The following is a 44,665-nucleotide window of genomic DNA, read 5'->3' as shown; positions in this document are numbered from 1 at the left end:
TTCCCGAACTCAGAAGTGAAACCTCTTCGCGCTGATGGTAGTGTGGGGTTACCCATGTGAGAGTAAGTCATCGCCAGCTCATTATTCTAAACACCCTCAACTAGCGTTGGGGGTGTTTTTTTATGCAGGAAAGAAAACTTTAAGAAGGGCGGATTCAAGCGGCAAGTGCAACAGTATAAAAACCAGCCATAACTTCACTCGGTGTATAATAACCTAGTGTTTTTCTAGGACGATGGTTGAGTGCAAATTCTATCTGCTCTATTTGTTCGTTTGACACGTCATCAAACGATGATGATTTTGGCAGATATTGACGGATTAAACCATTCGTATTTTCATTTCTAGCTCTCTGAATAGACTTGTAAGGATCAGCAAAATACGTCTCTATGCCAGCATCAGTAATTCTTTTGTGTTCGGAAAATTCTTTGCCATTATCAAATGTCACACTATAAGCATGGCTCATTTGTAAACGATATAATGCACGAGTAATCGTTTGAGAGGATGCTCTCGTTGGCCCTAAATGAACAATATGTACATACAGGCTCTTTCGATCAACGAGAGTCAATAAAGCACCTTTATGATGTTTACCAATCACCGTGTCACCTTCGAAATCTCCTAAACGTTGTCGTTGATCAATGACCTGGTCTCGGCAGTGAATACTTGTTTTATCAATGATTTGACCCCTACGATCCGTGTTTTTGTAACCGCGTTTTCGATATTTCTTCTGAAGCCTTAAGTGTAGATAAAGTTTACCGCCTTTTGATTTATCTTGATAAATGTACTGGTAAATCCACTCATGTGAAGGTACATCCAGCCAACCGCATTGTGTTAAAGCACCTGAAATTTGTTCTGGTGACCAGTCCAAACCAATCTAATAATCAATATAAGCGAAGGCAAATGCTGTCATTGATGATGAAGGACGGTACCGTCTTTGACTTGCAAATTTAGCTGCCTGTTGAGCTCTATATCCACGTTGCCCAGTATTTCTTTTTAATTCACGGTAGATGGTTGATCGTGAACGTCCTAACTCCCGAGCAAGGGTAGCGATTGAACTTTTACTTTTCAAAGTAGCATAAATTTCGTATCTTTCATCTTGAGAAAGTTGGGTGTATTTCTTCATTGTGTGCTTTCCAATTGCGAGTTGAAAAAGTCTAATGATTCTATGAATACACCTAACTTTTTCAACTAACTACAAATGTGTTGCACTTGGGATTTGAATCTGCGAAGAATAAAAAACCCTTAAACATAATTTAAGGGTTTTAAATTTATTTAAATATCAAATATTTAGAAATGTGCTTCTAAGCCTAAATATGGGCCTTTAAACTCTAATTGAGTTTCCTGATTGGAATCTTGATTGAGCTTAATATCTAAAATGCGATAACCTGCTTTTAAACCAACATCGACTAAAATGGCATCTATAAAGTTATATTTAATTTCTGCCTGAGCATCACGAACTTCATTGTCGCTATTTTTGGCATAGTTAGCTTCAGCTTTGGCACTTAAACCTGTAAATGGTAATTTGACCGCTGCTTCTGCATACAGCATAGGTAAAGTTTCACTGACGTCTTGTGTCGAAAACAAATTCGATCTTAATTCGCCTTCAAGTACTTTGGCACCAAATCCAACATCTGCGGCAACAATGTTATCTAAAATTTCATAATATAAAATGAAGTCTGAGTAATCTAAATCTAGTTGATTGATTTTTACACCAGCAGCGCTTTGCTCGCTTTCGGCCTGCAAATTGGCATGTTTAATTTTAGCATTGGGTAAAAATGGTACTGGATGCTCTACTGCTAGACTGAAGGGTAAGGCAAAATCATCATCCAAGTTTGGTGATAACTGAGCCTGATTCCAGTCTGCGCTATATTTCCAATAATCTACACTGGCTTTTACCCCAATAATATCGGCATGAACCGCTGAACAACCAATTAAACTGTATGCTAAAGCAAAACGTTGTAATGTAAGCATATAAACCCTAGTATTTTTCATCATCATTTGGGATGAATGGTTTAGTGTTGTGATATTCTCGTGACAAAAAATCATGTGAAATATTGTCCAACTTAGCGCATCATACATTTTCTTGAATCAAAATTCTTGTAAAAATATAGCCTAATTCGCGCCAAAAATAGAGGATTTCAGTATGCAAAATGTCCATCCACCTGTCGATTATCCGCTCTATCTTGCCAATAAAGCCGTAGAAACAGGGCAATGGTTAGCCGTTCAGCATAAATATTCTCAAAATTTATATGCGCGTGTCGCACTTGCCGATGCGAAAAGTATTGAAAAAGCCATTCGTGCAGCCGTAAAAGCAGAAGCCGAAATGGCAAAGTTACAGCCCTTTCAAAAACAAAAAATTCTGTTGCATTGTGTGCAGCGTTTTCAAAACATGCGTGAAGAATTGGTCGAAATTTTAATTGCCGAAGGTGGAAAACCACGTTTGGCTGCGATGGCAGAAGTCGAGCGTTTAATTAATACCTTCCAAATTGCGGCAGATGCGGTGTCACAACTAGATGAAGGGCGTATTTTGCCGTTGGCAGTGACGGCTGCTGCTGCGAATTATCAAGGGATGGTTAAGCATGTACCCATTGGTACCGTGTCTTTGATTAGTCCTTTTAATTTTCCGTTGAATTTAACTGCACATAAAATTGCGCCCGCGATTGCTGCAGGTTGCCCTTTTGTATTAAAACCTGCCAGCGCCACGCCTATTTCAGCATTGAAAATTGCAGAAGTGTTGGCTGAAACAGATTTACCTAAAGGTGCGTTTTCAGTATTACCTTGTGAGCGTGAGCAAGCAGATGTTTTAGTGACAGATGACCGCTTTAAACTGCTCAGTTTTACTGGTTCAGATGTGGTGGGTTGGGATATGAAAGCCCGCGCAGGACGCAAAAAAGTAACGCTAGAGTTGGGCGGCAATGCAGCAGTGATGATTGAACCCGATACTGAATTGAATGATGCATTGATTCATCGCTTAATTGGTGGTGCGTATAATCATGCTGGGCAGGTGTGTATTAGTGTGCAACGTATTTTGGTGCATGCTGACGTATATGCCGAACTGAAAAAGAAACTTGTGAGCCAGCTCAAGAAAATTAAAGCGGCAGATCCTGATTTAGACAGCACTTTGGTCGGGCCAATGATTAAGGAAGCTGAAGCGCAGCGCTTGAAAAAGTGGATTGATAAAGCGGTGAAAAAAGGCGCAAAAATATTGGCAGGTGGCGAGCTGAAAGGTGTGATGTTTGAACCGACTTTATTGGAACAGGTCGATCCAAACTTGGAAGTTTATAAAGATGAAGTTTTCGGCCCTGTTGCCATTTTGGAAAAATATTCATCTTTTGAACAAGGAATTACACGTATTAACCAAAGTCGTTTTGGTTTACAGGCGGGTATTTATACACAAAGCTTGGAAAAAATGCTGTATGCATGGGATCAGTTACAAGTTGGTGGGGTGATTATTAATGATATTCCATCGTTCCGTGTGGACAATATGCCTTATGGTGGCGTGAAAGATTCGGGTTTAGGGCGAGAAGGGATTCAATCTGCTATTCGGGATATGCAGGAAGAGCGTTTATTGGTAATTAAGCGTTAAGTATCTGATCTAATGATGCATCGTTATAAATAAAGAGAAAGGATGAGTTAACTCTGAATTTTGAGATGATTGATTACAGCGCTGTGGTTTGGTGAATAATAAGCTACAGCGCTGCTATAATAGATGAAAAGTAAAACAACTCAAATAGCACCAACATTACATTCCAAATAGTTATATGACTTATAACCAAAAAATCAAGTCAAAATGGAGTGGAATTTGAACGTTTGATTAAAAAAATGCATACAAAAAGCATCTTTCTAAGCAGAATTTACAGAAAAATTGTTCAAAAATGAGTATTGTTAAGCCATACAAAAGCGCAATATTGGGCAAAGACTTTAAGCAAGATTTTCCGAATATTTCGCTGTTTGACCTTTAGAATTTGATGCTCAAAAGGTGTGACTCTAAAGCAAACACCCAGATTTTCATTTTTTGCAGGATATTTTTTGCGTGCGCTAAAGTACCGTTATATAAAGTAAATTTAAGCTAATGAAAAAGCAAGTTATTTATATAAAAGGTCAGAATTAAAAAACAAGCAGCAAAAAATAACCTGAAGTTTAGGTGTTCTATGACAGATTCTCGTGAGAGTTGGTCCGCGCGATCAGGCTTTATTATTGCAGCCATTGGTTCTGCGGTCGGGTTGGGCAATATTTGGCGTTTCCCTTATGTTGCCTATGAAAATGGCGGCGGCGCATTTTTAATCCCTTATTTAATTGCGATCTTTGCCGCAGGTTTGCCATTGCTGTTTTTGGACTATGCAGTTGGGCATAAATACCGTAAAGCACCACCAACCGCTTATAAAAAGCTCATGAACAGTGAAGCATTGGGCTGGTGGCAGGTGATGGTGACTTTGCTGATTGGTATTTACTATGCCAGCGTATTGTCTTGGGCAGGCAGTTATATGTTCTATTCCATTGGTCAGCAATGGGGAACAGACACTGAAAAATTCTTTTTCACAAGCTACTTACAAAATGGTGAAGGCTTAGCCTTTGGTTTTGTACCAACCTTATTTATTGGTCTAGTCATCGTATGGACGGTGGTGATGTTCATTTTATACGGCGGGGTGAAAAAAGGGGTTGAGCTGTCAAATAAAATCTTTATACCACTTTTGCTGATTTTGTTCTCTATTCTCGTGGTTCAAGCTTTACGTTTACCGGGTGCAGTCGATGGCTTAAATGCTTTCTTTACGCCTAACTGGGAAGCGATGGCGAACTATAAAGTATGGTTAGCTGCCTTTGGTCATATCTTCTTCTCACTTTCAGTGGGTTTCGGGATTATGTTGACCTACTCATCTTACCTAAAACGTAAAACCAACTTGACTGGTTCAGGCTTGGTGGTTGCACTTGCAAACTCATCTTTTGAAATTTTAGCGGGTATTGGTATTTTTGCTGCGCTTGGTTTCATGGCGTACAGCGCAGGTTCATCGGTAGATGAAGTGGTTTCTGGTGGTATTGGTTTAGCCTTTATTGCATTCCCGAAAATCATTTCAAGCTTGGGTGCAGGTGGCGATTTATTTGGTTTCTTATTCTTCGCTTCATTGACGGTTGCAGGGGTGACCTCAATGGTGAGTATTCTGCAAGTGCCCATTGCTGCGTTCCAAGACAAACTGGGTTGGTCGCGTAAGCGTGCAGTAACCATCATTGCGGGTGGTTCAGCTATTGTTTCAACCATTTTATTCTCTACCCACAGCGCGATCACTTTTGTCGACATCATTGACTACTTTGCCAACAACATTGGTATTGTTGGTGGTGGTTTATTGTCGATCATTTTGGTGACTTGGTTCCGTCGTCCATTGCTCAAAGAATTGCAGCAACACGTTAACCAATACTCAAGCATTAAATTGGGTTGGGGCTGGAATTTCCTATTAACCATCGTGACTCCGCTTTCATTGCTCGTGGCTTTAGGCTTAACCCTGAAATCTATTTTTGCAGAAGGCTATGGTGGTTATCCATTACATATTTTACTCACCGTGGGTGGTGGTACCGTAGTGCTCTTTATTATTGGCGCGGTATTGCTTAGCCGCTTAAAAGATCACGACGCAGCGGAGAAATAAGATGAATACATCTGCATTGGTGATGTTGATTATTTCAACAGTGGTACTTTGGGGTGGTTTAGTTTTGGCGATGATTCACCTGATCAAAAACCCAGATGAACTCGAAGACTAAGCATTTTGCTGAAACGGGTGCGATGCTGTAAAGCATTGCACAGCCTGAGCAAAAACAAGCACTGCTTTGTTTGCAGCGCAAGGCGCAGCGAAGGACAAGCATATTTTTTGCTGCTATTGCGTTATGTGCCAGTCATTTAGAATGACTAAATTTCCTGTCCCATGCCTTATATCAGCTAAAAAATATGCGTCGTCGCAAACATAGACGAAGTGTCAACAGACCCTAAATTAACCCTTGATTGATTCAAGGGTTATTTTTTTGGAAAGGCTATTAAATGAGAAGAATCGTTAAAACAGAAACAGCTTAGGTGGTTTTTTCAATACGACAATAATAAAAACCATCCCCGCGTCCTTGTTGCGGCAATAATTGGCGTCCATACAGTTGTGGAATGCCCCAATCTGCATCAATTTTGACTTCTTTGGCATTTTGATGTTCGGCAAAGAATTGCTGCATTTGCTGTTCATTTTCGGCTTTTAAAACCGAGCAGGTAATGTAAAGCAAGGTGCCACCAACTTTGAGTTGCTGCCACATCTGCTGCAAAATCTGTTGCTGTAATGCCACCGTTTGCTGAATATCGCTAGATTGACGCAGCAAACGAATATCTGGATGGCGACGCAAGACTCCAATTGCAGAACACGGTGCATCCAATACAATACAGTCCACTGCTTCACTGGCATTCCATGTGGTTGCATCGGCAGCCAAAATTTCAACTTGCGCTTCTTGATTCAGTTGCAGACGTTCTAGATTTTCGCTGACACGTAACAGACGTTTGGTATCCTGATCTATGGCAATCAATTTTTTAGGCTGAAATTTTTCAAGCAGATGCGCTGTTTTACCACCGGGTGCTGCGCAGGCATCGACTACCACTTTGCCATCTAAATTTGGCAAGAGCGTTGCACACAGTTGGGCATGTTCGTCCTGTACGGAAAATACGCCTTCATCAAAACCAGGCAAGTCTGGAATGTGCACATTTTGCAGCATCACAATACCGACTTCAGACACGGTGCAAGCTTCTGCAGCAATCTCTTGTTCCTGCAAAATTTCTAAATAGTCATCGCGGCTGATTTGGCGTGTATTGACTCTTAAAGTCAGAGGCGCGGTTTGCTTTAAAGTTTGCGTCAGTTGTTCTTGTTGTTCAGGCCAATCTTTTTTCAGACGTTTATACAACCAACTTGGCAAACCATGTGCCTGCGCCAAAGCCTTTTGAAATTCCGATGTTTCACGTGAAACACGACGCAGAATTGCATTCACCACACCGCTGAGTGCTTGATAGCCCAATTGTTTGGCTGCAGTTACGGTTTCAGAAATTGCGGCATGACTGGCTACACGAGTACAAAGCACTTGATATAAGCCGACATATAAACAGGTTTCAACAGTTTCATTGTTGAGTGGTTTCACCAACAGCGGCAAAGTAATGCTTTTTAGGGCATACCATTGACGCAAAGTGCCCAAAACCAGTTCATGAAACAAGGCGCGGTCACGTTCTGCGACTTTACTTAAATGTGCAGGTAAAACGCTCGCCAATGATTGCCCTTGTTGTACAGCCAATAGCGTACGGATGACTTGGGCACGCAAGTTCAAATGTGAGTTGCCTGATTCAGAATGGCTCATGCGAGAACTTGTCCTGTTTGAAGTTTTTGAGTTTGAATGATTTGCACAGGATTCAGCGGTTTAGCGCCTGACCATTGCAACGAGCTTAAGCATACCGCTTGTTGATCGCCACAAGCGACGTGTACGCCTTGTTTGTCCAGTTTTAAAATTGTGCCTGCAGCTTTGCCTTGTGCAGATTCATCCGATAATGCTGAACCCCAAACGCGCAAGTTTTGTGTTTCATCTAAAGGGATAAACGCCACCGGCCACGGGTTAAAGGCACGGATATTACGGTCAATTTCGGCTGCAGTTTGTGACCAGTCAATTTGTGCTTCGGCTTTGGTCAATTTGTGTGCATAGACCGTCAAGGCTTCATCTTGCACTTCACGCGCGGCTAAATAGTCTTGCAATTTTTGTTCTGAAGCCAGTACTTCAACAATTGCTTTGGCACCTTGCTGCGCCAGTTTGTCATGTAAAGTGGCAGAGGTGTCTGTGGCAGTAATTGGGCATAGGGTTTTATACATCATATCGCCCGTATCTAAGCCTGCAGCCATTTTCATAATGGTGATGCCTGTTTCGGTATCACCTGTGGCAATCGCGCGCTGAATCGGCGCTGCACCACGCCAACGTGGCAATAACGAACCGTGAATATTCAAGCAGCCATATTTAGGAGTATCTAAAACCACTTGCGGCAAGATTAAACCATAGGCCGCAACCACCATCACATCGGCATTCAATGCAGCCAATTCTTGTTGGGCCGCCAGACCTTCTTCAGTAGATGATTTAAAATGCAAAGGTTGATAGACAGGAAGATCGTGTTGTAGTGCCAATTGCTTCACCGCAGATGCTGTGAGTTTTTGTCCGCGTCCTGCTTTACGGTCAGGCTGGGTGTAAACCGCGACAATCTCATGTTCGGTGTTCAGGAGTGCTGCCAAAGCGCTTGCAGCAAATTCAGGCGTACCTGCAAAAACGATTTTCAATGGAAATCAACCCATAGTTTTAGATGATGCGGCAATTATAACAAATTGCGGCTCAAAGGTCGGAACGGGTTGTAACAAATCCACCTTGTCGCTGTGCTATAAATTATTATGATAAAAATTAGTAATGCAAAATTTAAAAATTATTCATGAAAGTTTTGTATTGCATTCAGTATGATCAACAAGGTGCTGTGGGTTCTCGTCACTTTTTATCCATCATAAAGTTGGTAAAGCAGCAGCCTTACTACCTCAAGCTGTAGTAAAATAGAAAGACTCTTAAACTATTTTGCAGTGATACAGATCTTGCAAACAGTATTATTTCGCCAGAATGAATTTCAGATTCATTTCAGCACAACCAAGTTGGAACTTTATAATGCCTGACTATCGTTCAAAAACATCGACACACGGAAGAAATATGGCGGGTGCACGCGGCTTATGGCGTGCAACGGGTATGAAAGACGAAGATTTCGGTAAGCCGATTATTGCGGTGGTCAACTCATTTACCCAATTTGTACCTGGCCATGTGCATTTAAAAGACCTCGGTCAAATGGTGGCAGAGCAAATTCAGGCGGCAGGTGGTGTTGCCAAAGAATTTAACACCATTGCTGTAGATGACGGGATTGCCATGGGTCATGACGGCATGTTGTATTCATTGCCATCGCGTGACTTGATTGCCGACTCGGTAGAATACATGGTCAGCGCACACTGCGCCGATGCAATGGTGTGTATATCCAACTGTGACAAAATCACACCAGGGATGCTGATGGCTGCCATGCGCCTAAACATTCCAGTGGTGTTTGTGTCTGGCGGCCCAATGGAAGCAGGTAAAGTCAAAATTCGTGGCAATGAACACGCGATTGACTTGATTGACGCGATGATTGTGGCGGCAGATGACAACTATACGGATGAAGAAGTTGCTGAATATGAGCGTTCTGCATGTCCAACTTGTGGTTCATGCTCAGGGATGTTCACTGCAAACTCAATGAACTGCTTAACAGAAGCTCTAGGTTTATCTTTACCGGGCAACGGTTCAATTGTAGCAACTCACGCCAACCGTAAAAAACTGTTTGATAAAGCAGGTCAGTTGATTGTGGAATTGGCCAAACGCCATTATGAACAAGACGATTACAGCGTATTGCCACGTTCAATTGCAACCAAAGCATCTTATGAAAATGCTATGACGTTGGACATTGCCATGGGCGGTTCAACCAACACCGTACTGCACTTGTTGGCGGCTGCCAATGAGGCAGGTGTGGATTTCACCATGGATGATATTGACCGTTTATCACGTAAAGTGCCTGTACTATGTAAAGTAGCGCCTGCAAAACAAGATGTTCACATGGAAGATGTACACCGTGCGGGTGGCATTATGTCTATTTTAGGCGAGCTGGATCGCGCAGGTTTATTGGACACTTCAGTAGGCACAGTTCACGAAGCGACTTTAAAAGATGCTTTGGATAAATGGGACATCATCCGTACCGAAAATGAAGACGTTTACCAGTTCTTCCGTTCTGCACCGGGCGGCGTACTCACCCAAACAGCATTCTCACAAGACCGTTACTATTCACGTTTAGATGGTGACCGTGACAATGGTGTGATTCGTAATGCAGAACACGCTTTCTCTAAAGATGGTGGTTTGGCGGTACTTTACGGCAATATTGCTTTAGATGGCTGTATTGTAAAAACTGCAGGGGTGGATGATTCTATTTTGAAATTCAACGGCACAGCACGTGTTTTTGAAAGTCAGGATGCTGCTGTAGACGCGATTTTGGGCGGTAAAATTACAGCGGGTGATGTGGTGGTGATTCGCTACGAAGGCCCACGTGGTGGCCCAGGTATGCAAGAAATGCTCTATCCAACCAGCTATTTGAAATCGAAAGGTTTAGGCAAAGAATGTGCCTTACTGACCGATGGTCGTTTCTCGGGCGGTTCTTCAGGTCTTTCAATTGGTCACGTTTCTCCAGAAGCGGCTGAAGGTGGTGCGATTGGTCTGGTTGAAGATGGTGACCGTATCGAAATTGATATTCCAAACCGCAGCATTCACTTGGCGATAGATGACGCAACTATGGCGGCACGTCGTGAAGCGCAAGAAGCTAAAGGCTGGCATCCTGCAGAAGAACGTCCACGTAAAATTTCTAAAGCGTTGAAAGCTTATGCCATGCATACCACCAGTGCGGCAAAAGGTGCGGTACGTGAAATCTAAGCAGTACTTGGCAATTTAAGCTGCTACAAAAAAGCACTCCAAAATTGGGGTGCTTTTTTATGTGTCTGCAATGAGCGATGTCAGTATCGCAGCAAATTTGAGCGATGAAATTAGACAGGCATTTTCGTTTACATCCTGCCTGCTTTCGATACAATGAAAAATAAAATAAATTGTCATGATGAATACGTCATTTCACCCATCTTGCTAAGGAATCAGCCATGAGTAAACAGAATATCCGCGAACATTCAGCCGAAGTCTATGAAGGCATTGAAAATGCACCTGCACGTTCCATGATGCGTGCGGTGGGTTTTAAGGATGAAGATTTTACTCGTCCATTTATTGGAATTGCATCGACTTGGGCCAATGTCACACCATGTAATATGCATATTGATGGCTTAGCGCGCGAAGCAGAAACAGGCGTGAATCAGGCGGGTGGTAAAGGCATTATTTTCAATACCATCACCATTTCAGATGGTATTTCAAACGGCACCGAAGGCATGAAATATTCATTGGTTTCACGTGAAATTATTGCCGACTCAATTGAAGCTGTGGTGGGCTGTCAGGCCTATGATGGTGTGATTGCAATTGGTGGCTGCGATAAAAACATGCCGGGCTGCATTATGGGACTGGCACGTTTAAACCGTCCGGGCTTGTTTGTTTATGGCGGCACTATTAAACCGGGTGCAGGACATACCGATATTATTTCGGTGTTTGAAGCCGTGGGTCAGCATGCCAAAGGTGAAATTAACGAAATTCAGGTCAAACAAATTGAAGAAGTGGCTTTGCCAGGTGCAGGCTCTTGTGGTGGCATGTACACCGCCAACTCTATGGCATCGGCCATTGAAGCATTGGGCATGAGTTTGCCGGGGTCTTCAGCACAAGAAGCTGTTTCTCAAGATAAAATGGATGACTGCCAACGCGCAGGCGAAGCGGTCATGAATCTGTTACGTCTGGATATTAAACCACGTGACATTATGACCAAATCTGCCTTTGAAAATGCCATTAAAGTATTGATTGCTTTGGGTGGATCGACCAATGGTGTGTTGCATTTGATTGCCATGGCACATTCTGCAGGGGTTGAACTCACACTGGATGATTTCGTGCGTATTGGTCAGGAAACCCCAGTGGTGGCCGATGTACGTCCATCGGGCAAGTATTTAATGTCGGAGCTGATTGCCATTGGCGGCATTCAACCGTTGATGAAACGCATGCTAGATGCAGGCATGCTTGATGGTTCTTGCTTAACGGTTACAGGTAAAACTTTGGCAGAAAACTTGGCCGATGTTGCCGGTTATCCTGAAGGTCAGCAAATTATTTTACCGTTTGATGCACCAATCAAAAAAGATTCGCACTTGGTGGTTTTAAAAGGCAACTTATCACCTACGGGCGCAGTGGCAAAAATTACAGGCAAAGAAGGCTTGTATTTTGAAGGCCCTGCACGCGTTTTTGAAGGTGAAATTGGCGCGATGCGCGGCATTTTAGATGGTGAAGTGCAAGAAGGTGAAGTGGTGGTGATTCGTGGTGAAGGCCCTAAAGGTGGCCCGGGTATGCCAGAAATGCTGAAACCAACTTCTGCAATTATTGGCAAAGGTTTGGGTAATTCAGTCGCGTTAATTACCGATGGACGTTTTTCGGGTGGCAGTCACGGTTTTGTGATTGGGCATGTGACCCCAGAAGCGTATGAAGGCGGGCCAATTGGTCTGGTGAAAAATGGCGATAAAATTTCGATTAATGCCGAAACCCGTGAAATGACTTGGCATGTGTCGGAAGAGGAAATGGCAGCACGTAAAGCGGCATGGGTCAAACCAAAGCCAAACTATACCCATGGTGCATTGGCGAAATTTGCTAAATTGGCATCGGGCGCAGAAAAAGGTGCAGTGACTGATCTGAATTTAGAGGTCTAATTGATCATTTTTATATGAATTGATATAAATCCTTGTGTACTATTGAAGGACGAGCGCACATGATTTGCATGTGGCTTGTCCCCAAACCACAAGGATTTTCTTTTTAGAGGCTGATCTCATGTCACTGTTACGCCGTTGGTTCGATCCGATCAGATCGAGTTGGTTTTATCAAAAACCATCTCGGCAAGCGGTGTTGCCCACGGAACACGGACTGAGTGTGTATTTACGTCTAGATGATGTATATAGCTATTTGGCGGTACAGCAGTTGCCGCAATTAGAAGATATTCTGGCCGATGAATTAAAACCTTTAACCGTGGTGATTTCGCGGCAAAGTGGCGATGCACCGAATCAAATGTCGGCTGCAGAATGGCAAAATTATTGTATTCAAGATGCACAAATTCTTGCCAAACAACACCGTTTTAGTTTTCACGATAGCCCTGAACCACCGACTGCAGAGGCCTTAATGCAGGCAGAAGCTATTTTGCGGCATACGCCGTTACGTGGTCAGGATTTCTTGTATTTACTCGAAGATGTGTTTCACATGCTGTGGCAAAAGCAGTCGGGTAAATTACGCACTTTATATGCCATGTCCAGCCGTCATCATCAAATTCAGGATTTTCCTGAACGGGTTTTTGATGATGCACCTGTATTGGCCAGTTATTTTGAGTTTGGTGGACGTAAATATCATGCGGTCGATGATTTATTGCGTTTGACACGCCGTTTAAAACAACAAAAATTACTCACCGATAATCCTATTTTCTTGATCAATCACATTGAATGGCGAGAACATTTAATTAGTGATGCCGAAGAACTCAATGAAATTCAGGCACTCGACCCTGAACTGGATTTGTATATTGCACTGGAAGACCCGATTTCTTGGTTGTTATTGGCGTATATCAAAGAAGAATTAGCTGCCTATTACAATATCCATTTGAATGTGTATCCTTTGTCCTATCATGGGCGTGACTGCTTTGACTGGAGTTTGGCGACGCGATTATCTAAACGTACCGATGTTGCGTTTACGCCGTTTTGCCGACCCACCGAGCAGGCGACTTATCAAATGGCACAACTGTATTACAGTGTGCCTGAAGAACAGCGTGTCGATGCCATATATCGCATTTTGCAGGCGGTATGGACGAGGGGGCAGGATTTATCCTTTAAAGCGCATTTTGATCGGATGCAGCGTGAATTAGAGCTAGAACAACTGAGTACAGCCGATGTTGCCGAATTACTCAAAGAAAATGACATGTTGTGCGAGATGAAATCTCAGCCCGATTTTCCTGTGCTGGAATTGCGCATTGATGGGCAAAGTTATGTATTTAACAGCTTATATCGGGTGTGGATGATTGAAAGTATTTTCAGTAATGTGTTAGAAGAAAAGTATAAGAGTGAAATTGAAAACGAAACTGAAAGTGTAGCCCCAGCCCATGAACAATGAAAAAGTAAACTCATTACAACAAGCACGTGACAAGATTGATCAGATAGATGTGGCTTTAATTGAACTGATTGCATCACGTCAGTTTTATGTCGATCAAGCCATGCGCCATAAACAGACGGTGGAAGATGTGCAATCACCACAGCGAGTGAAAGAAGTCATTGAAAAAGTGCGTACTCTTGCGCTGCAACATGATGTTGATCCTGATATGATTGAGCGTTTGTACCACGATATGATTCAGCACTTTATTCAACGTGAACTGAAAGAATTCCGCCCTTAAAAAGTTTTTAATGAGTTTGGCATGATACTTCAAACTCAGCCAATCCTTTCCTTTACGCTGCAAAATTGCGGTGTCTGTATTTATTTTTAGCCTCGAAACAGTATTTTTAAAAATAATATGTTTATTTTTTCTATAGACAGCTTTTAGCGCAAAGCCTTGCCTGTCTTGGCTTTGCTGTTGCTTTTGAAAGCTATGGTAAAAAAAAGATTATGATTTTATTACATTTTTTAACATTGTAAGTTTGCATTATTTTGAAAAGTATATATATTGTATATACATCTTTTGCAAAGCAGTCTTTATTTTGGAGAGATCAGCAATGAACGAGCAAATCAAAAAAATAAAGACAGGCAAGAAAGATGGACAACTTTTAATTCGTATTAATAGTACTGAACGTGATGAATTTATTCGTTTATGTGAAGAACTTGATACTAGTGCTGCTCGTGAATTAAGAAAATTTATTCGTAGTTTTGTGAAACAACACAATGGCAACGAATAGCCTTACTAAGGAGTAATACCATGGCTAAGCAAGTTAAATCTTTGAAGCAACAAATCAAAGCACGTTTGAAAAAGATTTCAAAACATAAAGGCAAATTGAAGCAACTTAAGCAAGAGCTTAAAAAACAGAAATAAGCCAAGTAAAAGCATTATCTCTTAAAAACGGTTCATTCTAGACAGACCGTTTGAGGTAAAAAAAGACCGAACAATCACTGTTGTTCGGTCTTTTTGCATTGTTTCGGCATTTGCTTAGGTTCAAGCAAATGACCGCAAGTTCTGATTAAGAGGGATCACGCAAACTAAAGAACCAGTTCAGGAACAAGGCTGCAAAAGTTGCTGTCCCAATCCCGCCCAAGTTAAAGCTGCCCAATTGCAACGCAAAGTCACCCGTTCCTAAAATAATGGTCACGGCAGCCACCATCAAGTTTTTGTTTTTAGAAAAATCGACTTTGTTTTCAATCCAGATTTTCGCGCCAGCAATGGTAATCAAACCAAATACCACAATCGAAGCGCCCGTTAAAATGGCGGTAGGAATGGTATGGATGATTGCCCCAAATTTTGGTGATAAGCCAAGGAAAATAGCAAAGACCCCCGCCACCACAAAAATAATCGTGCAATACACGCGGGTAACAGCCATCACCCCAATGTTTTCACCATAGGTAGTCATACCCGGTGCACCGACACCACCTGCAAGGGTTGTGGCAACACCATCGGCTACAAAGGCTTTACCAATGTGTGGATCGAGGTTTTCACCAGTCATGGCACCTACTGCTTTAATGTGTCCCAAGTTCTCTGCCACCAAAATGAAGGCAATTGGGGCAATAATCAGCATGGCATTCACATCAAATACAGGCGCATGAAAGTCTGGTACGCCAAACCAAGCGGCTTGCTGAATCGGTGCGAAGTTAATTGGCGTCCCCCAACCCATGACATTGGTGACTACAAAATAGATCAGATACGATATGAGCAAGCCAATCAGGAGCAAGAGGCGTTGCAGTAAACCTTTGGTAAATACGGCAATCATGCCCATACATAGCACAGTCACCAAGGCCATCCACATATTAAATGGATTGCCTGCAACCGCTTTGACCGTGACAGGAGCAAGGTTTAAACCAATGATCATCACCACCGCACCTGTCACCACAGGTGGCATTAATTTTTCAATCCAGCGGGTGCCAGTAGCCATCACCAAAAAGCCAATCAGGGCATATAAAATACCGCAGGCAATAATCCCGCCTGCCGCGACCCCAATATTGGCATTTAAACCGCCTGCTGCGCCTGCATAGCCTGTTGCAGCAATCACCACCCCAATAAAGGCAAAGCTTGAGCCTAAATAACTTGGAACGCGCCCACCTGTCATGAAAAAGAACAGGATGGTACAAATCCCTGACATTAAAATGGCAAGGTTCGGATCAAAGCCCATTAAGAAAGGTGCAAGTACAGTAGCACCAAACATGGCAAACGCGTGTTGTATCCCCAATACAACGGTTTGTGCAGGCGGTAGATACTCATTGGTACCTACAGGACGTGCATCAATGCTGCCTTCATAAGGGCGCCATTTGGGAAACCAATTGGACATAAAGTAAGCACTCAAAAGCTAAATTGAGCACATCATACTCTTGTATTGCCTAAATTTTTTAAAAATTTTGCCAGAAAACAGATCAGCTGTTTATTTTTAGGATTAAATTTTACTATTTGATAAAATTTACATTTAATATAAATAAGTAATTTTATTTATAAATTTAAAGAATGTATTGCAGTCACTTAGTGATAGTCGCAGTTTAAAAAAAATTGTATGACCTGCGATTTTTGTTTGTATTTTATACAAAATTAATATTCATGATTCAATATCTTGCTGCACATTATTACGTCCACTTTGCTTGGCTTTATACAGCGCAGCATCAGTACGCTGAATTAATTCATGTTGATCTGCATGATAAATATATAAGGCACTTAAACCAAAACTTGCGGTAATTTGAATCTCATGTTCTGCATAGGCAATACGATGTTGTTCAATGGCAATTCTGCAGCGTTCCAGTACATTTTGGGCAATTTGCGGTGAGGTATTGGAGAAAATAATCATAAATTCTTCGCCACCAAAACGTCCGATAATATCTTCACTGCGTAGATTTTTTTGCAAAATTTTTGGAATTTGCTTGAGTACCTGATCCCCTCCATCGTGTCCATAGCGATCATTTACTTGCTTAAACCAGTCTAAATCGAGCAGGGCAAGGCAGATGTGTTCTTTGTTTTGCCCCGCCAATTGTTTTTGATTCACCAGTTGGTTGAATTTTATGCTTAAACCGCGTCGGTTGAGAGTTTGGGTGAGTGGATCAAGCAGAATTAGTTGTTGCTGATGTTCTTCACGAATCATCCAGCGTCCCAAAAAAGTATTAAATAAAATGGCCAACAGAACACCAATGATGGTGCTGCCAATCAAGTTATTGATGAGCATGAAATTTTGGAATTCCGCACTGGTAAACGTATAGGGCTGAAAAACGGGCGCATAGGGGATAATATTGCGCAAGGTCAGCAAAGAACCACCGTAAAATACCACCAAGCAGGGAATGGTGCCCCAAAAGATAATGCTGCGTTTAAACAACAATAAGCCTGTAAAAATGGAGCCAATGGTAAATACGCCTGTGAGTACCGTCATTTGACCCAGAAAATAGCCAATACTCATGAGTGAGCTGCTATAAAAGCCTAAACACAGAATTGGAAAATAATAGAGTGTGGTCTGATTTTCAGGAATACGATAGCTGATGACATATAAAGACCAAGGCAATCAGCAAATACAATATTAAACAACCCAATACCCATGGCAGCATGTATGGGGTAAACAGGGGTTGGCTTTGACTGAGCCAAAGTACCACTAAAAAGAGTAAATGAAAGAAAAAAACCAAGCCACTGACGACACGTGATTTTTGGATGTTATTTAAACTGAGGAGATTTTTATACCCTTGAAAAAATAAAAAATTTTTAGCTTTAATAAAGTCGTCATTGTAGAGCTTTCTGGCATAGGCAAGTCCAAACTCTTATTTATTGTCTAATCTAAGCATAATTCAAATAAGTTGAGACAGAAATCATAAAAAATGCCAGTTATCATGTTTTTTTATGATTTTTTCTACTTAGCCTAATATGTAGTCATCCGTCCCAAATCATGTTTAAGTGAGTGAATGAGCCACAAGCAGAGCATGACTCTGCTTGTTGTGCTATTCGTTAGGTCTTAACCTGTATTGCGTAAGCCTGCTGCAATCCCTGCAATACTCACCATGAGGGCATGATCGACAGGGGTATGTTCGGCATGCTGTTCTGCCAAATACAAACGACGACGTTTCATCAATTCTGCCTGTAGCAAATGCAGTGGCAATAAATAAGGTTTACGCACCCGCATCGATTGATCTAGCACATCATTGCTGCTGAGCAATTGCGATTCACCTTTAAGGGTCAGTAAAGTCGTCACAGCATCACGCAGACGTTGACGGAGTTGCTCACCCAGTTGTTTTAAGTCTTCGTCATCGGTCAGGTGTGACTCATAATACAATGCAATATTGCTGTCGGCTTTAGACAACACCATTTCCAACATATCAATTAAAGTCTGGAAATAAGGCCAATCGCTAAGCATTTCATCTAAAGTGGCTTTTTGTCCCTGATCGATTGTTTGGTTAATTGCCGCGCCTGTCCCTAACCAAGCAGGTAGCATCAGACGGATTTGCGTCCATGCAAACACCCACGGAATGGCACGCAAGGATTCAATTCCGCCGCTGACTTTACGTTTTGCAGGACGTGAACCGAGCGGCAACATTTGCAATTCCAGCTCTGGCGTAACGGTGCGTAAATATTTCACAAAATGAGGGTTTTCACGCACAGTTTGACGGTAGACCTGTACCGAAAGTTCGGTCATGTTATGCATGAGCTCGCGCCATTCAGCCTTCGGCACAGGTGGTGGCATTATCGTCGCTTCTAAGGTGGCAGCGGTATAGACTTCCAGATTTTGCAATGCAACCCCTTCAAGTCCAAATTTAAAACGAATCATTTCACCTTGTTCGGTGACGCGGATTGCACCTGAAATAGAACCCGGTGGTTGTGAGAACAATGCTTGTTGTGTTGGTGCACCGCCACGGCTGATGGAACCACCGCGACCATGGAATAAAGTCAGCTGCACAGCATGTTGCTGCGCTACCGCAGTCAGTTCTTCCTGCGCGCGGTACTGCGCCCAGTTGGCAGACATGAACCCTGCATCTTTGGCGGAGTCTGAGTAGCCAATCATCACCTCATGTTTGCCCTGAATATGCTGTTTGTACCAATGCATATTAAATAGGGTATTCATGGTTTGGGCAGCCCCATCCAAGTCTTTCAGGGTTTCAAACAGCGGCACCACACGCAAAGGATGCTGAATGCCCGCTTCTTTTTGCAGCAATAACACTGCCAATACATCACTTGGATATTCCGCCATGGAAATAATATAAGCGCCCAAACTTTCCTGCGGCTGTGCAGCCAAAGTGCGCATGGTGGCAAACACTTCTTGCACATCGGGATGTTGAATCAGGCTTTGTGCAGGTTCTTGCATGAATTTTGGCAATAACGGACGTTTACTTTGTAGCTCTTGAAGCAAGAAGTTCTGACGCGCTTGTTCAGTCCAAGTTTCAAAATTGCCCAAACCTAAATATTCGGTAATGGCAGAAATGGCTTGGCGATGACGTCCTGACTCTTGGCGAATATCCAGTTTTAGCAATTCAATACCAAAACAATTCACACGATGAATTAAATCCAACAATTTGCCGTTCGCAATGTCTGATAATTGGCAAGCCGTCAGCGAGCGATAACACAGCAATAAAGGCTGTAACAACTCATCTTTGCTTTTGATGACCAAACTGTCATCTGCATCTTTGCCTTGCAGTTTCGCTGCTAACCAGTCGCGGGTGGCTTTTAGGCGTTCTCGGGTGTCGCGTAAATATTCACGGTACGGCTCGGCATGGAAATGTCCCAAAGCATCTGCCAATTCTGGGCTGCATTGCTGAATGGAGAGTTCCCAACGCAGGTTTTCGATATCACGTAAATACAGTTCTGCTGCTTTCCAACGCGATAGCCACAATACCTCTTGAGTGACTTTATGGGTGACATTCGGGTTGCCATCGCGGTCACCGCCCATCCAAGAGGCGAAACGCACAGGCGCAACACTCAGCGGCAGGCTTTGCCCACAATGTTCCTGCACAATGCTGTCTAACTCACGCATGAATTTAGGCACCGCATTCCACAAGGTTTGTTCGATGGTGGTAAAGCCCCATTTGGCTTCATCGACAGGGGTTGGGCGATGTTGGCGAATTTCATCGGTTTGCCAAGCCGAGCTGATCAGCTGTTTTAAATCTGCCAAAACTGCCTGACGTTCACGTGGTGTCAGTTTTTGCTGATCCATTTTAAACAAGCAGTCATTAATATCGTCATATTTTTGAATGAGGGTACGACGGCTGACTTCAGTCGGATGCGCAGTTAAAACCAACTCAATTTTCAGTTCACAGACTTGTTGAAAGAGTGTTTCTGCAGAAATTTGGTTGTCTTTAAACTTGATAAATAAATGATCTAGTGGGTTTGGAGAAACGCCATTTTCATCAAATTCGCTTTGGCGACGGCTCCGCACCACATGATATTGCTCGGCAATGTTGGCAAAGTTCAAAAAGTGGGTAAAGGCACGGGTGAGCGGTAAGATTTCGTCATCTTCCAGACTTAAAAACAGTTGTTCGAGTTGTTTTTCAGCTTCGGCTTGTCCATCGCGCGCGCCTTTAGATAAGGCACGAATTTGTTCGACCTGATTAAACAAATCTTGTCCTGCGTGTAACTTGAGGGTCTCACCCAATAAGTTGCCAAGTAAGCGTACGTCATCGCGTAGAGGAGCATCAATTTGTTGAATCATTCGTTGTTCTCCATGTTCTGTGTTTTTCTACTCTGTTAAGACTATACCCCGATTTAGATACAATCCAAGCGGGCTATCTACAAAAGTTGCATGGATTTTGCGCATCTGAAGTTATAGTGCCAAGTGGCAGTATTTAGGAGAGAAATACAGGGTGGAGAGGAATGCTATTTGGTAAAAGAAACCCCAATTTAGATAAACCTTTTTTGTAATGGGTTCTGGGATAATCAATGTGCTAGAGTCCCAAGTGCATTCTCATGCGTATTGAGAGTATTTTTACGCATAGTTGCTGCCAATTATGTAGTGATGAGGGGAGCGGCATTTTGCTAAGTTACAAAAATAGCTGGGTTAACCTTCGGTTCGACCTACTTTTCTTTCGGGAAAAGTAGGCAAAACCATTGTCATCCACAAAACCTGCTTACAGTTTATCTCTTATTCATTGTTTCGCAGAAACAGTAATAAAACGAATACCATGCAGGTTGTAGATGACATTCCTGCGTATCGAATGGTGATTAGTGTTGAGTTTGTTTATTTTCTTAAAACTGCGTGATTTGAATTTGTAAATCAAGCAAGAGGAGGTTGCGAAATTAGCTTGCTCAGCCATAACGCAGCATAAAAATTTCAATAGCGTGATTAATAATGTGCTGACATTCTGTTGGGGTGGGCACGGCACGTACACCGAGTAAAACTTCATGGTGACGTAAACCATGCAGTAAGGAAACGATCAATTCAGTTTGCGTTTTTGGTTCATCGGCCTGAATAAACTGCAATTCTACTGCTTGGCGAAAGAAGCTTTCCCACATCGCGCGAAGTTTGGCATGTGAGGCATTGTAAAACTGCAATGCCAACGGATTTTGCTCCGAGGCCAGTTCCATCAGCAAATGTTCTAATTTAATCGCTTCAGGCATATTGACCAAGTTCAAGGACAGTTTACAGGCTTGGTATAAGGCCTGCTTAAAATTGCTATGTGCAGTCAAGTCCAAAGGTTGTGCTTTGAGCAGACTTTCACAGGTTTCTTCAATGGCACAGGAAAATAGCGTGGCTTTGTCTTGAAAGTGGTTATACACCGTTAATTTGGTCACGCCTGCTTCACGTGCAATCTGATTCATACTAGAACCATGAAAGCCCAACTTTAAAAACAAATGTTTTGCCGACATTAAAATGCGTTGGCGTTTTTCTAAATCTTTTGGTCGTCCGACATGAATCTGCACATGCTCATCCTAATTTGCATCAGTACAACTGGAAAATGACGCTTCAGTTTTAATTAATGTACCCAGTGGTATATTAATTAAAAAATAATCAATTTAATATAGGGGTTTGCACGCACTTCATAAATGGCTTGCGCTGTAGGCTAAAACTGAGCAGATCAGGCATGAAACGCAGGGAATAGCGAGACTATTACCAAGTTTCATAACGCAATCTGAGAAAGTTTTAGCCACAGTCCTTTGGAACAAGCATATTTTTTACTGCTATTACGTTATGAGTCAGTTACTTAGAATGACTAAGTTTCCTGCCTCATGCCTTATATCAGCTAAAAATATGCGCTGTCGCAAACATAGACGAAGTGTCAGCAAACCCTACCGTATTCTGCCCTAAAAAAAACGTTTAAATAAGAGCAAACCTGATGAACACGACTCAGAATCTCATTGCCAGCCTGATGCTGCTGTGCTGTATCACCCTAATGGGATGCAGCAAGCAAAAAACCGAGGTTGAACAGGAAGTCCCTTTGGTGATGGTGACCCAGCCTAGCAGTTTACATCTTGAGCAAAAAAGCTATGCAGGCGAGGTGCAAGCTCGTCAGCAAACGGCTTTGGCATTTCGGGTTGCAGGGCAAGTTACACAGCGTTTTGCCGATGTGGGAGATCAGGTCAAAGTTGGGCAAGTCTTAGCAAAACTGGATGTGCAAGATGCAGCATTGCAGCTCAATGCCGCGCGTGCGCAACTGGAAAGTGCGCAATCTGCTGCAAAAATTGCTAGCGATGAGTTACAGCGTTTTCAGCAATTATTACCCATGAATGCCGTCAGTCGCTCGCAATATGATGCAGTCAAAAACCAATATCAACATGCTATGGCACAGTTGAAACAGGCACAGTCCAATTATGCAGTCAGCAGTAATCAAACCGACTATAACCAGTTACGTGCCACAAAAAATGGTGTGATTACTGAACGCAATATTGAAGTTGGGCAGGTTTTAGCGGCAGGGCAGGTCGCTTATCAATTGGCGATTGATGGGGAGCGTGAAGTCGTGATTGGCGTGCCTGAACAAGCGGTGGGTGAAATTCGAGTCGGGCAAGAGGCAACGGTAAGTTTATGGTCACAACCCGATACCCGTTTTGCAGGTACGGTTCGAGAAATTTCCCCTGCGGCAGATCAGTCGCGTACTTTTAAAGTCAAAGTGGCTTTACGTGAAGGCAATGCACAGATTCAATTGGGGCAAAGTGCGCGGGTATTTCTGACTCGCCAAGCCAATCAGGGTTTATATGTGCCTTTATCTAGCGTGTCGGCAACAGGGCAACAAGCTTTTGTTTTGGTCTTACAGCCAGACTCAACCGTGCGCCAAATTCCCGTTACCTTAGGCGCTTATGGACGTGACAGCGTGCCTGTACTGAGTGGCTTACAGCCGCAAGATTATGTGGTGATGGGTGGGGTGCATTTACTGCGTGATCGACAAAAAATCCGCCCAATTAACCGTGACAATCAAGCTGTACAGGCGGTCAATCCAACCGCTCAGGCAGCTCCTGCTGCTACACAGACGGAGCGTTAAAATATGAATTTTAACTTATCCGAATGGGCGTTAAAAAATAAGGGTTTAGTGGTCTATTTGATGCTGTTGTTGGGCATTGTTGGTATTTTTTCCTACTCTAAACTGGCACAAAGTGAAGATCCGCCGTTTACCTTTAAAGTGATGGTGATTCAAACCTATTGGCCAGGAGCGAGTGCCAAAGAGGTTTCCTTACAAGTCACTGACCGTATTGAAAAAGAATTGATGAGCACGGGCGATTATGAACGCATCATGGCCTATTCGCGTCCGGGCGAGTCCATGGTGACTTTTATTGCCAAAGATTCCATGCGTTCTAGCCAAATTCCAGATGTTTGGTACAAGGTGCGTAAAAAGGTCAATGATATTCGTCATGAACTGCCGCAAGGGGTGCAAGGCCCATTTTTTAATGATGAATTTGGCGACACTTTTGGCAATATTTATGTGCTGACAGGCGCAGACTATGACTACGCCACCCTCAAAGAATATGCCGACCGTTTGCAGCTACAATTACAGCGGGTCAAAGATGTTGCCAAAGTTAATTTGGTCGGTTTGCAAGATCAAAAAATTTGGATTGAGTTATCTAACACCAAAGCCGCGCAACTCGGTATTCCTGTTACCGCGATTCAGCAAGCCTTACAACAACAAAACAGCATGGCAAGCGCAGGTTTTTTTGAAACCCATTCAGACCGTATTCAGGTGCGTGTCAGCGGTGCGTTGCACAGTGTCGATGAGTTGAAACAAATGCCGCTGTTGGTGAATGGCACCACCATTCAACTGGGCGATGTTGCCGAAGTTTATCGTGGGTTTAGCGAACCTGCTCAACCGCGTATGCGCTTTATGGGTGAAAACGGCATTGGCATTGCGGTGTCGATGCGTAAAGGCGGTGATATTCTGGCTTTGGGTGAAAATCTGGAAACTGAATTTGCCCGTTTGCAAAAGACCTTGCCTTTGGGCATGCAACTGCAAAAAGTGTCTGATCAGCCTGTTGCGGTAAAACACAGCGTCAATGAATTTATGAAAGTGTTGGCTGAGGCGGTGATTATCGTGCTCTTGGTCAGCTTCTTTTCACTGGGTTTTCGCACAGGTTTGGTGGTGGCATTTTCCATTCCACTGGTCTTGGCGATGACTTTTGCAGGTATGCATTTGTTTGATGTCGGGCTGCATAAGATTTCACTCGGTGCGCTTATTCTAGCCCTCGGATTGTTGGTGGATGATGCCATTATCGCCATTGAAATGATGGCAATTAAGATGGAGCAGGGCTATAGCCGCTTGCAAGCCGCAGGTCATGCGTGGCGAACGACTGCTTTCCCTATGCTGACTGGGACATTGATTACCGCAGCAGGTTTTTTACCCATTGCCACAGCAGCCTCAAGTACAGGGGAATATACCCGTTCAATTTTCCAAGTGGTGACCATTGCTTTGGTGGTGTCATGGTTTGCTGCCGTGCTGTTTGTACCCTATCTGGGCGATAAATTATTGCCAGATTTTCAGCGTCATGCACAGCGAGCGCCGTGGTATCAACGTCTTTGGGCGCGTGTACGCAAACAAGCTGAACCGCAGCCTGTGCTACAGCACGCAGGTGAATTACACGACCCATATCAAACCCGCTTTTATCAAGTGTTTCGTGGATGGGTTAATACTTGTGTGCGCTATCGAAAAACCGTCATTGCAATCACAGTTGGCATATTTGTACTGTCAATTGCGATGTTTAAATTGGTACCACAGCAATTTTTCCCACCTTCCAATCGGGCAGAAATTTTAGTCGATTTAAAACTTGAAGAAGGTGCGTCTTTAACAGCCACAGAAGCAGCCGTTAAAAAAGTTGAAAATTTCTTGGCGCAACAACAAGGCATCGACAATTATGTAGCCTATGTTGGCACAGGTTCGCCGCGTTTCTATTTGCCTTTAGATCAGCAATTACCGCAGGCCAGTTTTGCCCAATTTGTGGTATTGGCATCGTCTTTAGAAGACCGCAATGAAATTCGCCGTAATTTATCTGAACAAATTCGCTTGTTATTGCCAGAGGTGCGTACTCGCGTGTCATTATTGGAAAATGGCCCACCAGTGGGTTATCCATTGCAATTCCGCGTGTCAGGAGAAGACTTGGCACAAGTGCGACAATGGGCACAGCAAGTCGCAGCCACCATCAGTGCCAATCCAAACAGTACCAATGTGCATTTAGATTGGGGTGAGCCGACCAAAGTCATTCAATTGCAGATTGATCAAGACCGTGCCCGTCAAATGGGAGTGTCGAGTCTGGATTTAGCTAACTTCCTTAATAGTTCTATCAGTGGCGCGGCTATTAACCAGTATCGTGAAAAACGTGAACTGATTGAAATCCGTTTACGTGGTGATCAAACCGAGCGCCTAGATGTCGCATCTTTAAGCAGTTTGGCTATACCGACTTCACGTGGAACATCGGTGCCGTTGGCGCAAATTGCACAAATTGAATACCGTTTTGAAGAAGGCTTAATTTGGCATCGTAACCGCTTGCCGACCATTACCGTACGTGGTGATATTCGTAGCAATTTGCAACCTGCAACGGTGGTGGCAGAACTGTCTGAACCGATGGCGGCCCTGCGTGAAAAGTTGCCAAGTGGCTATTTAATTGAAGTGGGTGGCACGGTTGAAGAATCGGCACGTGGGCAAAAGTCAGTCAATGCAGGCATGCCATTTTTCCTTGCCGTGGTGATGACTTTGTTGATGATTCAGCTGCGTAGCATGTCCCGTGCATTCATCGTGTTTTTAACTGCACCGCTCGGCATTATTGGCGTGGTATTGTTCCTGTTGCTGTTTAACAAACCCTTTGGTTTTGTGGCGATGCTTGGCACCATTGCCTTATCGGGCATGATCATGCGCAATTCTTTGATTTTAATTGATCAGATTGAGCAGGATATTCGGGCAGGAGAGTCGCAGTGGGATGCAATTATTAACGCCACGGTGCGCCGTTGTCGTCCAATTGTACTGACCGCTTTGGCGGCAGTATTGGCCATGATTCCACTTTCTCGCAGTATTTTCTTTGGCCCGATGGCTGTGGCAATTATGGGCGGATTAATTGTCGCGACCTTATTAACCCTGTTCTTTTTACCTGCATTATATGCCCAGTGGTTTAAAGTGAAAAAAAATCCACATAATCTGTAAAAGTGACATAATAACGGGTGCGAAACTTGGAAAATTTCAATATAGTAGCACCTTATATTTTTCAGCCTTTGCATACGTTACAGCATGCGCCAGATTAAAAAATAAAACACGGCACAGATGGGGTTTAATCACATTATGAAGCAAGATAACTTGTTAAAGTTTCGCCGTTCCGTCGCGATCTCTTACGTGTTTATGTTTTTTGCTTTATTTACTGTGGTGAGCGGCGCGTTAGCTTATTGGTATGCGCGTAAAGTGATTCTGGTCGATAGCACTGAAGTCTGGTTACAGGCGCAGGCTTTATGGGTCATGCGTAATGTGGTGATTTACAGTGTATTGGCATTGTTTGCTGCATTGTGGTTTATTCCATTGGCCTTCTTTCCTTGGGATGCCTTTTTATGGGTCAAAGCCTGCACCGTAGCAGGTGTGGTCTTTGCCGTGATTGCCTTCTTATTTTTAATCAATGCTTGGATTAAAGGGCTATCCAAATTTTTGAAAAATAAAGCTGTGTTCTAATGGCTTGAACTTCATCTAAAGCACTTCAGCTAAAATTTTTAGCAGTCTCCCCTTGTAAAACTCAGTTTGACCCCAATTTCAAACTTCAGTTAAGTTTTAAATAGAATTCCGTGAGGAGCATCGCCAGACATGGCTAAACGTGATTATTATGAGGTTTTGGGCGTCTCTAAAACCGCTAGTGATGATGAAATTAAAAAAGCCTACCGTAAGTTGGCGATGAAATATCATCCAGACCGTAACCCGGACAATCCTGAAGCTGAAGAGAAGTTTAAAGAAGCTTCAGAAGCGTATGAAGTTCTGTCAGACAGCGAAAAACGCAGCATGTACGACCGTATGGGCCATCAAGCCTTTGAAGGTGGTATGGGCGGTGGTGCTGGCGGCTTCGGTGGTTTCAGTGCGGAAGATATTTTCAGCCAGTTTGGGGATATTTTCGGTGGAGCCTTTGGTGGGGGGGGGCGTGGCCAGCAACGTCAACGCCGTGGTTCAGACTTACGCTATGTGATGGAATTGACGCTTGAAGAAGCAGTCAAAGGCGTTAAGAAAACCATCACCTTTACAGCACCTGCGCCATGTGAAGCTTGTGATGGTAAAGGCTCAGAAAATCCAAATGATGTTGAAACTTGTCCAACCTGTCATGGTGCGGGTCAAGTACGCATGCAGCAAGGTTTCTTCTCGGTACAGCAAACCTGTAGCACTTGTCGTGGTCAGGGCAAAATTATCAAGAACCCATGTAAAAAATGTCATGGTTCGGGTGTGTCAGATCGTCAGCAAACTCTTGAAGTGACCATTCCTGCAGGGGTGGACAACGGCGACCGCGTACGCTTAACAGGTAAAGGTGAAGCGATTCGTGATGGTCAATCGGGCGACCTATATGTAGAAGTGGTGGTGCGCGAGCATGAAATCTTCCAGCGTGATGGTGCCGACCTATATATGGATGTACCTGTCAGCATTGCCGATGCTGCTTTAGGTAAGGAAATTGAAATTCCGACTCTAGATGGTCGCGTGAGCCTGAAAGTACCTGAGGGAACACAAACGGGTAAATTGTTCCGTTTGCGTGGTAAAGGGGTAAAACCTGTGCGTACCAGTATGCAGGGCGATTTACTCTGCCGTATTGTGGTGGAAACACCTGTGAATTTAACGGCACGTCAGCGTGAATTGTTAAAAGAGTTGCAGACGACGATGGAAGGTGAGGGCAGTCAGTCATCACCAAAGAAAAAGTCTTTCTTTGATCGTTTGTTTGATTAAGGAAACCTAGGTTAGGTATGTCAAAGCACGACCTCATCTAAACTCAAAAATAAAGGCGATCTTAAGATCGCCTTTGTTATATCTGCTGTACGCTTATTCGACTTCAGGTACATCAATCTCTAAAACATCCACCATTTCAGTCGTTGCTGTTTTAACGACAGTTTGTGGTTGAACGGTTGCAACAACCACATTTTCCGTTGGTGCTGTTTCTTCTAGTTCAGGTGCATCGACTTCAACAGCATGAGGTTCTTGTAGCGTCACGCTAATACGGACTTTAGACAGGCTTTCAAGCGTATCACCTTCTTGAAGTGCAGGCTCTGCAAATACGGATGCTGTGCTCATGCCCAACAATAATGCCAATACAATTTTCTTCGAATGCATGTAAATCCCCTTTAATTTTTGCAGTTGTTATCATTCGTGCAGGCTAGTCTGCGCATACAAGTTTGCAAATTTGTGAAATTCACATAAAAAACAGCTTTTTGCTGCTAAATTTTTAATGGAAATCTCCTAAAAATTAGCCAGTATGATCTAAAGTCTGACTTACTCCCCCAAAGACAGTAATTTTCCGATAAAAATAAACCCAGAAACTTGCGCAGCAAACTTAGTCTGAGCAGCGAGTTTTGATATAGTAAGCACAATTTAGAATCTATTTTAGGAATATGCTATGTCAGCAACTCCACGCATTGGTGTATTAGGCGCAGGCGGTCGTATGGGACGCATCTTAATTCAGGCCGTTCAGGAAGCAGGCTATCAATTGGCTGCAGCAGTTGAACGCCCAGAAAGCAGCCTGTTGGGTGCAGATGCAGGGGAGTTGGCAGGCGTTGGCACATTGGGTGTAAAAGTAGTGGGTAGCCTAGAGCAAGTATTGGGTGACTGTGATGTCGTAATCGACTTTACGGCACCAGTTGCTACTGCACAGCACTTAAAGCTTTGTCGTGAAGCAGGCGTGGCGATTGTGATTGGCACCACAGGCATGAATGATGAACAAAAAGCACTCTTAGAAGAATCGGCTCAACAGACGCCTGTGGTATATGCCGCCAACTATTCAGTAGGGGTAAACGTATCTATTAAACTGCTGGAATTGGCAGCCAAAGTCTTTGGTGATAGTGTGGATATTGAAGTGATTGAAGCGCATCATCGTCATAAAGTCGATGCACCATCAGGCACGGCATTGATGATGGGCGAGGCCATTGCAGCAACCTTAGGTCGTGATTTAAAACAAGACGCTGTTTACTGCCGCGAAGGACACACAGGGCCACGTGAGCGTAAAAGTATTGGTTTCCAAACCATTCGTGGTGGCGACATTGTGGGTGAACATACTGCGATGTTTATTGCCGATGGCGAGCGTGTGGAAATTACCCACAAAGCCACCAACCGCATGAACTTTGCTGCAGGTGCCGTGCGTGCTGCAGCGTGGGTGGTGGGACGTGAAGCCCGTAAATACGACATGAAAGATGTACTAGGCTTTAACGATATTCAAGTTTAAATCGCCTCTGATGATAAAATAATAAAAACTGCTTGAACAAATCGTGATCTGCAGTTAAAACTAGGGTCTGATGTCATGGATGATGACGCATCAGACCCGATCTAAAACTAAAATAAGATGCACAAGATAATGAAAAAATCTCTGCTGATGCTTGGGTTAAGCACCTGTATTTGTACGGCCTCTGCACAAAATATTGAACATGCCAAACTGAGCATACATAAAAACAATATTAAAGTCTGGACCTTTCAACAGCAGTCTAGCCCTGTGTTTTTGTATAAGGCCGAAACCACCTTCAATGTACCTCTAGAAAAAGCTGCTGCCTTAATTTTAGATGTTGATCATGCCGTGAAATGGGTGCCTTATGTGGGCAGTGTCAAAGTTTTGTCGCGCGATGACCAAAAAGGTGAGTTCTTGCTGTATATGGTGCTGGATTTTCCTTTTCCACTAAAAGATCGTGATTTAGTGGTCAAAGGTAAAATGAGTAAAGATGCACAAGGTATTATCAGTATTCAAAATAAAGCCATTGAGGGGGGCTATCCCTTGAACCCAGATTATGTGCGTATTCAGAACTACGAAGGCGACTGGACCTTTCAGAAACTGGGTAATCACAAAGTCAAAGTCAGTACCTATGGCTACGCCAACCCTGAAGGCTCGATTCCTTTAAGTTTTGTGAATATGTTTGCGCAGCAGCAACCGTATCAAATGCTGCAAAAAATGAAAATTGAATTAAGCAAAAGCGGTAGTTATAAGGCGTTGCCTGAAATTTTGCGTTAAATGGTTGAGTTAATTAAAGGGCAGATTCAAGCGGCAAGTGCAACAGTATAAAAACCAGCCATAACTTCACTCGGTGTATACCAACCTAGTGTTTTTCTAGGATAATGGTTGAGTGCAAATTCTATCTGCTCTATTTGTTCGTTTGACACGTCATCAAACGATGATGATTTTGGCAGATATTGACGGATTAAATCATTCGTATTTTCATTTCTAGCTCGCTGAATAGACTTGTAAGGATCAGCAAAATATTTCTCTATGCCAGCATCAGTAATTCTTTTGTGTTCGGAAAAATCTTTGCCTTGATTGGCTGGCATAGCCGCAAGGTACTTGCGCATAGGGTATCGATTAGTATGGAAACAGACTTTTGCATAGATGTGTTGCAAGAAGCAATTGTGAAATATGGTTGTCCTGAAGTCTTTAATACAGACCAAGGCAGTCAGTTCACCAGTGATGCATTTATTGATGTATTGAAATCAAATGGCATTCAAATCAGTATGGATGGTAAATTTGCGCAGTATACTGCTCATAGATTGATAATGTGATGGTTGAACGATTATGGCGGAGCGTTAAATATGAAGAGATGTATCTCAAAGCTCATAGCAGTGTCACAGATGCGAAAAGCAATTGAGTGCATATTTTGAGTTTTATAATTTGAAACGACCTCATTCGAGTATAGCCAAAATGACACTAAATGAGTTTTACTATGATCAGCTACCCCAACAAAACAAGGTGGCTTAACTAGAGCGGAATATCACTTATAAATACGCTTTTAGTTGTTCAAACAAGTGGGACTGCCTCTCTACAATTAAACATCCTTCAAAAAAGGTAGAAATAGAAGATGTAAATTATTACGCTGACTGGGCTCAACGTATTTTAGAAAAGGGAAAATCAATCATACAAACTAAATACATCGTTACATATTGAATAGACAAAAACGAGTTACTTTTACTCAATTTTCTTTATAATTTTTTAGCATAACTAATGTTTTGGTCATTCGCTTATTATACATTTTCATTTAACATTCGTACTATTTTTACAACGTAACAAAACTAGAAACTTACTTTCCGAGGCAAATTATGTTAAAGCATTCACTTAAACTTACAGCGCTTGCGGCTGCAACTTCATTACTCCTGAGTGCGTGTGGGGGAAGCAGTAGTGGTGGCGGTTCTAATTCACCGGCACCGACGATCAAAGGTCTTGCAGTTGATGGACCATTAGCAGGCGCTACAGTTACTTTTGTAAACTGTAACAATGCTCAAGTAGAAACTGATAACGAGGGTAACTTCACTTTCCCACAAGGCTGTACATCAAGTGAATTAACCGTCACTGGCGGTATTGACACAGCGACTGATTTGCCTTTTACCGGCGAAATTAAAGCGCCACAACGTGCTCAAAATGAACAAAATCTGATCGTAGTTTCGCCAATTACTACACTCATTCAGGCAAGTATTGATGCAGGTGCTACCCCTGCTCAAGCAACTCAGCAAATTGCTGCCGCTTTGAATTTATCAGACGTAGATTTACTGTCTGCTGACCCGATGAAGAATCAGGAAGTCTATGCCAAAACAGTTGCAGTACAACAAATGGTCGAACAGATTCAAGCAGTTGTTGCTTCTCTAGGCGGTAGCACTACTCAAGCAGAGTTAAATAGAGCAGCATTTACTGCATTACAAGAAGCACTTTCCGATTCAGACGAAGACTTGACTAGCACAGCTACAATCACAGCTGCAATTTCAGCAACTGTAGAAGCCGTAAAAGATGATTTGTCATTAGATATTCAAAACAATTTAGCAAATGTACAGACTAACTTGGCAGCTTTAAGTGCGGAAGTTATTTCAAGCAATGTTCAATCTGTAGAAACAGCGATTCTAGATGTACCTGCTGCGACCTTCAATGCAGGTACTGATAGTATTAAAGATGAAACTAAAGCTGCAGTTACTGAAGCGAAAGAGTCTGTTGCTGCAGAAAAAATCGTCACTATCTTGGCACCTGTCCTGACTCAAGCACCTGCTCAAGTTGAAGATTCACTTAAAGCAATCAGTACAGCAGTTGCTAACCCTACTGCTCCAACATCTAATGATGCCATTGAGAGTGCAATTACGCAGATTGAAGATATTGTACCTGCCGGAACTATTGATTCTACAACAGTTACCGAAGCTGTTCAAAACGCCAATGAGTTCTATGCAGACTATTTAGAATTAAATGGCTTTAATGTACAAGGTACTGACCAAACGATTACATCACTTAATGCTTCACTCACTAACCCGATTCAAGTACAAAGTTTAAATAACCTTTTGGTGGGTATTACTTCTAACGGTACATATGCAACACCGGCTAGCCCAATTGTTGCTGCTGCGGCATTACACATTAGCACTGGCACTAAAACATTAACGATCTCTGCAGATCAGTTAAACCTTAAATTCAGTGCAGGTACATTAACTGAAGCAGTCATTCCAGCAGGTGCTAAAATTGATATCAATTCAACCCTGAACAGTGTAGCTACCACTAACTTCACAATTAACACCACTAAAGATGTACTCAGTAACGGTAAAATCGCACTAAATACAGCGACTTTAGGTTCATTGTCAGCATCTTTAGCAACCCAATTAAGCAGCTTAAAGTTAACTGGTGAAACAGTAACTGTTACTGCTGTTCTTAAAGCACCCCCTGTTTTTGCTATTACTAAAGCTGATGGCACTCCAGCCCTCGCATCCAAATATACTTTAGGTACAACTGATGGATCAGGTGTATCTGCTAAATTTAAAGTAACCCAATAAGCAAGAAAAAAGAGCTGCTGAGAAGCAGCTCTTTTTTATCATCTGGAAAAAAACATGAAAAAAATATCCACTATTCTGGGATTATTTTTAGGCAGTGTCTCTGTAAGCTATGCTGCCCCAAATGACCTGTATCTAAGTGCGAAAAACTTCAATTCACCTCATCATTCTGCTCTTGATCTCGATCTTGCCATCGATGCTGTGAATGACACAATTGATATCTTTGATATGCGTGAAAGTGAAGGCATTAGCGATAAATCCGCGGGTGATTACCAGGGTTTTCATCTATCTGGCCAATATGAGTTCAATCCTCAATGGTCCATTGAAGGAACTTACTGGCACCGTGAAATTGAATACAGTCAGGATACGAATGAAATTGAGAGTGCGTTATTGGCTGTGCGCTATAGCCCAGCACTCCCATTGAAAAAGAATGATGCTCTCAGTTTCCGTGCTAGCATCTGGGGTAACACGGCTGATACGCTATCGAAATCTACCCCGACACAGGTCAATCAGCAAGTATTTAATCAGGTTCAGGTGCATAATCCGGAAGACTTACAGCTACAACTTGATGCCATCTTCTCGCGTAAACTGGATCCGATGAATCAGCTGAATGCTTTTGCCAGTGTCGGTTATAGTAAAGTTAGAGTCAGTAATATTGATATCCAGGCCACACTCGCAGGCTGTTTAATGGATATTTCAGTTAATGGTAATAATCAATATTCAGGCCAGTTAGCTGCTCCTTGTTCCAATGAAAATATTACGGTCAATGATTTGTATAAACAGGGCAATGCCAATGAATTTGGTTTTGATATCGAGAAAGACCTAAGTTACGATGCCTATTATGCCAATCTCGGGGGGTCATGGAACTGGCGCTATCGTCAGTTCGAAAGCCAGCTGGCTTATCAATACCAGCGCTTGTGGCGTAACGATATCGATGATCGTGTGAGTAATTTTGGCAACTCCCCGATCAAGGACAATCATACTTTGGGTGCCAAATTCAGCTATGACTTTAGCCCGCACGTCACTGGGTTTATCGAAGGTCAGGTGTTCCAGCGCAATTTTGTTGGTGATATTCCCTTCCTCTATAATGGTGTTACCGCTTCACGTTTAGACAAACGTTATGGTTTAGCCTCAGTGGGGATCACCCTACACGGTTTCTAAACTGCCTTTATTGATAGGGGGTTATAGCCAGTCTGATTTTAAACAGAGGTGGTCCCACTTGTTTGAACAACTAAAAGCGTATTTATAAGTGATATTCCGCTCTAGTTAAGCTACCTTGTTTTGTTGGGGTAGCTGATCATAGTAAAACTCATTTGGTGTCCATTTGTATAAGAATATGCAACCGTGTAACCAAGATAGGTTTTTGAGTGGATTTTTGCAATGTGAGTTTTTGAGTATTGTTGTAAATTTCAAAAGAAAATTATTTACAATAGGTGAGTATTGCGGTGGTGGGCTGATTTCAGCCCACCGATCACTTCAGATTAATCATCATCCTTATTGGCTTTATAGGCATAAGCATAGTTATAGCCATAGCCATAACCGCCCGCTTCACGTTGAATATCATTTAAAATAAAGCCGTTGACTTTCACGCCAGTTTGTTCAAAGCGGTTGACAGTCAGTTCAAGCTCTTTTATTTGCGTCTTGGCATAACGTGCCACCACTAAATTCACACCTGCATATTGTGAAATAATAATCCCATCGGTGACGGAAAGAACTGGCGGTGTATCAATCAGAATATGGTCAAACTGGCTCGACAAGTGCGTGAGCATGTCTGCAAATTTTTGCGTACTCAACAACTCTGAAGGATTAGCAGGGCTTTTGCCGCGGCTTATGATGCTTAAATTTTCAACTTCAGTACTGCGTACAATGCTGCTTAACTCTTGCTGACCATTCAGGTATTCGGTTAAGCCAGGCTTTGGGTCGTAATTAAAGTATTTGTGCATATAACCACGACGTAAATCGGCATCAATCAATAATACGCGCTTATCACTTTGCGCCAAAATAGTCGCTAAGTTAGTTGAAATAAACGATTTACCCAATTCTGGTGCAGGGCCAGAAATCATAATGATATTGTTTTTGGCACTGCTTAAGGCAAAGTGAATGGCAGTACGCATGCTGCGCAGGCTTTCAATGGCAACATCATTACTATTTTTAACCGCAAGAATAGGAATATTCTTTTTCTTTTTCAGAATTTTAATAAGGCTTTCTTGCACAGGTGAATGTGGCACAGTGGCATAAACAGGTAAATCCAGTTCATTTTCAATTTGATTCGAGTCTTTAATACCTGAGCGCAACATGTTACGCAGTAAGGCCAATAATGTGCCCAGAAAACCACCCAAGAAAACGGACAAAATTAAAATTTGTAATTTCTTTGGTTTAATTGGCTCAATCGGCTCTACCGCAGTATCGACAATACGCACATTGCCAATTTCACCTGCTTTAGCAATCCGCAGTTGTTGGTAAGAGTTAAGCAAGCCTGTATACAGCTGTTGTTTGACTTCTACTTCACGGAACAGTTGTAAATATTGGCGTTGTAATTCTGGCAAGCGTTTAAGCGTGCCGTCTAACTCTGCAATGCGTTTGTTAATTGCCCCCAGTTGCGCATTCATTTGCTGCATGACAGGGTGTTCGTTGGTGTACTTGGCCGCAGCTTCAGCCACTTGTTGCTCTAACTGCGCTTTTTGGGTTTCCAAAGTAATACTTTGGGTTAAATATAACTCAGACTCTTTGGTCACATCGACTGTATTAAATTGTTGGCGGAAACGGTTAAATTCACGTTCTGCCACATCTAATTGTTGTTTCAGTTCTGGGAGTTGGTCTTCCAAAAACTTTAAGGTCTGTGCTGTTTCTGCACTACGACGCTCAATATTTTGTTGGCTATACGCTGCTAAAATGGCATTCAGTACTTGGGTAATGTGTTGTTTGTCTGACCCTTGGTAATTCAGCCCCAACACGCCTGTTAACTTGCCTTTTTCTGCTACTGAATAGTTGGCAGTTAAGCTTTTCATGGCAGCAGGAAGGCTTTGCTTTTGGATGTTATAGGCAGCGTTAAAGCTGTCTTGACTAAAAATTGCGACTTTCCACAGCCCAAATTCAGACTGTAATTGACTGACTTGGTTTAAAGGTGCAGAAAAAACCACCTGTTCGGTTGCTGCATCGGTTAGGCTGTATTTGCCTTGTGCAAATTTTAAAATTAAGTTTTTATCTTGAAAATATTGCGGGATATCGAACTGGCGAATATCAAAACTTTTTTGATTGTCTTTAAATAGCACTGACTGAGATGAATATTCACTGTCATATTCATGCTTGGCAATTAAACGATTCCAGAAACTGTCTTCTGTACCCGAAACGCGAATATTTAAATTTAGATGATCAATCACGTTACCCAACACCAAACGTGATTTTAAAATTTCAATTTCAGCTTGTGCAGGTGATTTCTGCTCAATCATATTGGACAGATCACCCAATAACGCTGCAGAGGCGCCTTTGCTGTCTTCGACCTGTACCAAAGCATCTACTGCATAGGTGTCTGGTGTGGTTCTTAAATACAATAAAGCGCAGACAATACTGAGTAGAACGCAAAGGGTAATCATTTTCCATTGTGCGATTAAGGAAAAAAACAATTCCTTTAAATCAATGGTATCTTCGGTGTTGGCGGTTTGGCTCATAGTTTAAATATCAAAAAAGTAGAATATTAAAAAAGTTGGAATATTAAAAATTAGATATATTTTTTCCAGTCCGCAATATAGGTTTGAATCAACGCACAGGTCTCATCAAATACGGCCTGATCGTGCTGATAGGGGTCGGCCACATTTTTACTTTGCCAGTGCCCCAGTCTAAAGGTTTTGCCTTTGGCAAATGGCCAAGTTTGTTCCACATGCTTTTGTTGATTTTGGCTCATCACCAAAATCAGGTCGGCTTTTTTAATTAAGTCTACATTGAGTTTTTTGGCTACGTGTGGACTCATGTCAATGCCGTGACGTTGCATACATAAACGGGCTTTGTCATCGGCTGCATGACCCACCAAGCCTGAAATACCCGCAGATTCAATCTGTAAGTGTGGGTACTGCTGTTTTAAAAAGTATTCTGCCATGGGGCTACGACAAATATTGCCAATACAAACCACCAAAATGTGATTAATTTTCATTAGTTCCCCAAACGATCTAGGTTATATAAAGCATTTGAGAATGGAATAATTTGGTTAACCACACGTTGCCAGCGAGCCAAGCCTGAAGCATCGACATAGACAATATCATTGCTGCGCATTTTAAACTGATTGGCCAAACCAAAGTCGGCTATGCTGGATAAATCCATGTGATAGACTTCGGTATGTGCTGCATTCGGCTGGCTACGGACCACATAAATTTTACTGCGACTGGCAGAGAGTGGGTTTAAGCCGAGGCTTTCACCCAATACATCGCTTAAGCTCATGCCTTGATCACGCATAGGTAAGGACTGGTTTTTACCCGATTCACCCATTACGTAAACTTTTTGATTTTCTCTGGCATTGACATAAATGGTATCGTCAGCCTGAATAAGTAGATTATGTAAAGAGTATCCTGCTCGCTCTAATTCAATGCTATTCAGTGTATAGCTACGTCCTTGACGAATCAATGTGATTGACGAATTGTCACCTTGTTGAGCATTAATTCCGCCTGCGATACCTATGGCTTTATATATACTAATGGGTTGATCTGTAAGGTGATACACACCACCATTTTCAATATTTCCTTGTACCGAGTAGCGTTGCCCTTGGTAAGATGAAACTCTCACAATCACGTCTGGTGTTTTTAAATAGCGTGCCAATTGACCGCGCAACTCACGATTCACTTGTGCTAAAGATTTCCCTGCCGCTTTATAACGCCCGATAATCGGAAATTGAATATAACCCTGTGAGTCAATCTGATAACCATTATTCGGATCAGAGTTGCTCCCAGAAATTTCAGGATATGCCCATAAATAGATAGAGAGAATATCGCCTGAACTTAAGGTGTATTGACGCTGTGGTGTATGGAATAAATGCGCATAGTCTTGTTGAATATTGTGAACTGCAGGCTGCACCGCTAGCATTGAGTCTTGGGTGAGTTTAATCACATTGACCGCTGTACCCAAGTCGGTGGTGTAAACCCCTTCGCGAGGTAAGTCGTAGGTTTGTAAACCAGAGGTGACAGCGCACCCCGTAGTGGCAATGCCACATGCCAATAAAATAGCCAGTTGAAAGTGTCGCACGCGAGATCCCATTATTAATTTTTTAAAATCGTTTTGGATAAATTGCTGTCATTTTACCGAACTTGTGAAAGAGGTATATAGCAATTTGTAACCATTTTGCATATTTGGCAGAATCTTAAAGTAGAAAAGAGAATTCTAAAAAAATTATGAAGTTATTCTAAATAGAAAAAGTGAATACTCACAAAAATTATACATTGCAATCTTTTTCACGTCATTTGAGCATAAATCTCAATAGAAATTTCATAATTTTCTGTTAGTATCCCTGCCGAAAGGTTCATTCTTCATAAAATACAGATATAAATTAAAGGCGCTAAAATGCTACAACTCTCTGAACTAAAAATTGCCGTTATTGGTTTAGGCTATGTCGGTTTACCTTTGGCAGTTGAATTCGGAAAAAAATTGCCAGTGGTGGGTTTTGATATTCAGCAAAAACGCATACAAGAATTACAAAGTGGAGAAGATCACACCTTAGAAGTGTCGCCAGAAGAACTTAAACAAGCGACACATTTAAGCTACTCAGCCAGTTTAGATGACTTACGCAGCTGCAATTTTTTTATTGTGACAGTGCCAACCCCAATTGATGAATTTAAACAACCTGATTTAACCCCACTTATTAAAGCCTCTACCAGTATTGGGAAAGTACTTAAAAAAGGCGATGTGGTGGTGTATGAGTCTACGGTATACCCAGGTGCAACTGAAGAGACCTGTATTCCTGTTCTGGAAAAAGTATCAGGGCTGAAGTTCAATCAAGACTTTTTTGCCGGTTATAGTCCGGAGCGAATTAACCCGGGCGATAAACTGCACCGCGTGACTAATATTCTGAAAATTACATCAGGTTCTACCCCTGAAGTCGCTGAATTTGTCGATCAGGTGTATAACCTGGTGATTGAGGCAGGTACGCATAAAGCGACTAGCATTAAAGTGGCTGAAGCGGCAAAAGTCATTGAAAATACCCAGCGTGATGTCAACATTGCCCTGATTAATGAACTGGCCGTGATTTTTAATAAAATGGGAATTGATACCGAAGCAGTATTAAAAGCTGCCGGTACGAAGTGGAACTTTTTACCATTTCGTCCAGGTTTAGTAGGTGGACACTGTATTGGGGTTGATCCTTACTATTTAACTCATAAAGCTCAATCTTTAGGATTACATCCTGAAATTATTTTAGCAGCACGTCGTTTAAATGACCGGATGGGGGAATATGTTGCGACACAGCTTATAAAAGAAATGGTAAATAAACGTATTCAGGTGGTAGGTTCAAAAATTTTAGTAATGGGTTTGAGTTTTAAAGAAAATTGTCCTGATGTAAGAAATACTAAGATAGTGGATATGGTTAATGCATTAAAGGAATATTCACTAAATATTGATATTTATGATCCATGGGTTAATGAATCTGAAGTCTTACACGAATATGGTTTAATGCCTATTAAAGATATCAAAAAACAAACATATGATGCGATTGTAATTGCCGTTTCTCATGATGAATTCCGTGAGTTGGGTATTGAAAAAATAAAGGAATTTGGTTGTGAAAATTGTGTGATTTATGATTTAAAATATAGTTTTGATAAGACAGCTACAACAATTAGGATTTAATAAGGTGTTTATAAGTGAAGATACTAATTGTAAGTGATCTTAAATATGTGGGCGGAACAGAAATTGCAAGTTCTATCACAGCAAACTCATTACGTAATTTAGGGTATGAAGTAGCTATTCTGGGAGCTGGGGGGCCAGTTTCTGAGCAACTTAAAGCAGATGGTTTTAAACATTTTTCATATGAAACTCATACTAAAAATCCACTAAAAATTTTTGTCACAATATTTATGCTTGCAAGAATATTAGTTTCAGAAAAAATTGACATTGTGCATTGTCAAATGGCAAGGCCTGTGCCATGGGTGTGGATTGCGAAACAATTAGTATGCTCGAAAGCTAAAATTTTTTGGACATGTAGAGGAATACATGAAAAGACTTATAAGAAAATTGTGCCTTTATTTAATAGAATGAGAGTCAGAGCTTTAGGTAATTGTAAACAAGAACAGCAAAAATTAATTAAGTATGGTTTTAAAGAAGATTTCACAGGTTATGCATACAATGCATATAGGCTTTCTCCAAGCTACACAAATATCTTGGAACCTGATTTAGAGCCTTTTATAGTAGGAACATTATCTGCCTTAAGACCTGAACGAAGGATTGATCTTTTTTTGGAGGTGGCAGCAAGAATTCTTGAAAAAAATATAAATAAAAAAAATGTACATTTTTTGATATGTGGGGATGGTCCAGAAAAAATAAAGCTAGAAGAATATGCAGAAAGATTAGGTATAAGTGATTATGTGACCTTTTTAGGTAGTTATTTGGATGTAGTTCCTTTTTTTAAAAAAATACATATTTGTGTGAGCTCAATTACTATGGAGGGAGATAGTGGTGCAGGTGTTTCTAACTCGATTGTTGAATCAATGGTTATGAAAGTACCCGTATGCGCATTTGATGCTTTAGCAATTAAAGAAATAGTGTTAGATAAAAAAACTGGACGTTTAATTGAAGCTGGGAATATTGAAGCTATGACTGATGCGATCTTAGAATTATGGGAACGGGCAGATTTAAGGAAGCAATACTCCGAAGCAGCTTTTGAACTAATAAAGCAAAATTGTGATCCTAAGTCGTATGGTGAAAAGTTAGTGACTTATTATAGAGATATGTAATATGCATGTTTTAATTATACCATCTTGGTATCCATTAAATGAATATGATCTCAATGGTTGTTTTTTTAGAGAGCAAGCTCTTGCAATGTCACGAGGAGGGGTGAAAGTAGGTGTGATTGCACCACAATTTCGCTCTTTAAGAGGGGGTAGGCAGGCTATATTTAATAGATATGGTAGAGAAATTTGGAAAGATCAAGATGTATGGATCTATCTTGAGCATAATATATTTTGGTTTCCTAAAATACCTTACATCGATTTAATAAGATGGACTAATGTAGCACTGAAACTTTTTACCCAATACATTAAAGATAATGGAAAGCCAGATTTAATTCATGTGCAGAGTGCTTTATTAGCAGGCCCTGCTGCATTAAAAATATTTAAAAAATATGGTATTCCTTATTGTGTAACAGAACATAGCACAACTTTTGGAAGGGGGTTAGTCAAACCATGGCAATTTCAATATTTAAAAAAAGTACAGAATAGTTCAAAGAAGTGTTTAGCTGTTAGTAAAGATTTCTCTAAAACTCTAGAAGTTAAATTGGGAAAGAGCTGGGAGTATTGCCCTAATTTATTAGATAATATTTTCGCTGAAGATTTTAGTCTAAATTTATTAAAAAATAAGAAAGACTTACAGTTTTGTGCAGTAGCACATTTACAGCCTAAAAAAGGGTTTGATATTTTAATTAAAGCATTTTCTAGGGTTGTGGAGTCTTACCCAGAGGCTTCATTACTGATAGGGGGAGATGGTCCTGAACGAGAAAAACTTGGGGTATTGATTAAAGAGCTAAATCTTGATGCTAATATTGAATTGTTAGGTGCACTCAATAGAATCCAAGTAAGGAACTTAATGCGTGATAGTAAATATTTTGTTTTAAGCAGTCATATAGAAACATTTGGTGTTGTTGTAATTGAAGCCTTGTCACAAGGTGCTGCAGTTGTAGCTACTAAATGTGGAGGGCCTGAGTCGATAGTCCAACCGGATGACGGAGTATTAGTGCCAGTTAATGATATTGAGAGTCTGAGTGCAGCAATGTTAAATATAATTAAGCAGAATAAAGATCCTATCTTAATTAGAAAAAACTGTGTAGAGAGATTTAGTGAGCCTGTATTTGTAAGTAGACTATTAAAACATTATAACGATACTATTAAATAGAGTTTTTATAATGCTTAAACTCGTTTCAGCAACCTTTGTTCGTCAGATATTGGCGGGATTATTGCAATTGGCATTTATTACATTTCTGGCTCGAATGATAGGTGCTGAGGGTATGGGAGTGTATAGTTTGGTAATTTTATTGCCAATAATATTATCTCAAATACTTACTTTAGGTCTGCAAAGCTCTAACATTTTATTTATAGGCACTGGAAAAACTAGTATAGCGGAGGTAATATTTGTAAATATATTTTATATAATCCTTGTAAGTATTATTTTTACTCTGCTGGGATTGTTTTTTTTAGAATATATTATGGAGTATTTTTTTTCAAGCATTGATAAGCTGCCTGTTTTAATTTCTTTATTAACCTTGAGTCCTTTATTGATTATAGCTATTGTTCCAAGTATATTTCAAGCGAACCAACAATTTAATACTTTTAATTTAATTACTCTTATTCAGCCAATATTAGGATTGATTTCATTATTAATTATAGAGCTAGGTGAAAGTAGTGTTAATTACGCTATGATTGCATATAGTTTGTCAAGTTGGTTGACTGCAATAATAATAGTTTCTATACTTATTAAAGGAAACAAAATAACTTTTAGTGTAAAAGCCTTGCAATTATATTGGAGTAGTAAATCTTATGGATTACAATCTCATTTAAGTAATGTAATTACTTTATTTAATTATAAAATTGCATTAATATTTTTAGGTTTTTTTTCAAATGCTTTAGCTGTAGGAATTTATACAGTTGCAACACAAATGATTGAAAAGCTATGGTTGCCTTCTCAGGCAGCGAGTTCAATTTTATTTCCAAAATTGACTCATGCTTTTAATGAGGACAATAATTTTGATGCTTCTCAATTAACTATTTTTGTTGCTAAAATTATATTAGTTATTACATCTTTTTTTGGTATTATTTTTATTTTATTATCTCATTGGATCTTTGTAAATTTATTTGGCCAAGATTTTAGTAAATCTGCTTTTATATGTTTAATTCTTTTACCTGGTATAATTGCTTGGGCTCCTTCGAGAGTAATTGCGCATGATATAGCAGCACGTGGTTATGCTAATATTAACCTACATAACTCATTTGTAATCTTATTTATTAATTTGATTTCTAACCTTATATTTATATATTTATTTGGACTTTTAGGCGCTGCTATTGCTACTTCAATTACTTATTTTATGGATTTAATTTTAAGGCTTTATCAATTTAATAAGTTGGTTGATTTTAATGCATTTACTAGGTTAATACCTAACTATAAGGATATTTTTATTTTGATTGATTTTGTTAAGGATTTTAAACGTGTGTAAAAAAAAGCATATTTTAATTATTGCTCCTTATATTACATTTCCAAATGAACCTGGCGCCAATCGTTTTATCGCTGTTGCTAAAAAATTGAGTCAAAAATATAGTGTAACTCTTGTCACGAGTAAATTTTGTCATATTTTAAAGTCTATTCGTGCTCAAAATCCATATATGCAAGAATTTAAAGTTATTTTGATTGATGAACCTGGTTATCAAAAAAATGTATCTTTTAAAAGATTGTTAAGTCATCATATTTTTTGTAAAAAATTTGAACAATTTCTGGCCTCATATAATGAGCCTATTGATCTTGTATATTCAGCTTATCCGCTAATAAAAACTAATTATATTTTAGGAAAATATAAAAAAAAATATGAATATAAATTAGTAATTGATGTACAGGATATATGGCCCGAAGCAATATCGGGACCAATTCCACTATTCTCAAATACAATAGCTCAAAAAATATTGGCACCTATAACTAAATATGCAAATGAAACCTATAGTCTGGCCGATGGTTTAGTCGCAGTTTCAAAAACATATTTAAAAAGAAGTGATGTCAAAAATCTTGACGATAATTTAAAAAAAGTCGTCTATATTGGTGCAGATAGTTTACATTTTGAAAACTATGAAAAAGAAAAAAAAGCACAGAAAATTATTGCAACATATATAGGAACAATGGCTGGTAGTTATGATCTTCAAACTGTCGTTAAAGCTGCAGCATTATGTCATGAATATATAGATATACAATTTATAGGTACAGGACCACACGAGAAAAATTTAGTAGATTTAAATAGAGAATGTGGGGGGTATGTAAGGTTTTTGGGCATTAAATCTTATAAAGAGGCAATGAAGCTTTTGGTTAGCTCAGATATTGCTATTAATCCAATTAAAGAATCAGCTCAACAATCTATCACTAATAAACGGCTTTGTTGCACAAAGATTTGAAATGCAAAGCGCCCCTAATTGAGCCAAATTTAAGGCGTAACTTGGGTAAGTGGTCGACCTAATTCCGTAAATCTGTTGAGGACTGCTACACGTGCATGAATTTC

32 protein-coding genes and 3 pseudogenes are annotated in these 44,665 nt (G+C 41.2%); 22 read left to right on the top strand and 13 right to left on the bottom strand.

Annotated features, from left to right (window positions below):
- Window positions 1-154: 154 nt before the first annotated feature.
- Together FTT91_RS11965 and FTT91_RS11960 are read right to left on the bottom strand one after the other, a co-directional pair.
- Window positions 155-1,117, bottom strand: a pseudogene (locus FTT91_RS11965) (IS30 family transposase).
- A 164-nt stretch (window positions 1,118-1,281) separates the two neighbouring features.
- Entirely contained in the window at window positions 1,282-1,965 is a 684-nt protein-coding gene (locus tag FTT91_RS11960) for a TIGR04219 family outer membrane beta-barrel protein (RefSeq protein WP_180169520.1), read from the bottom strand.
- A gap of 172 nt (window positions 1,966-2,137) precedes the next feature.
- On the opposite strand from FTT91_RS11960, the gene FTT91_RS11955 reads away from it, so the two are divergent.
- The 3 genes from FTT91_RS11955 (at window position 2,138) to FTT91_RS11945 (ending at window position 5,742) form a co-directional block, all read left to right on the top strand.
- The gene (locus tag FTT91_RS11955) at window positions 2,138-3,580 is read left to right on the top strand and encodes an aldehyde dehydrogenase family protein (RefSeq protein ID WP_131262040.1); all 1,443 of its coding nucleotides are present in this window, start codon (window positions 2,138-2,140) and stop codon (window positions 3,578-3,580) included.
- Between the two features lie 565 nt (window positions 3,581-4,145).
- The gene (locus tag FTT91_RS11950; protein ID WP_104852799.1) at window positions 4,146-5,630 is read left to right on the top strand and encodes a sodium-dependent transporter; all 1,485 of its coding nucleotides are present in this window, start codon (window positions 4,146-4,148) and stop codon (window positions 5,628-5,630) included.
- A 1-nt stretch (window position 5,631) separates the two neighbouring features.
- The gene (locus FTT91_RS11945; protein ID WP_004970370.1) at window positions 5,632-5,742 is read left to right on the top strand and encodes a methionine/alanine import family NSS transporter small subunit; all 111 of its coding nucleotides are present in this window, start codon (window positions 5,632-5,634) and stop codon (window positions 5,740-5,742) included.
- A 303-nt stretch (window positions 5,743-6,045) separates the two neighbouring features.
- Here the strand turns inward: FTT91_RS11945 and rsmB are convergent, their stop codons facing one another.
- Together rsmB and fmt are read right to left on the bottom strand one after the other, a co-directional pair.
- Window positions 6,046-7,353, bottom strand: coding sequence for a 16S rRNA (cytosine(967)-C(5))-methyltransferase RsmB (gene rsmB, locus FTT91_RS11940; RefSeq protein ID WP_180169519.1), 1,308 nt, complete (start codon window positions 7,351-7,353; stop codon window positions 6,046-6,048).
- Window positions 7,350-8,312 (bottom strand): methionyl-tRNA formyltransferase, encoded by a 963-nt coding sequence (fmt, locus tag FTT91_RS11935; RefSeq protein ID WP_104852801.1) that lies wholly within the window; start codon window positions 8,310-8,312, stop codon window positions 7,350-7,352. The genes rsmB and fmt overlap by 4 nt, the downstream gene beginning before the upstream one ends.
- A 370-nt stretch (window positions 8,313-8,682) precedes the next feature.
- On the opposite strand from fmt, the gene ilvD (FTT91_RS11930) reads away from it, so the two are divergent.
- From ilvD (FTT91_RS11930) to FTT91_RS11910, 5 genes are all read left to right on the top strand, one after another.
- Complete coding sequence (ilvD, locus tag FTT91_RS11930; RefSeq protein ID WP_180169518.1) at window positions 8,683-10,512, top strand: dihydroxy-acid dehydratase; 1,830 nt, start codon at window positions 8,683-8,685, stop codon at window positions 10,510-10,512.
- A gap of 218 nt (window positions 10,513-10,730) precedes the next feature.
- Window positions 10,731-12,416 (top strand): dihydroxy-acid dehydratase, encoded by a 1,686-nt coding sequence (ilvD, locus tag FTT91_RS11925; RefSeq protein WP_180169517.1) that lies wholly within the window; start codon window positions 10,731-10,733, stop codon window positions 12,414-12,416.
- A gap of 118 nt (window positions 12,417-12,534) precedes the next feature.
- The gene (locus FTT91_RS11920) at window positions 12,535-13,854 is read left to right on the top strand and encodes a hypothetical protein (RefSeq protein WP_180169516.1); all 1,320 of its coding nucleotides are present in this window, start codon (window positions 12,535-12,537) and stop codon (window positions 13,852-13,854) included.
- Window positions 13,844-14,131, top strand: coding sequence for a chorismate mutase (locus FTT91_RS11915; protein WP_180169515.1), 288 nt, complete (start codon window positions 13,844-13,846; stop codon window positions 14,129-14,131). Before FTT91_RS11920 ends, FTT91_RS11915 begins: the two co-directional genes overlap by 11 nt.
- Window positions 14,132-14,447: 316 nt before the next feature.
- A complete protein-coding gene (locus tag FTT91_RS11910) occupies window positions 14,448-14,627 on the top strand; it encodes a hypothetical protein (protein ID WP_004970356.1) in 180 nt (59 codons plus the stop codon).
- Window positions 14,628-14,906: 279 nt separating this feature from the next.
- On the opposite strand, the gene FTT91_RS11905 is transcribed toward FTT91_RS11910, so the two are convergent.
- The 4 genes from FTT91_RS11905 to FTT91_RS11890 form a co-directional block, all read right to left on the bottom strand.
- Window positions 14,907-16,205, bottom strand: a complete 1,299-nt coding sequence (locus FTT91_RS11905) for a solute carrier family 23 protein (RefSeq protein ID WP_180169514.1) — start codon at window positions 16,203-16,205, stop codon at window positions 14,907-14,909.
- A gap of 258 nt (window positions 16,206-16,463) precedes the next feature.
- The gene (locus FTT91_RS11900; protein ID WP_004970350.1) at window positions 16,464-17,411 is read right to left on the bottom strand and encodes a GGDEF domain-containing protein; all 948 of its coding nucleotides are present in this window, start codon (window positions 17,409-17,411) and stop codon (window positions 16,464-16,466) included.
- A gap of 441 nt (window positions 17,412-17,852) precedes the next feature.
- Window positions 17,853-20,537 carry a phosphoenolpyruvate carboxylase gene (ppc, locus tag FTT91_RS11895; RefSeq protein ID WP_180169513.1) on the bottom strand — a complete coding sequence of 895 codons (2,685 nt, stop codon included), beginning with the start codon at window positions 20,535-20,537 and terminating at the stop codon, window positions 17,853-17,855.
- Window positions 20,538-21,130: 593 nt separating this feature from the next.
- A complete protein-coding gene (locus FTT91_RS11890; protein ID WP_180169512.1) occupies window positions 21,131-21,745 on the bottom strand; it encodes a TetR/AcrR family transcriptional regulator in 615 nt (204 codons plus the stop codon).
- Window positions 21,746-22,158: 413 nt separating this feature from the next.
- On the opposite strand from FTT91_RS11890, the gene FTT91_RS11885 reads away from it, so the two are divergent.
- The 4 genes from FTT91_RS11885 (at window position 22,159) to dnaJ (ending at window position 28,194) form a co-directional block, all read left to right on the top strand.
- Window positions 22,159-23,298, top strand: a complete 1,140-nt coding sequence (locus FTT91_RS11885) for an efflux RND transporter periplasmic adaptor subunit (protein WP_180169511.1) — start codon at window positions 22,159-22,161, stop codon at window positions 23,296-23,298.
- Window positions 23,299-23,301: 3 nt separating this feature from the next.
- A complete protein-coding gene (locus tag FTT91_RS11880; protein ID WP_180169510.1) occupies window positions 23,302-26,436 on the top strand; it encodes an efflux RND transporter permease subunit in 3,135 nt (1,044 codons plus the stop codon).
- 135 nt (window positions 26,437-26,571) lie between these two features.
- Window positions 26,572-26,949 (top strand): hypothetical protein, encoded by a 378-nt coding sequence (locus FTT91_RS11875; RefSeq protein ID WP_180169509.1) that lies wholly within the window; start codon window positions 26,572-26,574, stop codon window positions 26,947-26,949.
- Between the two features lie 129 nt (window positions 26,950-27,078).
- Complete coding sequence (gene dnaJ, locus FTT91_RS11870) at window positions 27,079-28,194, top strand: molecular chaperone DnaJ (RefSeq protein WP_004970338.1); 1,116 nt, start codon at window positions 27,079-27,081, stop codon at window positions 28,192-28,194.
- 93 nt (window positions 28,195-28,287) lie between these two features.
- On the opposite strand, the gene FTT91_RS11865 is transcribed toward dnaJ, so the two are convergent.
- Window positions 28,288-28,575: a hypothetical protein gene (locus FTT91_RS11865; RefSeq protein WP_180169508.1), complete on the bottom strand. Its 288-nt coding sequence runs from the start codon at window positions 28,573-28,575 to the stop codon at window positions 28,288-28,290.
- Between the two features lie 283 nt (window positions 28,576-28,858).
- Between FTT91_RS11865 and dapB the strand changes: the two genes are divergently transcribed.
- A complete protein-coding gene (gene dapB, locus FTT91_RS11860; protein ID WP_180169507.1) occupies window positions 28,859-29,680 on the top strand; it encodes a 4-hydroxy-tetrahydrodipicolinate reductase in 822 nt (273 codons plus the stop codon).
- A gap of 129 nt (window positions 29,681-29,809) precedes the next feature.
- Entirely contained in the window at window positions 29,810-30,454 is a 645-nt protein-coding gene (locus FTT91_RS11855; RefSeq protein WP_180169506.1) for an START domain-containing protein, read from the top strand.
- Window positions 30,455-30,480: 26 nt separating this feature from the next.
- On the opposite strand, the pseudogene FTT91_RS11850 reads toward FTT91_RS11855, so the two are convergent.
- Window positions 30,481-30,759 (bottom strand): annotated as a pseudogene (locus FTT91_RS11850) (IS30 family transposase); the annotation flags it as partial.
- Between FTT91_RS11850 and FTT91_RS11845 the strand changes: the two are divergent.
- From FTT91_RS11845 to FTT91_RS11835, 3 genes and pseudogenes are all read left to right on the top strand, one after another.
- Window positions 30,751-31,192, top strand: a pseudogene (locus tag FTT91_RS11845) (transposase); the annotation flags it as partial. The pseudogenes FTT91_RS11850 and FTT91_RS11845 sit on opposite strands and share 9 nt — an antisense overlap.
- A 338-nt stretch (window positions 31,193-31,530) precedes the next feature.
- Window positions 31,531-33,231, top strand: coding sequence for a hypothetical protein (locus tag FTT91_RS11840; protein ID WP_180169505.1), 1,701 nt, complete (start codon window positions 31,531-31,533; stop codon window positions 33,229-33,231).
- A gap of 54 nt (window positions 33,232-33,285) precedes the next feature.
- On the top strand, window positions 33,286-34,389 hold the full coding sequence (locus FTT91_RS11835; RefSeq protein ID WP_180169504.1) for a hypothetical protein: 1,104 nt from the start codon (window positions 33,286-33,288) through the stop codon (window positions 34,387-34,389).
- 320 nt (window positions 34,390-34,709) lie between these two features.
- On the opposite strand, the gene FTT91_RS11830 is transcribed toward FTT91_RS11835, so the two are convergent.
- The 3 genes from FTT91_RS11830 to FTT91_RS11820 are packed head-to-tail and all read right to left on the bottom strand — an operon-like array spanning window position 34,710 to window position 38,457.
- On the bottom strand, window positions 34,710-36,896 hold the full coding sequence (locus FTT91_RS11830) for a polysaccharide biosynthesis tyrosine autokinase (RefSeq protein ID WP_180169503.1): 2,187 nt from the start codon (window positions 36,894-36,896) through the stop codon (window positions 34,710-34,712).
- A 50-nt stretch (window positions 36,897-36,946) separates the two neighbouring features.
- Window positions 36,947-37,375, bottom strand: a complete 429-nt coding sequence (locus FTT91_RS11825) for a low molecular weight protein-tyrosine-phosphatase (protein ID WP_180169502.1) — start codon at window positions 37,373-37,375, stop codon at window positions 36,947-36,949.
- Window positions 37,375-38,457 carry a polysaccharide biosynthesis/export family protein gene (locus FTT91_RS11820; RefSeq protein WP_180169501.1) on the bottom strand — a complete coding sequence of 361 codons (1,083 nt, stop codon included), beginning with the start codon at window positions 38,455-38,457 and terminating at the stop codon, window positions 37,375-37,377. Before FTT91_RS11820 ends, FTT91_RS11825 begins: the two co-directional genes overlap by 1 nt.
- 315 nt (window positions 38,458-38,772) lie before the next feature.
- On the opposite strand from FTT91_RS11820, the gene tviB reads away from it, so the two are divergent.
- From tviB to FTT91_RS11795, 5 genes are read left to right on the top strand one after another with little or no spacing between them, the layout of a single operon-like run.
- On the top strand, window positions 38,773-40,050 hold the full coding sequence (tviB, locus tag FTT91_RS11815) for a Vi polysaccharide biosynthesis UDP-N-acetylglucosamine C-6 dehydrogenase TviB (protein ID WP_180169500.1): 1,278 nt from the start codon (window positions 38,773-38,775) through the stop codon (window positions 40,048-40,050).
- Window positions 40,051-40,064: 14 nt separating this feature from the next.
- Entirely contained in the window at window positions 40,065-41,153 is a 1,089-nt protein-coding gene (locus tag FTT91_RS14910) for a glycosyltransferase (RefSeq protein ID WP_168405051.1), read from the top strand.
- Between the two features lies 1 nt (window position 41,154).
- Window positions 41,155-42,306, top strand: a complete 1,152-nt coding sequence (locus tag FTT91_RS11805) for a glycosyltransferase (RefSeq protein ID WP_180169499.1) — start codon at window positions 41,155-41,157, stop codon at window positions 42,304-42,306.
- A gap of 10 nt (window positions 42,307-42,316) precedes the next feature.
- Window positions 42,317-43,621 (top strand): oligosaccharide flippase family protein, encoded by a 1,305-nt coding sequence (locus tag FTT91_RS11800; protein WP_180169498.1) that lies wholly within the window; start codon window positions 42,317-42,319, stop codon window positions 43,619-43,621.
- A complete protein-coding gene (locus tag FTT91_RS11795; RefSeq protein WP_180169497.1) occupies window positions 43,614-44,561 on the top strand; it encodes a glycosyltransferase WbuB in 948 nt (315 codons plus the stop codon). Before FTT91_RS11800 ends, FTT91_RS11795 begins: the two co-directional genes overlap by 8 nt.
- Window positions 44,562-44,665 lie beyond the last annotated feature (104 nt).

It is taken from the genome of Acinetobacter sp. YH12021 (genome assembly GCF_013420145.1).
Classification (GTDB): domain Bacteria; phylum Pseudomonadota; class Gammaproteobacteria; order Pseudomonadales; family Moraxellaceae; genus Acinetobacter; species Acinetobacter towneri.
This window is presented reverse-complemented; position numbering and strand designations above follow the sequence as displayed.

Excerpts from the sequence above, each read along its gene's own strand:
- dnaJ (WP_004970338.1), top strand. The coding sequence starts at position 27,079 with ATGGCTAAACGTGATTATTATGAGGTTTTGGGCGTCTCTAAAACCGCT.
- FTT91_RS11875 (WP_180169509.1), top strand. The coding sequence starts at position 26,572 with ATGAAGCAAGATAACTTGTTAAAGTTTCGCCGTTCCGTCGCGATCTCT.
- FTT91_RS11855 (WP_180169506.1), top strand. The coding sequence starts at position 29,810 with ATGAAAAAATCTCTGCTGATGCTTGGGTTAAGCACCTGTATTTGTACG.
- FTT91_RS11805 (WP_180169499.1), top strand. The coding sequence starts at position 41,155 with ATGCATGTTTTAATTATACCATCTTGGTATCCATTAAATGAATATGAT.
- FTT91_RS11880 (WP_180169510.1), top strand. The coding sequence starts at position 23,302 with ATGAATTTTAACTTATCCGAATGGGCGTTAAAAAATAAGGGTTTAGTG.
- FTT91_RS11955 (WP_131262040.1), top strand. The coding sequence starts at position 2,138 with ATGCAAAATGTCCATCCACCTGTCGATTATCCGCTCTATCTTGCCAAT.
- dapB (WP_180169507.1), top strand. The coding sequence starts at position 28,859 with ATGTCAGCAACTCCACGCATTGGTGTATTAGGCGCAGGCGGTCGTATG.
- FTT91_RS11840 (WP_180169505.1), top strand. The coding sequence starts at position 31,531 with ATGTTAAAGCATTCACTTAAACTTACAGCGCTTGCGGCTGCAACTTCA.
- ilvD (WP_180169518.1), top strand. The coding sequence starts at position 8,683 with ATGCCTGACTATCGTTCAAAAACATCGACACACGGAAGAAATATGGCG.
- FTT91_RS11830 (WP_180169503.1), bottom strand. The coding sequence starts at position 36,896 with ATGAGCCAAACCGCCAACACCGAAGATACCATTGATTTAAAGGAATTG.
- FTT91_RS11910 (WP_004970356.1), top strand. The coding sequence starts at position 14,448 with ATGAACGAGCAAATCAAAAAAATAAAGACAGGCAAGAAAGATGGACAA.
- FTT91_RS11945 (WP_004970370.1), top strand. The coding sequence starts at position 5,632 with ATGAATACATCTGCATTGGTGATGTTGATTATTTCAACAGTGGTACTT.
- ppc (WP_180169513.1), bottom strand. The coding sequence starts at position 20,537 with ATGATTCAACAAATTGATGCTCCTCTACGCGATGACGTACGCTTACTT.
- FTT91_RS11950 (WP_104852799.1), top strand. The coding sequence starts at position 4,146 with ATGACAGATTCTCGTGAGAGTTGGTCCGCGCGATCAGGCTTTATTATT.
- FTT91_RS11800 (WP_180169498.1), top strand. The coding sequence starts at position 42,317 with ATGCTTAAACTCGTTTCAGCAACCTTTGTTCGTCAGATATTGGCGGGA.
- tviB (WP_180169500.1), top strand. The coding sequence starts at position 38,773 with ATGCTACAACTCTCTGAACTAAAAATTGCCGTTATTGGTTTAGGCTAT.
- FTT91_RS11920 (WP_180169516.1), top strand. The coding sequence starts at position 12,535 with ATGTCACTGTTACGCCGTTGGTTCGATCCGATCAGATCGAGTTGGTTT.
- rsmB (WP_180169519.1), bottom strand. The coding sequence starts at position 7,353 with ATGAGCCATTCTGAATCAGGCAACTCACATTTGAACTTGCGTGCCCAA.
- FTT91_RS11885 (WP_180169511.1), top strand. The coding sequence starts at position 22,159 with ATGAACACGACTCAGAATCTCATTGCCAGCCTGATGCTGCTGTGCTGT.
- ilvD (WP_180169517.1), top strand. The coding sequence starts at position 10,731 with ATGAGTAAACAGAATATCCGCGAACATTCAGCCGAAGTCTATGAAGGC.
- FTT91_RS11960 (WP_180169520.1), bottom strand. The coding sequence starts at position 1,965 with ATGCTTACATTACAACGTTTTGCTTTAGCATACAGTTTAATTGGTTGT.
- FTT91_RS11865 (WP_180169508.1), bottom strand. The coding sequence starts at position 28,575 with ATGCATTCGAAGAAAATTGTATTGGCATTATTGTTGGGCATGAGCACA.
- FTT91_RS11915 (WP_180169515.1), top strand. The coding sequence starts at position 13,844 with ATGAACAATGAAAAAGTAAACTCATTACAACAAGCACGTGACAAGATT.
- FTT91_RS11825 (WP_180169502.1), bottom strand. The coding sequence starts at position 37,375 with ATGAAAATTAATCACATTTTGGTGGTTTGTATTGGCAATATTTGTCGT.
- FTT91_RS11835 (WP_180169504.1), top strand. The coding sequence starts at position 33,286 with ATGAAAAAAATATCCACTATTCTGGGATTATTTTTAGGCAGTGTCTCT.
- FTT91_RS11905 (WP_180169514.1), bottom strand. The coding sequence starts at position 16,205 with ATGTCCAATTGGTTTCCCAAATGGCGCCCTTATGAAGGCAGCATTGAT.